The sequence below is a fragment of the Arenivirga flava genome (assembly GCF_030161575.1).
Lineage (GTDB): Bacteria > Actinomycetota > Actinomycetes > Actinomycetales > Microbacteriaceae > Arenivirga > Arenivirga flava.
Genome location: NZ_BSUL01000001.1, coordinates 1186943 through 1243425 on the forward strand (window position 1 = coordinate 1186943; position 56483 = coordinate 1243425).

General features: G+C 73.2%; 51 protein-coding genes, 1 tRNA gene and 5 pseudogenes (1 of these 57 cut by a window edge). 23 read left to right on the top strand and 34 right to left on the bottom strand.

Annotation, left to right across the window (positions count from 1 at the left end; all coding sequences use genetic code 11):
- The 3 genes from QQK26_RS05800 to QQK26_RS05810 all read right to left on the bottom strand — a co-directional run.
- Positions 1-201, bottom strand: partial view of a fumarylacetoacetate hydrolase family protein gene (locus QQK26_RS05800; RefSeq protein ID WP_284230950.1) — the beginning only. It extends 567 nt beyond the left edge of the window; the window shows 201 of its 768 coding nt (coding positions 1-201); its start codon is at positions 199-201; its stop codon lies beyond the left edge, outside the window.
- A gap of 284 nt (positions 202-485) precedes the next feature.
- Positions 486-1598 carry a branched-chain amino acid aminotransferase gene (locus QQK26_RS05805; protein ID WP_284230955.1) on the bottom strand — a complete coding sequence of 371 codons (1113 nt, stop codon included), beginning with the start codon at positions 1596-1598 and terminating at the stop codon, positions 486-488.
- Between the two features lie 9 nt (positions 1599-1607).
- A complete protein-coding gene (locus QQK26_RS05810; protein WP_284230957.1) occupies positions 1608-2666 on the bottom strand; it encodes a 3-isopropylmalate dehydrogenase in 1059 nt (352 codons plus the stop codon).
- A gap of 183 nt (positions 2667-2849) precedes the next feature.
- On the opposite strand from QQK26_RS05810, the gene QQK26_RS05815 reads away from it, so the two are divergent.
- A complete protein-coding gene (locus QQK26_RS05815) occupies positions 2850-3188 on the top strand; it encodes a DUF6458 family protein (protein ID WP_348519990.1) in 339 nt (112 codons plus the stop codon).
- Here QQK26_RS05815 and serA read toward each other — a convergent pair.
- Together serA and QQK26_RS05825 are read right to left on the bottom strand one after the other, a co-directional pair.
- The gene (serA, locus tag QQK26_RS05820) at positions 3178-4770 is read right to left on the bottom strand and encodes a phosphoglycerate dehydrogenase (RefSeq protein WP_284230959.1); all 1593 of its coding nucleotides are present in this window, start codon (positions 4768-4770) and stop codon (positions 3178-3180) included. The two genes, QQK26_RS05815 and serA, sit on opposite strands and share 11 nt — an antisense overlap.
- An 84-nt stretch (positions 4771-4854) precedes the next feature.
- On the bottom strand, positions 4855-5808 hold the full coding sequence (locus QQK26_RS05825; RefSeq protein ID WP_284230960.1) for a LysR family transcriptional regulator: 954 nt from the start codon (positions 5806-5808) through the stop codon (positions 4855-4857).
- A gap of 66 nt (positions 5809-5874) precedes the next feature.
- Between QQK26_RS05825 and QQK26_RS16405 the strand changes: the two are divergent.
- Positions 5875-6195 (top strand): annotated as a pseudogene (locus QQK26_RS16405) (CBU_0592 family membrane protein); the annotation flags it as partial.
- A 175-nt stretch (positions 6196-6370) separates the two neighbouring features.
- Here the strand turns inward: QQK26_RS16405 and QQK26_RS05830 are convergent.
- From QQK26_RS05830 to QQK26_RS05840, 3 genes are all read right to left on the bottom strand, one after another.
- Positions 6371-6781 (bottom strand): hypothetical protein, encoded by a 411-nt coding sequence (locus QQK26_RS05830; protein ID WP_284230962.1) that lies wholly within the window; start codon positions 6779-6781, stop codon positions 6371-6373.
- Positions 6778-7044 (bottom strand): hypothetical protein, encoded by a 267-nt coding sequence (locus tag QQK26_RS05835; protein ID WP_284230964.1) that lies wholly within the window; start codon positions 7042-7044, stop codon positions 6778-6780. Before QQK26_RS05835 ends, QQK26_RS05830 begins: the two co-directional genes overlap by 4 nt.
- A 187-nt stretch (positions 7045-7231) precedes the next feature.
- The gene (locus QQK26_RS05840; protein WP_284230966.1) at positions 7232-8371 is read right to left on the bottom strand and encodes a mannitol-1-phosphate 5-dehydrogenase; all 1140 of its coding nucleotides are present in this window, start codon (positions 8369-8371) and stop codon (positions 7232-7234) included.
- A gap of 160 nt (positions 8372-8531) precedes the next feature.
- Between QQK26_RS05840 and QQK26_RS05845 the strand changes: the two genes are divergently transcribed.
- From QQK26_RS05845 to QQK26_RS05875, 7 genes are all read left to right on the top strand, one after another.
- Positions 8532-9707, top strand: coding sequence for a glycosyltransferase family protein (locus QQK26_RS05845; RefSeq protein WP_284230968.1), 1176 nt, complete (start codon positions 8532-8534; stop codon positions 9705-9707).
- Positions 9697-10935, top strand: coding sequence for a glycosyltransferase family 4 protein (locus tag QQK26_RS05850; protein ID WP_284230971.1), 1239 nt, complete (start codon positions 9697-9699; stop codon positions 10933-10935). The genes QQK26_RS05845 and QQK26_RS05850 overlap by 11 nt, the downstream gene beginning before the upstream one ends.
- The gene (locus QQK26_RS05855) at positions 10935-12071 is read left to right on the top strand and encodes a glycosyltransferase family 4 protein (RefSeq protein ID WP_284230973.1); all 1137 of its coding nucleotides are present in this window, start codon (positions 10935-10937) and stop codon (positions 12069-12071) included. The genes QQK26_RS05850 and QQK26_RS05855 overlap by 1 nt, the downstream gene beginning before the upstream one ends.
- Entirely contained in the window at positions 12068-12604 is a 537-nt protein-coding gene (locus QQK26_RS16190) for an ABC transporter transmembrane domain-containing protein (RefSeq protein WP_348519991.1), read from the top strand. Before QQK26_RS05855 ends, QQK26_RS16190 begins: the two co-directional genes overlap by 4 nt.
- The gene (locus QQK26_RS05865; RefSeq protein ID WP_348519992.1) at positions 12565-13941 is read left to right on the top strand and encodes an ABC transporter ATP-binding protein; all 1377 of its coding nucleotides are present in this window, start codon (positions 12565-12567) and stop codon (positions 13939-13941) included. Before QQK26_RS16190 ends, QQK26_RS05865 begins: the two co-directional genes overlap by 40 nt.
- Positions 13938-14996 (top strand): aminoglycoside phosphotransferase family protein, encoded by a 1059-nt coding sequence (locus tag QQK26_RS05870; protein WP_284230975.1) that lies wholly within the window; start codon positions 13938-13940, stop codon positions 14994-14996. The genes QQK26_RS05865 and QQK26_RS05870 overlap by 4 nt, the downstream gene beginning before the upstream one ends.
- 88 nt (positions 14997-15084) lie before the next feature.
- The gene (locus QQK26_RS05875) at positions 15085-16101 is read left to right on the top strand and encodes an aminoglycoside phosphotransferase family protein (RefSeq protein ID WP_284230979.1); all 1017 of its coding nucleotides are present in this window, start codon (positions 15085-15087) and stop codon (positions 16099-16101) included.
- 85 nt (positions 16102-16186) lie between these two features.
- Here the strand turns inward: QQK26_RS05875 and ilvC are convergent, their stop codons facing one another.
- The 7 genes and pseudogenes from ilvC to QQK26_RS05910 all read right to left on the bottom strand — a co-directional run.
- On the bottom strand, positions 16187-17212 hold the full coding sequence (gene ilvC, locus QQK26_RS05880; protein ID WP_284230981.1) for a ketol-acid reductoisomerase: 1026 nt from the start codon (positions 17210-17212) through the stop codon (positions 16187-16189).
- A 51-nt stretch (positions 17213-17263) separates the two neighbouring features.
- Positions 17264-17770 carry an acetolactate synthase small subunit gene (ilvN, locus tag QQK26_RS05885; protein ID WP_284234471.1) on the bottom strand — a complete coding sequence of 169 codons (507 nt, stop codon included), beginning with the start codon at positions 17768-17770 and terminating at the stop codon, positions 17264-17266.
- 81 nt (positions 17771-17851) lie between these two features.
- Positions 17852-19627: pseudogene (locus QQK26_RS05890) on the bottom strand (acetolactate synthase large subunit); the annotation flags it as partial.
- A gap of 42 nt (positions 19628-19669) precedes the next feature.
- On the bottom strand, positions 19670-21364 hold the full coding sequence (ilvD, locus tag QQK26_RS05895) for a dihydroxy-acid dehydratase (protein ID WP_284230983.1): 1695 nt from the start codon (positions 21362-21364) through the stop codon (positions 19670-19672).
- A 10-nt stretch (positions 21365-21374) separates the two neighbouring features.
- A complete protein-coding gene (gene otsB, locus QQK26_RS05900) occupies positions 21375-22178 on the bottom strand; it encodes a trehalose-phosphatase (RefSeq protein WP_284230985.1) in 804 nt (267 codons plus the stop codon).
- Positions 22175-23704: an alpha,alpha-trehalose-phosphate synthase (UDP-forming) gene (locus tag QQK26_RS05905; protein ID WP_431307984.1), complete on the bottom strand. Its 1530-nt coding sequence runs from the start codon at positions 23702-23704 to the stop codon at positions 22175-22177. The genes otsB and QQK26_RS05905 overlap by 4 nt, the downstream gene beginning before the upstream one ends.
- A gap of 155 nt (positions 23705-23859) precedes the next feature.
- Positions 23860-24666: pseudogene (locus QQK26_RS05910) on the bottom strand (fructosamine kinase family protein); the annotation flags it as partial.
- Positions 24667-24729: 63 nt separating this feature from the next.
- Between QQK26_RS05910 and QQK26_RS05915 the strand changes: the two are divergent.
- The gene (locus QQK26_RS05915) at positions 24730-25617 is read left to right on the top strand and encodes a sugar phosphate isomerase/epimerase family protein (protein WP_284230987.1); all 888 of its coding nucleotides are present in this window, start codon (positions 24730-24732) and stop codon (positions 25615-25617) included.
- Positions 25618-25701: 84 nt separating this feature from the next.
- Positions 25702-25890: a hypothetical protein gene (locus tag QQK26_RS05920; protein WP_284230989.1), complete on the top strand. Its 189-nt coding sequence runs from the start codon at positions 25702-25704 to the stop codon at positions 25888-25890.
- Here the strand turns inward: QQK26_RS05920 and QQK26_RS05925 are convergent.
- Positions 25853-26629 (bottom strand): oxygenase MpaB family protein, encoded by a 777-nt coding sequence (locus QQK26_RS05925; RefSeq protein WP_284230992.1) that lies wholly within the window; start codon positions 26627-26629, stop codon positions 25853-25855. The genes QQK26_RS05920 and QQK26_RS05925 overlap by 38 nt on opposite strands.
- Before the next feature lie 107 nt (positions 26630-26736).
- Positions 26737-26809, bottom strand: a tRNA-Lys gene (locus QQK26_RS05930).
- Between the two features lie 152 nt (positions 26810-26961).
- Between QQK26_RS05930 and bcp the strand changes: the two genes are divergently transcribed.
- Positions 26962-27438: a thioredoxin-dependent thiol peroxidase gene (gene bcp, locus QQK26_RS05935; RefSeq protein ID WP_284230995.1), complete on the top strand. Its 477-nt coding sequence runs from the start codon at positions 26962-26964 to the stop codon at positions 27436-27438.
- Positions 27439-27456: 18 nt separating this feature from the next.
- Here bcp and QQK26_RS05940 read toward each other — a convergent pair whose 3' ends face one another.
- Entirely contained in the window at positions 27457-27825 is a 369-nt protein-coding gene (locus QQK26_RS05940; protein ID WP_284230997.1) for a hypothetical protein, read from the bottom strand.
- 269 nt (positions 27826-28094) lie between these two features.
- Between QQK26_RS05940 and QQK26_RS05945 the strand changes: the two genes are divergently transcribed.
- On the top strand, positions 28095-28343 hold the full coding sequence (locus tag QQK26_RS05945; RefSeq protein WP_284230999.1) for a WhiB family transcriptional regulator: 249 nt from the start codon (positions 28095-28097) through the stop codon (positions 28341-28343).
- A gap of 82 nt (positions 28344-28425) precedes the next feature.
- Here the strand turns inward: QQK26_RS05945 and QQK26_RS05950 are convergent, their stop codons facing one another.
- Genes QQK26_RS05950 through QQK26_RS05960 form a run of 3 tightly spaced genes read right to left on the bottom strand, consistent with a single transcriptional unit; the run spans position 28426 to position 31745 of the window.
- Positions 28426-29913 carry a sensor histidine kinase gene (locus QQK26_RS05950; RefSeq protein ID WP_284231001.1) on the bottom strand — a complete coding sequence of 496 codons (1488 nt, stop codon included), beginning with the start codon at positions 29911-29913 and terminating at the stop codon, positions 28426-28428.
- Positions 29914-31116, bottom strand: coding sequence for a CpaE/TadZ family protein (locus QQK26_RS05955; protein WP_284231003.1), 1203 nt, complete (start codon positions 31114-31116; stop codon positions 29914-29916).
- Positions 31113-31745 (bottom strand): CpaB family protein, encoded by a 633-nt coding sequence (locus QQK26_RS05960; protein WP_284231005.1) that lies wholly within the window; start codon positions 31743-31745, stop codon positions 31113-31115. Before QQK26_RS05960 ends, QQK26_RS05955 begins: the two co-directional genes overlap by 4 nt.
- Before the next feature lie 109 nt (positions 31746-31854).
- Between QQK26_RS05960 and QQK26_RS05965 the strand changes: the two genes are divergently transcribed.
- Positions 31855-32064, top strand: a complete 210-nt coding sequence (locus tag QQK26_RS05965) for a MerR family transcriptional regulator (protein WP_284231008.1) — start codon at positions 31855-31857, stop codon at positions 32062-32064.
- A 46-nt stretch (positions 32065-32110) separates the two neighbouring features.
- Here the strand turns inward: QQK26_RS05965 and QQK26_RS05970 are convergent, their stop codons facing one another.
- Positions 32111-32698, bottom strand: coding sequence for a hypothetical protein (locus QQK26_RS05970; RefSeq protein WP_284231010.1), 588 nt, complete (start codon positions 32696-32698; stop codon positions 32111-32113).
- A gap of 62 nt (positions 32699-32760) precedes the next feature.
- On the opposite strand from QQK26_RS05970, the gene QQK26_RS05975 reads away from it, so the two are divergent.
- Positions 32761-33351, top strand: coding sequence for an Rv3235 family protein (locus QQK26_RS05975; protein WP_284231012.1), 591 nt, complete (start codon positions 32761-32763; stop codon positions 33349-33351).
- 66 nt (positions 33352-33417) lie between these two features.
- Here QQK26_RS05975 and secA read toward each other — a convergent pair.
- From secA to mtrA, 6 genes and pseudogenes are all read right to left on the bottom strand, one after another.
- A pseudogene (gene secA / locus QQK26_RS05980) lies at positions 33418-36205 on the bottom strand (preprotein translocase subunit SecA).
- 178 nt (positions 36206-36383) lie between these two features.
- The gene (gene hpf / locus QQK26_RS05985; RefSeq protein WP_284231014.1) at positions 36384-37064 is read right to left on the bottom strand and encodes a ribosome hibernation-promoting factor, HPF/YfiA family; all 681 of its coding nucleotides are present in this window, start codon (positions 37062-37064) and stop codon (positions 36384-36386) included.
- A 99-nt stretch (positions 37065-37163) separates the two neighbouring features.
- On the bottom strand, positions 37164-37832 hold the full coding sequence (locus QQK26_RS05990; protein ID WP_284231020.1) for a ComF family protein: 669 nt from the start codon (positions 37830-37832) through the stop codon (positions 37164-37166).
- An 81-nt stretch (positions 37833-37913) separates the two neighbouring features.
- Entirely contained in the window at positions 37914-39614 is a 1701-nt protein-coding gene (locus QQK26_RS05995; RefSeq protein WP_284231023.1) for an LpqB family beta-propeller domain-containing protein, read from the bottom strand.
- On the bottom strand, positions 39601-41262 hold the full coding sequence (gene mtrB / locus QQK26_RS06000) for an MtrAB system histidine kinase MtrB (RefSeq protein ID WP_284231025.1): 1662 nt from the start codon (positions 41260-41262) through the stop codon (positions 39601-39603). Before mtrB ends, QQK26_RS05995 begins: the two co-directional genes overlap by 14 nt.
- Before the next feature lie 10 nt (positions 41263-41272).
- Positions 41273-41953 (bottom strand): MtrAB system response regulator MtrA, encoded by a 681-nt coding sequence (gene mtrA, locus QQK26_RS06005; protein WP_284231027.1) that lies wholly within the window; start codon positions 41951-41953, stop codon positions 41273-41275.
- Between the two features lie 120 nt (positions 41954-42073).
- Here mtrA and QQK26_RS06010 point away from each other — a divergent pair, with 120 nt between their 5' ends.
- From QQK26_RS06010 to QQK26_RS06035, 6 genes are read left to right on the top strand one after another with little or no spacing between them, the layout of a single operon-like run.
- Positions 42074-43222 (top strand): DUF7847 domain-containing protein, encoded by a 1149-nt coding sequence (locus QQK26_RS06010; protein WP_284231030.1) that lies wholly within the window; start codon positions 42074-42076, stop codon positions 43220-43222.
- Between the two features lie 4 nt (positions 43223-43226).
- A complete protein-coding gene (locus QQK26_RS06015; protein WP_284231031.1) occupies positions 43227-43841 on the top strand; it encodes a DUF4129 domain-containing protein in 615 nt (204 codons plus the stop codon).
- Positions 43838-44128, top strand: coding sequence for a DUF4350 domain-containing protein (locus tag QQK26_RS06020; protein ID WP_284231033.1), 291 nt, complete (start codon positions 43838-43840; stop codon positions 44126-44128). The genes QQK26_RS06015 and QQK26_RS06020 overlap by 4 nt, the downstream gene beginning before the upstream one ends.
- The gene (locus QQK26_RS06025; RefSeq protein ID WP_348520045.1) at positions 44128-45003 is read left to right on the top strand and encodes a DUF4350 domain-containing protein; all 876 of its coding nucleotides are present in this window, start codon (positions 44128-44130) and stop codon (positions 45001-45003) included. Before QQK26_RS06020 ends, QQK26_RS06025 begins: the two co-directional genes overlap by 1 nt.
- 37 nt (positions 45004-45040) lie before the next feature.
- Positions 45041-46081 carry an AAA family ATPase gene (locus tag QQK26_RS06030; RefSeq protein WP_284231038.1) on the top strand — a complete coding sequence of 347 codons (1041 nt, stop codon included), beginning with the start codon at positions 45041-45043 and terminating at the stop codon, positions 46079-46081.
- A 3-nt stretch (positions 46082-46084) separates the two neighbouring features.
- On the top strand, positions 46085-47386 hold the full coding sequence (locus QQK26_RS06035) for a DUF58 domain-containing protein (protein ID WP_284231041.1): 1302 nt from the start codon (positions 46085-46087) through the stop codon (positions 47384-47386).
- Positions 47387-47614: 228 nt separating this feature from the next.
- Here the strand turns inward: QQK26_RS06035 and QQK26_RS06040 are convergent, their stop codons facing one another.
- A complete protein-coding gene (locus QQK26_RS06040) occupies positions 47615-48610 on the bottom strand; it encodes a stage II sporulation protein M (RefSeq protein ID WP_284231044.1) in 996 nt (331 codons plus the stop codon).
- A 17-nt stretch (positions 48611-48627) separates the two neighbouring features.
- Here QQK26_RS06040 and QQK26_RS06045 point away from each other — a divergent pair, with 17 nt between their 5' ends.
- On the top strand, positions 48628-49458 hold the full coding sequence (locus tag QQK26_RS06045; RefSeq protein WP_284231047.1) for an RDD family protein: 831 nt from the start codon (positions 48628-48630) through the stop codon (positions 49456-49458).
- Between the two features lie 13 nt (positions 49459-49471).
- On the opposite strand, the pseudogene QQK26_RS06050 reads toward QQK26_RS06045, so the two are convergent.
- Positions 49472-50886, bottom strand: a pseudogene (locus QQK26_RS06050) (phosphomannomutase/phosphoglucomutase).
- A gap of 79 nt (positions 50887-50965) precedes the next feature.
- On the bottom strand, positions 50966-51169 hold the full coding sequence (locus QQK26_RS06055; protein ID WP_284231049.1) for a DUF3499 family protein: 204 nt from the start codon (positions 51167-51169) through the stop codon (positions 50966-50968).
- Positions 51170-51225: 56 nt separating this feature from the next.
- Between QQK26_RS06055 and QQK26_RS06060 the strand changes: the two genes are divergently transcribed.
- A complete protein-coding gene (locus QQK26_RS06060) occupies positions 51226-51669 on the top strand; it encodes a hypothetical protein (RefSeq protein ID WP_284231052.1) in 444 nt (147 codons plus the stop codon).
- 10 nt (positions 51670-51679) lie between these two features.
- On the opposite strand, the gene QQK26_RS06065 is transcribed toward QQK26_RS06060, so the two are convergent.
- The 3 genes from QQK26_RS06065 to QQK26_RS06075 all read right to left on the bottom strand — a co-directional run bounded on the left by QQK26_RS06065 (position 51680) and on the right by QQK26_RS06075 (position 56368).
- Positions 51680-52741: a DUF5719 family protein gene (locus QQK26_RS06065; protein ID WP_284231054.1), complete on the bottom strand. Its 1062-nt coding sequence runs from the start codon at positions 52739-52741 to the stop codon at positions 51680-51682.
- A 1864-nt stretch (positions 52742-54605) separates the two neighbouring features.
- Entirely contained in the window at positions 54606-55964 is a 1359-nt protein-coding gene (locus tag QQK26_RS06070; RefSeq protein WP_284231057.1) for a glycosyltransferase family 2 protein, read from the bottom strand.
- An 83-nt stretch (positions 55965-56047) separates the two neighbouring features.
- A complete protein-coding gene (locus QQK26_RS06075; RefSeq protein WP_284231062.1) occupies positions 56048-56368 on the bottom strand; it encodes a WhiB family transcriptional regulator in 321 nt (106 codons plus the stop codon).
- Positions 56369-56483 lie beyond the last annotated feature (115 nt).

Genomic DNA, 56483 nt, shown 5'->3' on the forward strand with positions numbered 1-56483 from the left:
GGCGTAGTTCATGCCGACGCCGACCACCTTCGAGCGCGGGATGACCGGTGCGAGCAGTCGCGCGTCGGCGAGCGGCACGCGCTCACCGGTCGTGTCGAAGCCCGCGAAGAGCGGGTCGGCCTTGAGGACGACGATCTCGTCGTCGTCGACGATGCCGAAGCGGGGATCCTGGCCGGAGGTGGCGAACCGGGCGATCTTCACCCCTCGAACCTACCGCCCGCCCCACCCCGCCGCTGCGGAAACCCGTGCTCCCCGCCATCCCACCTCCCCTCCTCCCCCTTCTTCCTCGCCCCCTCCCCTTCCAAAACGAAGGTGTCTTCGTACGACACGCCGGCAGCTCGCCGCCGAGCTCGGCGTGTCGCAAAATTCACCTTCATTTTGAACAGCAGCAGTGGCAGCAGAAGCAGGAGGGAGGGAGGGGGCTGGGTCGGACGGCGAGCGGCCCCTGTCGATGTCGACAGGGGCCGCTCGCGGAGCCGGGGATCTCAGCCGGTGACCTTGGTCATCCAGCCGTGGCGGTCCTCGACGCGGCCGTACTGGATGCCGGTGAGCTCCTCGCGCAGCGAGAGCGTCAGCGAATCCGAGCCGACGGCCGGGTTGACGATGCTGAAGTCGGCGCCCTTCAGCTCGGCGATGGGGGTCACGACCGCGGCGGTGCCGCAGGCGAACACCTCGGTGATCGCGCCGGACTCGACGCCCTCGCGCCACTCGTCGAGGCTCACCTGGCGCTCCTCGACCGCGAGGCCGCGGTCCTTCGCGAGCTGGATGATGCTGTCCCGGGTGATGCCCTCGAGGATCGTGCCCGAGGTGGCCGGCGTGACCAGGCGCCCGTCGCCGTAGACGAGGAAGACGTTCATGCCGCCGAGCTCCTCGACGTAGCGGTGCTCGAGCGCGTCGAGGAAGAGCACCTGCGAGCAGCCGTTGGCGTAGGCCTCCTGCTGGGGTAGCAGCGACGCCGCGTAGTTGCCTCCGGTCTTCGCCGCGCCCATGCCGCCCTCGCCGGCGCGCGAGTAGGAGCTCGACAGCCAGATCGAGACCGGCTCGACCCCGCCGGTGAAGTAGGCGCCGGCAGGGCTCGCGATGAGGGTGTACTCCACCTTCCTCGCGGGGCGCACGCCGAGGAACGCCTCCTTCGCCCACATGAAGGGGCGCAGGTAGAGGCTGGTCTCCGGCGCGCCGGGCACCCAGGCCTCGTCGATCGTGAGGATCTCCTCGATCGACTGCAGGAAGTGCGCGACCGGCAGCTCGGGCAGGGCGAGGCGCCGGGCGGAGCGCTGCAAACGCAGCGCGTTCTGCTCGGCGCGGAAGGTCCAGACGGAGCCGTCGGCGTGGCGGTAGGCCTTGAGCCCCTCGAAGATCTCCTGCGCGTAGTGCAGCACGGCGGCGGCCGGGTCGATGGAGAGCGGACCGTAGGGGCGCACGCGCGGACGATGCCATCCGCCCTTCTCGCTCCAGCAGAGGTCGACCATGTGGTCGGTGAAGTGCTGGCCGAAGCCCGGGTCGGCGAGGATCGCCTCGCGCTCGGCGTCGGACTTGGCCTGGAGGTTGCGCTGCCGCAGGAACTGCAGCGGCGCCGTGGCGGCTTCGGTGGTGGTCATTCGGGGTCCTTAGAGCGACGTGATGCGGTGACGGATGGCGGTGCCGATCTCGGAGGTGCTGCGCCGGGCCTCGCCGCGATCCGCGAGGTCCGCCTCGACCGCCGTGGTGATCCGGCCTGCGGCCTCCGTGTGCCCGAGATGCTCGAGCAGGAGGGCGGCGGAGAGGATCGCGGCGGTGGGGTCGGCGAGCTGCCGCCCAGCGATGTCGGGAGCGGAACCGTGCACCGGCTCGAACATGCTGGGGAAGGCGCCGTCGGGGTTGATGTTGCCCGAGGCCGCCAGTCCGATGCCACCGCTGATCGCGGCGGCCAGATCGGTGAGGATGTCGCCGAAGAGGTTGTCCGTGACGATGGTGTCGAACCTACCAGGGTCGGTGACCATGAAGATCGTCGCCGCGTCGACGTGCAGGTAGTCGACCGCGACCTGCGGGTAGTCCTTGGCGATGCGGTCGACGGTGCGCGACCAGAGCCCGCCGGCGTGGCTGAGGACGTTGGTCTTGTGCACCAGCGTGAGCTTCTGCGCGGGACGTGCGGCCGCGGTCGCGAAGCCGAAGCGCACGAGGCGCTCGACGCCGTGCGCGGTGTTGACCGACACCTCGTTGGCGATCTCGTGCCTCGTGCCGACGCGGATCGCGCCGCCGTTGCCGACGTAGGGCCCCTCCGTGCCCTCCCGCACCACCACGAAGTCGACGTCGCCGGGCTGGGCGAGCGGACTGGTGACGCCGGGGAGGATGCGGCTCGGCCGCAGGTTGACGTAGTGGTCGAACGCGAAGCGCAGCTTGAGCAGCAGCCCGCGCTCGATGATGCCGCCGGCGAGCCGGGGGTCGTTCGGGGCGCCGCCGATCGCGCCGAAGAGGATCGCCTGGTGCTGCGCGAGCCTGTCCATGGTCGCGTCGTCGAGGATCTCGCCGGACTCGAGGTAGTGCTCCGCGCCGAGGCGGTAGTGGGTCTCCGACACCCGCACCTCGTCGCGCACCGCGAGGTGCAGCGCCTGCAGCGCCTCCGCGACCACCTCGGGGCCGATGCCGTCCCCGGCAATGACGGCGAGATCGAGGTGGCTGGGGCTCATGCGGACTCCTGGGAGGACGGTGGGGCTGGAGCCTCCAGCGTATCTGCCGCCCGGCCGCGCCTGGACGCGCTCTGGCAGGCATCCGCTCGGCGCGGTGGGCGGCAGTACCGTCGGGGCATCGCAGGCCCGGCCGTCGCATCCCGCGCCGGACGACGAGCCGCGACCGTACCGAGAGGAGTGCTCATGAGCATCGGCGGCGGCATCTTCCTGTTCGTGGTGGGGGCCATCCTGGCCTTCGCCCTCAACATCCAGGTGGAGTGGATCGACCTGACGATGGTCGGCTACCTCCTCATGGGCGCCGGATTCGTCATCACCATGATCGGCATCGCGATGCTCGCGCGTCGTCGGCAGTCGGTCACGACCCAGCGCACCGTCCGCGACCCCGCAGCGGATGCGACGGTCACCGAGCGTCGCACGGACCAGACCCCTGACCCGCCAGACGACGGAGCCCGCCCGATGACGGAGCCCGCCGCGCCTCCTCGGGGCGGCGGGCTCCGTCGTGCCCGGAGGACTACTCGGTGATGTCGATCTCGCGGAGCAGCTGCGCGTCGATCGCGGTCCGCACCGACTCGAGCAGCGCGTCGGGCGCGGGCGAGTCGATGGTCAGCACGCTGAGCGCCTGGCCGCCGGCCTCGGTGCGGGCGATCTGCATGCCCGCGATGTTGATGCCGGCCTCGCCGAACTCCTTGCCGTAGACCGCCACGATGCCGGGGCGGTCGGCGTAGACCATGACGATGTGGTGCTCGGCGAACGGCACCTCGACGTCGTAGCCGTTGATCTCGACGAGCTTCTCGGTCTGCTTCGTGCCGGTCAGGGTGCCCGAGACCGAGATCTGGGTGCCGTCGGCCAGCGCGCCGCGCAGGGTGATGAGGTTGCGGTACTCGTCGCTCGCGCCGGCGGCGATGAGCCGCACCTCGACCCCGCGCTGCTCGGCGAGCAGCGGAGCGTTGACGTAGCTGACGGTCTCGCTGACGACGTTCGTGAAGATGCCCTTGAGCGCGGCGAGGCGCAGCACCTTGACGTCGTAGTCGACGAGCTCGCCGCGCACCTCGACGTCGACGCTGGTGAGCGCCGCCGTGGCGAGTCCGCTGAAGACCTGGCCGAGCTTCTCGGCGAGGGGGATGCCCGGCCGCACGAGCGGGTCGATGACGCCGCCGGCGACGTTCACCGCATCCGGCACCAGCTCGCCGTCGAGCGCGAGGCGCACGCTCTTCGCGACCGACACGCCCGCCTTCTCCTGCGCCTCGTCCGTCGAGGCGCCGAGGTGCGGGGTGACGATGACGTTCTCGAGGGCGAGCAGCGGCGTCTCGGGGGCCGGCGGCTCGCTGACGAAGACGTCGAGGCCGGCCGAGCGGATGGTTCCGGCGACGAGGGCGTCGTGGAGGGCGGCCTCGTCGATGAGGCCGCCGCGGGCGACGTTGACGATCGAGGCGGTCGGCTTCATCTTCGCCAGCTGCTCGGCGCCGATCATGCCCGTCGTCTCGGGGGTCTTCGGCATGTGGATGCTGATGAAGTCCGACTGCTCGAGCAGCTCGTCGAGGCTGACCGGGGTGACACCCAGCTGCTGGGCGCGGGCCGAGGTGATGTAGGGGTCGTAGGCCACGACCTTGACGCCGAAGGCCTGCAGGCGCGCGGTGATGAGGGCGCCGATGCGGCCGAGGCCGATGATGCCGACGGTCTTCTCGAAGAGCTCGGTGCCCGTGTACTTCGAGCGCTTCCACTGGCCCTGCGCGAGCGCGGCGTGCGCGGCCGGGATGTGCCGGGCGAGGCTGAGGATGTGACCGACGGTGAGCTCGGCGGCGGAGATGATGTTCGACGTCGGCGCGTTGACGACCATGACGCCGGCCGCGGTGGCGGCCTTGATGTCGACGTTGTCGAGGCCGACGCCCGCGCGGGCGATCACCTTGAGCTTCGTCGAGGCGGCGATCGCCTCGGCGTCGACCTTCGTCGCGCTGCGTACGAGGATGGCGTCGGCATCGGCGATGGCGGCCAGCAGGGCGGGCCGATCGGTGCCGTCGACGGAGCGGACGTCGAAGTCGGGGCCGAGGGCCTCGACGGTCGCAGGGGAGAGTTCTTCAGCGATCAGAACGATCGGCTTCGCCACGGATCGGATCCTTCGGGGTGCTGCAGCACGGTTCTGGAGGCGCTGGACCCGCGGGGTGCTGCGACCCGCGGGCACCCGACCACCCTAGTGCGCCGCGGTCCCCGCATCCGACTCCCCGGGGCGCACGCCGCCCTGCGCCGCCGCGGCCAGCTCGCGCACGAAGGCGAGCACCGCGTCCGTCGCCGGCGGCAGTGCTCGACGCCCCGTCCGGTGCCGTACGGCGACCCGCCGCGCGCCGAGCCCAGGCACGTCGACGATCTCGACGCCCTCGGGCAGGTCGCGCTGCAGGGCGAGCGAGGGGATGAGGGCCACGCCCTCCCCCGCGGCGACCAGCGCGAGGGCCGTCTCGTAGTCGCCGTAGCGGTGCACCGATGCGCCGGAGTCGCCGAGCGAGCGCCGCACGCGCGCAGCCGCCGAGGCCATGGCCGCGCTCGAGTCGACGCCCAGCCAGGGAGCGCCGAGCCGGTCCCAGGCCACGAGCCCCTCGCCCGCGGTCGAGTGCGCTGGAACCACGAGACGCCACGGGTCGTCGAGCAGCGGCACCTCGCGCAGCGACAGCGGCAGCGCGGCGGCCGCCTCGTCGGCGTCGTACTCCACGACCGCCAGGTCGAGGTCGCCCGCGCGCAGCTCGCGGGCGAGCACGTCGCCCGAGCCCTCCATGATCTCGATCGCGATGCCGGGCTGCCGCTCGCGCCAGGCGGGCAGGCCCGGGATGAGCACGACCGAGAGGAAGGTCTGGAAGCCGCCGACCCTCACGTGCCCCTCGAGGTCGCCGGCCCGCGCGGAGAGCCTCCGACGCGCCTCGCCGAGCTCGCGTTCGATGTTCTCGGCGACCTCGACGAGGTCGCGCCCCTCGGCGGTGAGGGTCACCCCGCGGGGGTGCCGCTCCAGCAGCGCGGCGCCGACCTCGCGCTCGAGCCGGGCCAGCTGCTGGGACACCGCGGAGGGGGTCACGTGCAGCAGGTCGGCTGCGGCGAGCACCCCGCCGGCGCGGGCGACGGCGAGCAGCACGCGCAGCCGCCGAGGGTCGATCTCCATGTTCAGAGAATCTACATGCCGGAGTCAGAGGAATGAACTGGTGGTGAAGGGCGGATCGGGCGCAGGATGATCACGAGCACGGCGCGGGTTCCCGAGGCACGGCATCACCCTCCCTCCCCCGTTCACCCCTCCCAGGAGACCGCCGTGCTCGACGCCCTCGCCCCCGTGCTCGCCCCCGCCCTCGGCTGGACCGGCACCGTCGGCACCCTCGCCGCCTACGCGCTGATCGCCCGTGGTCGCGTGCACGCCCGCTCCCTGACCTACCTCGTGCTGAACGGGGCCGGCGGCGTGGTCGGCGCGCTCGGCGCCGCGCTCTACGAGGCCTGGCCGAGCTTCGCCTCGAACGCCGTCTGGGCCGCATTCGCGCTGCACGGTCTCGTCACCGCGCTGCGCTCGCGGCGGCGCGTCGAGGCCGAGCTGCCCGTCTCCGACGTAGTCGTGCCCGACGACACGAGCTCCCTGCTGGTGATCCCCGGGCCGGAGCCCGAGGTCGTCGTCGTGCCGGACGACACGCGCTCGCTCGAGATCATCACGCCCGAGGCCGCCGCCGCCGCGCGCGGGCCTAGCCGAAGAGCGAGAAGTACAGCTGGAGGCCGAGGCGCTCGAGGCTCAGCGCGAGCACCGCGACGGTCGCCAGGCCGACGAGCAGAGCGAGGACGACCTGCCAGATCGGCCGGCGCCTCGTCACCAGCAGCGCCGCGACGAACACCACGAACGGCACCGCCACCGACGCGAGGTACACGGCCCACGGCAGCGCCTGCTCGAACTCGGCGTAGCCCTGCGCCATGCCGATCCAGTTGCCCACCGCCTCCCACACGTCGTAGGCGTAGAAGAGCCCGAAGACCACGGCGACCGTGCCGAGCAGCCAGGTCGGGCGGAGGGGCCTCCGTCCGGCCACCGCGCTCTCGGCGGTCTCGGGTTCGGTGGCGTGCTGCATCCGCTCGTCCTCGTGGTCGTCGCGTCGGGTGGTCATCGGATCAGGATGAAGGGCCAGGGCACGAGCAGCAGCATGCCGATGACGAGCCAGAGCAGCTTGACCGGCGCCGGGCGATGCCGGGTGAGCAGGAGGGCGGCGCCGAACCAGAGCGCCGGCGCGGCGACGGCGAGCCACTGGCCGAGCACGTACATGACGCCCGGAAGACCGTCGAGCGCGGGCTGCTGCCGGGCCGAGAGGACCCATCCGATGGTGAAGAGCAGGTAGATGCCGCCGAGCACGCCGGAGGCGACGAGCAGCACCGAGCTGGAGCGCTCGGCGACCGGCTCGGCCGAGGCGGGCTCGCCCCCTCCGGGGCGACGGTGTCGTCGAAGCGTTGCGCGCCGACCGGGGCGGCGGCCCGGCTCGAGGTGCGCACCGGCGCCTCGTCGCCCGCCCAGCTCAGTGCCTCGTCGTCGTCGTCGTGCGGCTCCGGCGAGCGCTCGGCGATCATCCGCCCCGCACCTCGGCGAGGCGGCCGGTGACGACGTCGAGCAGAGCGGGGAACAGCGGATGCGCATCATCGATCCCGGTCAGCTCGACCACGAGCTCCTCTGCCGGGACGCCGGAGCCGAGCCGTTCCTGCAGCTGCACCGCCTCGGCGTCGTCGGGCGCGTCGAAGCGCAGCGCGGCACCGACGGCACCGATGAGGCCGCCGGTCGGCAGGCCGAGCTCCGCGAGCTGCGCGGCGGGACCGATGAAGCGCTCCTGCCGGCCGAGCTTGCGCAGCGGCCCGCGGCCGACCCGCTCGCAGGTGTCGGGCAGCTCCGGGTTGGCGATGCGCTGCAAGGTCTTGTCGATGTAGGCCTGCTGCTCGGCCTCGCCGAAGCCGTGCTTCGCCACGAGCAGCGCCTTGGTCTCGTCGAGCACGGCGCGCACCGTGCGCTCGAGCCCGGCGTCGGCGAGCACCTCGCGGATGGTGCCGATGCCCCGGTCGCGGCCGTGGTACGCGGCCGTCGCGTGCGCGGTGTTGACGGTGAAGAGCTTGCGCTCGATGAACGGCGCGAGATCGTCGACCCAGGTGATGCCGACGATCTCCGGCTCGGCGCCATCGAAGGGCGTGCGGTCGACGACCCACTCCGAGAACGTCTCGAGGGTGACGTCGAGGCCGCCGCGCTGCTCCGGCACGATGCGGTCGATCGCGCAGTTCGCGAAGACGGCGTTCGCGCCGTCCGCACCGCGCAGCACCTCGCCGCGCAGGATGTCGGTACCCCCGATGGCGTTCTCGCAGGCGATGACGACCAGCTTCGGCGCATCGGCCGCGCGGGCGGCGAGCCCCTTCGCGATCACCGGGGCGACGAAGGGCAGGATGCGCGCGCCGACGGCCGTCGTGACGATGTCGGCCGCGGCGATCTCGGCGACCAGCGCCTCCTCGTCGGTGCGGCTGTTCACGGCACGGTAGCCGTCGACGACGTGGTCGCGGGCGCCCTCGCCGATCTCGTGCACGACGTAGGACGGCTGCGCCTGCAGCGCCCCGATGAGCTCGTCGCTGACGTCTGCGAAGACGACCTCGTATCCGCTCTCGTGGAGGAACTGGGCCACGAAGCCCCGCCCGATGTTGCCTGCCCCGAAATGCACCGCTGTCGCCATGCCCCGATCCTATCGAGCGGCCCGCACGCGAGCCGGACGCTGGATGAGAGCGACCTCATCGAGGCCTCACGGGGATCTCACGGGCCGTCACGAGCATGGTGCTCGACCGGGCGCAGCAGCGACCGGCCCACCGCATCCATCCCGCACGGAAGGTCGCCCCGTGGCCACTCGCATCGCCCTCTACTCGCACGACTCGGTCGGACTCGGCCACGTGCGCCGCAACCTCGCCATCGCGCACCAGCTCAGCGCCTCGCTGCCCGCTGCGACGGGCGAGCCCGTCTCCGGCCTGCTCATCACCGGTCAGCCCGGCGCCACCGTCTTCCCGACGCCGGAGGGATGGGATTGGCTGGTCGTCCCCGGCGTCGCCCCCGCCGCCGACGGCTACGCTCCGCGACGGATGGGGTCCGGCATGGGCCGGGTCACCGGACTGCGGTCCGCGGCGATCGGCTCGGCGCTCGACGCCTTCGCCCCCGACCTGCTCGTCATCGACCGGCATCCGCTCGGCGTCGCCCGCGAGCTCGAACCCGCGCTCGACCGGCTGCGCCGCGACCGCCCCGGCTGCGCCGTTGTGCTCGGGCTGCGCGACGTGCTCGACGACCCGGCCGCGATGGCCGCCGAGTGGTCGCGCATCGGCGGAGCGGATGCGGTGCGCCGCCGTTTCGACGCCGTCTGGGTCTACGGCGACGACGCCGTGCACGACCCGCTGGCCGCCGGCGAGATCCCCGCCGGACTGGGCCGCCTCGTGCGCAGCACCGGCTTCCTCGCCCACGGACGCCCCGTCGGGCGGGACCGATCCCCCGAGCAGCCCTTCGTGCTGACCACGGTCGGCGGTGGCTCGGACGGCCTCGAGCTGGCGTTGGCCGCGGCAGGCGCCCCGGTGCCGGCCGGGCACCACCACGTCGTCGTCACCGGCCCGCAGATGCCCGCCGGCGATCGCGCCCGGGTGCGCGCGGCCGCGGGGCCGGACGTGCGCGTGGTGACGAGCGTGCCGGACGCCCTCGCCCTCGTGCGCCGGGCCAGCGCGGTGATCGCGATGGGCGGCTACAACTCCGTCAGCGAGGTCATGAGCACCTCGACGCCGGCGCTCGTGGTGCCGCGCGTGCGGCGCCGGCGCGAGCAGGCCATCCGCGCCGAGGCCCTCGCCCGGCGCGGGCTGCTCGACGTGCTCGACCCCGCGCGGCTCGACTCCGCGGCCATCGGCGACTGGCTCGCCGCGCGCGTCGGCGACGCCGTCGACCGCAGCGGCGTCGACCTCGACGGCCTCGCCCGGATCGGCGAGCTCGCCGCCGCCCTCATCCGCCGCCCCGCCAGGAAGGACCTCGCCCATGCCGTCTGAGACGCCCCGCATCGGCTACGTCGTCAAGACGTACCCCCGCTTCTCGGAGACCTTCGTCGTCTCCGAGCTGCTCGCCCGGGAGGCCCGTGGCGAGCGCTGCACGATCTTCTCGCTGCGCGCGAGCGCCGACGAGCGCTACCACCCCGAGCTCGCCCGCGTCGAGGCCCCGGTGCGGCACCTGCCGCGACCCGAGAAGGCGAGCAGCGCCTGGAGCGCCCTGGCCGAAGCGGCGCACGGGGACCCCGTCGTCGCCGCCGGCATCGCCCGCGAACTGCCGGAGCTGCTGCAGGCGCCCGTCACCGAGGCCGTGCACGCCGTGCGCGTCGCCCGGCTCGCCCGCGACCTCGGCATCGAGCACCTGCACGCCCACTTCGCCTCGACCGCGACCACCGTCGCGCGGCTCGCCGCGCGCGTCGCCGGGCTGCCCTATTCGTTCACCGCGCACGCGAAGGACATCTTCCACGACGAGGTCGACGAAGCCGACCTCGGTCGCAAGCTGGCCGATGCGCACCACGTCGTCACCGTCTCCGAGTACAACCTGGCCGACCTGCGCCGCCGGTTCCCGTCGTCGGCCGGCAGGCTGCACCGCGTCTACAACGGCCTCGAGATCGAGCGCTTCCCCTACCGCGACCGCCCCGCGCACGGCGGCCCGCTGCGCGTCGCGGCCGTGGGCCGGCTCGTCGAGAAGAAGGGCTTCGCCGATCTGATCGAGGCGGTGCGGATGCTCGGCGAGCGCGGCGTGCCCGTCGAGGTGCGCCTCGCCGGCGGCGGCGAGCTGCACGACGAGCTCGCGGCGCGCATCCGCTCGGCCGGTCTCGACGACCGCTTCGCGCTGCTCGGCCCGCGCACGCAGGCCGAGGTGCGCGAGCTGCTCGACTGGTGCGACGTCTTCGCCGCGCCCTCGGTCGTCGGCATCGATGGCAACGCCGACGGGCTGCCCACGGTGCTGCTCGAGGCCATGGCCTCCGGGGCCCCATGCCTGGCGACGGACGTCACCGGCATCCCCGAGGTGATCCTCGATGGCGTGACCGGGCGCCTCCTGCCCCAGGCCGACCCGCTCGCCCTCGCCGATGCGCTGACCGCGATCGCCGACGATCCCTCGGCGGCGCGGGCCATGACCCGCTCGGCGCGGGCGCTCATCGAGCGCAGCTTCGACAGCGCCCGCCAAGCGGAGCAGCTCGCGGAGCTGGTCGCCGGCGGCGCCCTGGCCGAGCGGGCGGTGGCCTGATGCGCATCGCCTACCTCTGCGTCGACCCCGGGGTGCCCGTCTTCGGCCGCAAGGGCTCGTCCGTGCACGTGCAGGAGATGCTGCGCGCGATGCGCCGGCTCGGCCACGAGCCCGCGCTCTACTGCGCGAGGGTCGGCGGCGAGCCGCCCGCGGACCTCGCCGACGTGCCCGTCGTCGAACGCCGGATCCACGGCGCGGCGGGCGCCGAGCGCGAGCGGGACACGGCCGATGCGGCCGCGGAGCTCGCGCTGGCCGCGATCGCCGACGGCTGCGACCTCGTCTACGAGCGTTACGCCCTCTTCAGCGAGGCCGCGGCGGTGGTCGCCCGCACCGCCGACGTGCCCTCCGTGCTCGAGGTGAACGCGCCGCTCGTCGAGGAGCAGGCCCGCCACCGGGTGCTGGACGACCGCGCGGGCGCGGAGCGCGCGACCCGGGCCTCGCTCCAGGCGGCCAGCACGGCGGTCTGCGTCTCCGGCCCCGTCGAGGACTGGGCGCGCGAGCAGGGCGCGCCGCGCACGATCGTGCTGCCCAACGGCGTCGACGTCGACCGCTTCGCCCCGGCCGCGCACGCGCCGACGGACCGGCCCACGATCGCCTTCGTCGGCACCCTGAAGCCCTGGCACGGCGTCGACCGGCTGCTCGAGGCCGCTGCCGGGCTGCCGCTGCGGCTGCTCGTCGTCGGCGACGGACCCGAGGGCGCAGCGCTGCGCGAGCGCGCCGAGCGCCTCGATCTCGAGGTCGAGTTCACCGGAGCGGTCGAGCCGTCGGCGATCCCCGAGCTGCTCGCCCGAGCGGATGTCGCCGCCGCACCCTACCCGGGCGGCGAGGAGGACTACTTCTCCCCGCTGAAGGTCTTCGAGTACCTGGCGGCGGGTCTGCCCGTGGTCGCCAGCGCCACCGGCCAGCTCCCGATCCTGCTGCGCGACGGCGTCACGGGTGTGCTCGTGCCCCCGGGCGATGTCGAGGCGCTGCGCGCAGCGCTCGCCGAGCTGATCGACGATCCCGCCGCACGGCGGCGCATGGGCGCCGCGGCACGCGCCGAGGCCGTACGCGAGCACGACTGGCGCCGGGTGGCGCAGGCGGCGCTCGATGCGGCGACCGGCGCGTCCGCCCATCCGCTCGAGGTGGCGTCGTGAGCCGCCGGGAGCCCGGGCCCCTGCGCCGCACGCTGCGCATCGTGCGCCCGGAGCTGCGCGGCCAGCGCACCCTCACGGCCGGCGGCATGCTGGCGCTGCTGGGCGAGGTGTGCTTCCGCATCCTCGAGCCCTGGCCGATCAAATGGGTCATCGACGCCGTGAGCGCGAGCCTGGGCGCCGACGTGCCCGGCATCGGCGGCGGCGGCGCCTCCATGCCGCTGCTCCTCGGCTGCGCCGCGGCCCTGCTGGGCATCGTGGGGATGCGCGCCCTCGCCGCGTACCTGTCGACCGTGCAGTTCGCGATCGTCGGATCGGAGGTGGCCACCGCCCTGCGCGCCCGCGTCTTCGACCACGTGCAGTCGCTGTCGATGCGGTATCACGCGACCGCGCCGGCGGGTGACACCGTGCAGCGCCTCGTCGGCGACGTCGGCCGGCTGCAGGAGGTCGCCGTGACCGCGGGGCTCCCCTGGTCGGCAACGTCGTCACCCTGCTCGTGCTGCTCGTGGTGCTGCTGCTGCTCGACCCGCTCATGACCGCGATCGTGGCCGGCGCGGCGCTCGCGTACCTGCTGGTCTCGCGGGGCAGCACCAAGCGCATCACCGCGGCGTCGCGCACGACCCGCAAGGGCGAGGGCGCGCTGGCCGACACCGCTGCCGAGAGCCTCGGCGCGATGCGCGTCGTGCAGGCCTACGGCCTGCAGTCGACGGTGGCCCGCCGCTTCCAGGGCGGCAACGACCGGGCGCTGCGCGAGGGGGTCAAGGCCAAGCGGCTCGCCGCGCGACTGGAGCGCGGCACCGACGTCATCGTCGGCGTCGCGACCGCGCTGGTGCTCGTCCTCGGCGGCTGGCGGGTGTCGCAGGGGGCGCTGACCCCCGGCGATCTGGTCATCTTCGTCATGTACCTGAAGATCGCGATGCGCCCGCTGAAGGACATGGCCAAGTTCACGGGCCGCATCGCCCGGGCCGCGGCCTCCGGGGAACGGGTGGCCGATCTGCTCGACGAGCGCGCCGACATCGTCGACGCGCCGCACGCGAAGGATGCCCGCATCCGCTTCGGCTCCGTCGAGTTCGACGATGTGACGGTGCGCCATGGCGGCACCACCGTGCTCGATGGCCTGCGTCTGAGGATCGCACCGGGCGAGCACGTCTGCCTGCTCGGCGCCTCGGGAGCGGGCAAGTCGACGCTCGCCTCGCTGATCCCGCGCATGCTCGACCCCGTCGACGGCACGGTGCGCATCGACGGCGACGACCTGCGCGACCTGAAGCTGCAGGGCCTGCGCAGTCAGGTCTCGCTGCTGCTGCAGGAGTCGGTGCTGTTCGCCACCACCGTGCGCGAGAACATCCGCTACGGCCGGCTCGACGCCAGCGACGAGGAGGTCGAGCGAGCTGCCCGCGATGCGGAGGCCCACGACTTCATCGCCGCGCTGCCCGACGGCTACGAGACGCGGCTCGGCGCGCGGGGCGACACGCTCTCCGGCGGGCAGCGGCAGCGCATCGCCATCGCACGGGCCCTGCTGCGCGACGCCCCGGTCGTCGTGCTCGACGAGGCCACGACCGGGCTGGACCCCGCCGCGCGCGCCCAGGTCTCGGCGTCCCTCGCCCGGCTCACCGCGGGGCGCACGACGGTCGCCATCACGCACGACGCTGCCGCCGTGCGCGGCGCCGACCGCGTGCTCTGGCTCGAGGACGGCCGCATCGTCGAGGACGGACGGCCCGCCGACCTGCTCGAGCGACCGGGCAGCCGCTTCGCGACGTGGTTCCGGGGTGCCTCGGATGCGGAGCAGCCGTCCGTCTCCGCCGGCCCGATGCCGACCCGCCCGCTCCCGCTGCCGGCGACCCCGGCGACCGCGCCGCTCGAGGTGCTGCGATGACCGCCGTGCGCAGCGGCGCCGAGGCGGCGATCCTCCTGCGCGAGCGACGGGTGCCGGGCCTCGCCCTGCTGCTCGACGCCGACCGTCTCGCGCAGGCCGTCGGCGAGCCGGCGCGCATCGAGCGGATGCGGTGGAAGCCGGGCGCCGGCGTCGTCGCGTCGCTGCGCACCGAACGCGGCGGCAGCCGCTTCCTCGCCGCCTACGCCGACGCCGCGAAGGCCGCGAAGGACCTGCAGACGGCATCCCGCCTCGGCGCGCGGCTCACCGCCGTCGGCGACGTGCCCGGCACGGTGGTCGGCGCCCTCGACGGCGACCGGGCCATCGCGCGCAGCCTCGCCCGGCTGCGCCGCCGCCTGCCGGGCGTCGACACCGGCTCGCTCGTGCTGCGCCACAACCCGGCCCGGCGCATCGTCCTGCGCCTCGCCGACGGCCGGGTGCTCAAGCTCGCCGCCCGGGGCCGCGACCGCGTGCTCGTCGCGATCGTGGGCGGTGACCTCGCCGCGGCCGGGGTGCCCGTCGTCGCCGAGGCGGCCGTGCCGCGGGTCGCCGAGGCCACCGTGCTGCCGTGGTGGGGCCGCGGCGATCTCTCGGCCCGACCCGACCCGACCGCTGCGCGGCTCGCCGGCCTCGCGACCGCGGCGCTCCACGACGCCTCCCCGCCGGCCGGCGCGATCCTGCTCGCGGAGCGCTCGCTGCGCCGCGAGCTGGTGCGGGCTCGCGACGGCGTGGCCGCCGTCCTGCCGGGCCTGGCACCGGAGGCGGGGGCCGTCGTCGACGCCGTGCTGCGCGGCGTGGAGCGCTCGGCGACCCCGCCGACCGTCGCCCACGGCGACCTCTCCCCGATCAGGTGCTGCTCGGCGATGACGGGGTGCGCCTCATCGACCTCGACCGCGTCTGCCTCGCCAGCCCCGCCGCCGACCTCGGCTCGTTCCGCGCCGCAGCCGTGCTCGCGGGTGCCGAGCCGCTCGCCGACGCGCTGCTCGACGGCTACGCCGAGCAGCGCGCGGCTCCGGGCGAACGGGAGCTGCGCCTGCACACGGCCGCCTCCCTGCTGAGCCGGGCGATCGAGCCGTTCCGCACGCGTCAGGACGGATGGGACGAGGCCGTCGAGCGCACCCTGCGCCTCGCGCAGGCGGTGCTGCCGTGACCGCCCTCCTCGTCCCCGCGACGGCCGAGGACGAGCACGACCGCACCTGGATCATCCGACGCGCCTGGCCGGACAAGGAGGGCGGCGTCACCGTCGAGGCCGTGCACCCGGCCGAGCGTCACGCCAGGGCGGGCCGGATGGTCGGCGGTGCCGTCGAGCTCGGGCCGCTCGGCGCGGACCGCCGCCTGCCCGCGCTCGCCGAGGCCGCCCGCAGCGGCACCGTGCTCGTGCACCGGCTCGGCCGCCGCGCCGTGGTGCGGGAGCACGACGGCGGCGCCTACCGGAAGATCGTGCGGGCGGGCCGCGCAGCGGAGCTCGCCGCGAGCTCGGCACCGGAGGGGTGGCCCGCCGCCTTCACGCTCGCCGCCGTGCTCGAGGCGGACGAGCAGTCCGTGCGCTTCGCCGCGCTGCCCGGCCGCACCCTGCGAACGATCGGCGCCGCCGAGGGCGACGAGTGGATCGCGGCCTGGCGCGCCCTCGCCGAGGCGTGGGCGGACGTGCCCGGCGCGCCCGCGTCGATCGGCGCCGAGCACGGGCCCGAGCGCGAGGCCGCGGTGCTGCTCGCCTGGGCGCGCATGGCCGCTCCCCTCGGCCCGCACGCGCCGGCCCTGCTGCGCCGCGCCGAGCGCCTCGCCGAGCGCCTGCAGGACGGCACGGCCCAGCCCCTGCGCCCGGCGCACCGCGATCTGCACGACGGCCAGGTGCTCTGGCACCCGCGGCACGGACTGGGTCTGCTCGACCTCGACACGGCCGCGTCGGCGGAGCCGGCGCTCGATCTCGGCAACCTGCTCGCCCATCTCGACTGGCGGGTGCGGCAGGGCGGCCTGCGCGCGCTGCGCGCCGCCCGCATCCGCTCGATGCTGCAACGCACCGCTGCCGCCGTCGACGTGGATCCGGAGCGGCTGCGGCTGGCCGAGCGGGTCGCCGCGCTGCGGATCGCGTGCGTGCACCGTTTCCGCCCGCCGAGCCGCGCCGCCGCCGAGCGGCTGCTGCTCGACGAGCTCGCGCGTTGACGAGAGCAGGGGCCGGATGCTTCTGGCATCCGGCCCCTTCGGTGTCGCGTGGTTACCGCGACGGCTCGCACGAACTACAGCGAGATCACCGCGCAGCGGTGCCCTCCGTGTAGTCGTCGTCGGTCGACTTCCACGAGAAGAGGGCGCGCAGCTCGCGGCCCGTCGCCTCGATGGGGTGGCCCTCGGCCTTGGCGCGCAGCGCCTGGAACTCGGGGGCGCCGGCGTCCTGGTCGTCGATGAAGCGCTTCGCGAAGGCACCCGACTGGATGTCCGCGAGCACGGCCTTCATGTTCTCCTTGACCGACGGGTCGATCACGCGCGGGCCGGAGACGTAGTCGCCGTACTCCGCGGTGTCGCTGACCGACCAGCGCTGCTTGGCGATGCCGCCCTCCCAGATGAGGTCGACGATGAGCTTGAGCTCGTGCAGCACCTCGAAGTACGCGATCTCGGGCTGGTAGCCCGCCTCGGTCAGGGTCTCGAAGCCGTACTGGATCAGCTGCGACACGCCGCCGCAGAGCACCGCCTGCTCGCCGAAGAGGTCCGACTCGGTCTCCTCGGTGAACGTGGTGATGATCGTGCCGGCGCGGGTGCCGCCGATCGCCTTGGCGTACGACTTGGCGGTGTCCCAGGCCGAGCCCGAGGCGTCGCGCTCCACGGCGATGATGTCGGGGATGCCGCGGCCGGCGACGAACTCGCGGCGCACCGTGTGACCGGGGGCCTTCGGGGCGACGAGGATCACGTCGACGCCCTCGGGGGCGTCGATGTAGCCGAAGCGGATGTTGAAGCCGTGCGCGAAGGCGAGGGTCTTGCCCGCGGTCAGCTTGTCCTTGATGGAGTCGTTGAAGATCGAGCGCTGGTGCTGGTCCGGCGCGAGGATCATGATGAGGTCGGCCCACTCGGCGGCGTCGGCGACGTTCAGGACGCGGAAGCCCGCCTCCTCGGCCTTGGCGGTCGACTTCGAGCCCTCCTTGAGGGCGATGACGACCTCGACGCCCGAGTCGCGCAGGTTCTGCGCGTGGGCGTGACCCTGCGAGCCGTAGCCGACGACGGCCACCTTCTTGCCCTGGATGATCGAGAGGTCGGCGTCGTTGTCGTAGACGATCTCAGCCACGGATGTGTCTCCTTGCGTTGGGGGTTTGCGATGCGATCGGCGGATCGCGGTTCAGTTCTTGTAGACGCGCTCGGTCATCGACTTGGAGCCGCGCGCCACGGCCACGAGGCCCGACTGCACGATCTCCTTGACGCCGTACGGCTCCAGGATCCTCAGGAAGGCCTTGGCCTTGCCCGAGTCGCCCGTGAGCTCGATGACGAGCGCATCGCTCGCGACGTCCACCACGTGGGCGCGGAAGAGCGAGGTGGCCTCGAGGACCTGGGACCGGGTCGTGTTGTCGACCCTCACCTTGATGAGCAGGTGCTCGCGCTGCACGGATTGCGCAGGGTCGAGCTCCACGATCTTGATCACGTTCACGAGCTTGTTGAGCTGCTTGGTGACCTGTTCCAGCGGGAGGTCCTCGACGTCGACCACGACCGTGATGCGAGAGAGGCCCTCGAGCTCGGTCGGGCCCACGGCGAGGCTCTGGATGTTGAAGCCGCGGCGCGAGAACAGCCCGGCGACACGGGTGAGCAGACCCGGCTTGTCCTCGACGAGGAGCGAGAGCACGTGCGCCATCAGCGGGCACCTCCGTTCTGGTCCGCGGCCAGCGCGTCGTCCTCGACGCGTCCGGTCTCCGAGAGGTCGTCGTCGAAGGAGGGCGTGCTCGCGGGCGTACTGCACGTAGGAGTTGCTCACGCCCTGCGGCACCATCGGCCACACCATCGAGTCGGCGCTCACGACGAAGTCGATCACGACCGGGCGGTCGTTGGTCTCGAGCGCCAGCGCGATCGCGGCGTCGATCTCCTCCTCCTTCTCCACCCGGATGCCGAGGGCGCCGTACGCCTCCGCGAGCTTCACGAAGTCGGGCACGCGGATCGAACCGTGGCCGGTGCTGAGCTCGGTGTTGGAGTAGCGGCCGTCGTAGAACAGCGTCTGCCACTGGCGCACCATGCCCAGCGAGGAGTTGTTGATCACCGCGACCTTGATCGGGATGTCGTTGATGACGCAGGTGGCGAGCTCCTGGTTGGTCATCTGGAAGCAGCCGTCGCCGTCGATGGCCCAGACCACGCGGTCGGGCTCGGCGACCTTGGCGCCCATGGCCGCCGGCACCGAGTAGCCCATCGTGCCGGCGCCGCCGGAGTTGAGCCACGCGTTGGGGCGCTCGTACTTGATGAACTGCGCCGCCCACATCTGGTGCTGGCCGACGCCGGCGGCGAAGACGCCCTCCGGACCGGTCAGCTCGCCGATGCGGGAGATGACGTGCTGCGGGGCGAGGAGGCCGTCGGTGGTCGGCGCGTAGCCGAGCGGGAACTGCTCGCGCAGACCGTTCAGGCGCTCCCACCACGCGGTGTAGTCGGCGGGGGCCTGCGATGCCGAGGCCTGCTTGACCGCGGCGAGCAGGTCGACCAGCACGTCCTTGAGGTCGCCGACGATCGGCACCTCCGCGGTGCGGATCTTGCCGATCTCCGCCGGGTCGATGTCGACGTGCACGACCTTGGCCTCCGGGGCGAAGAGCGCCGCCTTGCCCGTGACGCGGTCGTCGAAGCGGGCGCCGAGCGAGACGATGAGGTCGCTCTCCTGCAGCGCCAGCACGGCGGGCACGGTGCCGTGCATGCCGGGCATGCCGAGCTGCAGCTCGTGCGAGTCGGGGAAGGCGCCACGCGCCATGAGCGTCGTGACGACCGGGGCGCCGACCTGCTCGGCGAGGGCGAGCAGCTCCTCCGAGGCGCGGCTGCGGATCACGCCGCCGCCGACGTAGAGCACCGGCTTGCGCGCCTCGAGGATCAGCTGCGCCGCGGCGAGGATCTGCTTGCCGTGCGCCTTCGTGACGGGGCGGTAGCCGGGCAGGTCGAGCTTGGGCGGCCAGGAGAACTCGAACTCGTCCTGCTGGGCGTCCTTCGTGATGTCCACGAGCACGGGGCCGGGGCGTCCGGTCGTCGCGATGTGGTGAGCGGATGCGAGCGCGCCGGGGATCTCGGCGGCCGACTTCACGAGGATCGAGTGCTTCGTGATCGGCATCGTGATGCCGATGATGTCGGCCTCCTGGAAGGCGTCCGTGCCCATGAGCGTCGAGAACACCTGGCCGGTGATGGCGAGCAGCGGCACCGAGTCCATGTAGGCGTCCGCGATGGCGGTCACCAGGTTGGTGGCGCCGGGTCCGCTCGTCGCGATCGCGACGCCGAGCTTGCCGCTCGCGGCGGCGTACCCCTCGGCCGCGTGGCCGGCGCCCTGCTCGTGGCGCACGAGGATGTGGCGGATCTTGTCCGCGTCGAGCAGCGGGTCGTAGACGGGCAGGATCGCGCCGCCGGGCAGGCCGAAGACGTCGGTGACGCCGAGGGCCTCCAGCGAGCGGACGACGGCCTGCGCGCCCGTCATGGTCTCGCCGCGCGCGGGCGCGGCCGATGCCGGAGTGGCCGGGAAGTCCAGGGACATGGTGAGCCTTGTCGTGGAGTTGGTTTGCGGGAGGTCAGGGCCTCAGCCCGTGACGGCGCCCTCCGCAGCGGAGCGCACCAGACGGGAGTACTTGGCCAGCACGCCTCGGGTGTAGCGCGGGGGAAGCGGGGCCCAGCCCTCACGGCGGGCCTCCAGCTCGGCGGCGTCGACCAGTAGGTCGATCGAGCGAGCGGCGATGTCGACGCGGATGAGGTCGCCATCGCGGACGAAGGCGATGGGACCTTGATCCACTGCCTCGGGAGCGATGTGGCCGATGCAGAGGCCGGTTGTGCCGCCCGAGAATCGTCCGTCCGTCAACAGTAGTACATCCTTGCCGAGCCCCGCGCCCTTGATGGCCGCGGTGATGGCGAGCATCTCGCGCATGCCCGGACCGCCCTTGGGGCCCTCGTAGCGGATGACGACGACGTCGCCCTTCGAGATCCTGCCCTCGGTGAGCGCGTCCATGGCGGCGCGCTCGCGTTCGAAGACGCGGGCGGGGCCCTCGAAGACCTCGGCGTCGAAGCCGGCGGTCTTGACGACGGCGCCCTCGGGGGCGAGCGACCCGGAGAGGATCGTGAGGCCGCCGGTGGCGTGCAGCGGATTGTCGAGCGTGCGCAGCACCTTGCCGTCGAGCGGGTCGGGGTCGATCGCGGCGAGGTTCTCGGCCACCGTCTTGCCGGTCACGGTCATCGCGTCGCCGTGCAGGAGGCCCGCGTCGAGCAGCGCCTTCATGACGACGGGGATGCCGCCGTGGCGGTCGACGTCGTTCATGACGTACTGGCCGAAGGGCTTGAGGTCGCCGATGTGCGGCACCTTCGCGCCGATGCGGCTGAAGTCGTCCAGGGTCAGGTCGACCTCGGCCTCGTGGGCGATCGCGAGCAGGTGCAGCACGATGTTGGTCGAGCCCCCGAGCGCCATGCCCACGGCGATCGCGTTCTCGAACGCCTCCTTGGTGAGGATGTCGCGCGCGGTGATGCCCTGGCGCAGCATCTCGACGACGGCCTCGCCGGACTTGTGCGCGAAGTAGTCGCGGCGTCGGTCGGCGCTGGGCGGACTGGCCGAGCCGGGCACCGACATGCCGAGGGCCTCGGCGACGCTCGCCATGGTGTTCGCGGTGTACATGCCGCCGCAGGCGCCCTCGCCCGGGGCGATGGCGCACTCGATGCGGTGCAGGTCCTCGAGGCTCATGGTGCCGGCCTTGCAGGCCCCGACCGCCTCGAAGGAGTCGATGATGGTGACCTCCTTCTCGGTGCCGTCGGTGAGCTTGACCCAGCCGGGCGCGATCGAGCCGGCGTAGAGGAAGACGGAGGCGAGGTCGAGGCGGGCGGCCGCCATGAGCATGCCGGGCAGCGACTTGTCGCAGCCGGCGAGCAGCACGGTCCCGTCGAGGCGCTCGGCCATGACGACGGTCTCGACGCTGTCGGCGATGACCTCGCGCGAGACCAGCGAGAAGTGCATGCCCTCGTGGCCCATCGAGATGCCGTCGGAGACGGAGATGGTGCCGAACTGCAAGGGGTAGCCGCCGCCGGCGTGCACGCCCTCCTTGGCCCCCTGCGCCAGCCGGTCGAGCGAGAGGTTGCAGGGGGTGATCTCGTTCCAGGAGCTCGCGATGCCGATCTGGGGCTTCTCCCAGTCGTCGTCGCCCATGCCGACGGCCCGGAGCATGCCCCGGCTCGTCGCTGCTTCGATTCCATCGGTGACGTCGCGACTGCGCGGCTTGATGTCGATTTCCGGCATGTTACGCAGACTATCGCGCGGTCGATGGGCCGCCGGACACATCGACACCTGTCGAATTGACGGTCGCGGCACGTCGTCCGGCCAGGTCGGCGAGCAGCCGGGCGAAGGCGTCGGGATCCGCCACCCGGTGCCGCGCGACGGTCTCCGCGTCGCCCACCTTGACTCCCAGATCGAGCGGATGGAGGGCGGCCAGCGCGTCCTCGTCCGTCACGTCGTCGCCGGCGAACACCACCGCCGAGGCTCCCGCCTCTCGCCGCAGCGCCTCAATGGCGTCGGCCTTCGTGGCGGTGCTCAGGGACACCTCGAGCACGTCGCGGCCGAAGCGGCGCTTCAGCCCCGGCAGGTCGTCGATCGCGGCCACGGCGGCCGCCTGCGCACGTTCGGCGGCGCTCGCATCCGCCGACCTGCTGTGCACCGCCGCGCCGTGCGGCTTGCGCTCGATGCGGATGCCCGCCAGCCCGGCGACCGCGTGCTCGAGCCGGGCGATCAGATCGGCCCGGACGGCCTCGTCCACCGGAGCCGGAACGGGTCCGTCGCCGACATCGAACTCCTCGCCGTGCGAGCCGGCGAGCAGCCATCCGGTCGCGGCCTCCCCCACCGCGCGCAGATCGTCGAGCCCACGACCGGAGACGAGCGCAACGCGGGTGCGCGGCAGCGCTGCGAGGGCGACGAGCGCCGCCCGCGCCTCGGGCAGCATCCGCGAGGCGCCGGGCTCGTCCACTAGGGGCGCGAGCACGCCGTCGAAGTCGAGGGCGACGAGCAGCACGTCGACCTCGGCGACCCGCTGCAGCTCCCGAGCCAGCGCGTCGGTCACGAGGCCGTCCCGCGTTCCACGGCGGTCTCGTCCGCCGTCGAGGACGTGTCGGCGACGGCCTCCGCGCCGGGGCCAGACTCCGGTTCGGGCAGCACGGCGGGCACCTGCTCGGGATGGCGGGTCGCGGCCAGCGCCGTCAGGAAGCTCGACGACCAGCGCGCGACGTCGTGCTCGAGCACGCGCTTGCGCAGCGCGCGCATGCGGCGCTGCTGCTCCCGCGGCTCCATCCCCGCGGCGTGCACGATCGCGCGCTTCAGGCCCACGATGTCGTGCGGGTTGATGAGCAGTGCCTGCTTGAGCTCGTCGGCGGCCCCGGCGAACTCGCTGAGCACCAGCACGCCGCGCTCGTCGTTGCGGCTGGCGACGTACTCCTTGGCCACGAGGTTCATGCCGTCGCGCAGCGCCGTGACCAGCATCACGTCCGCAGCGAGGTAGAGCGCCACCATCTCCTCGCGGGGGTAGCCGTGGTGCAGGTAGTTGATGGGCGCGTGCTCCATCGTGCCGTGGTCGCCGTTGAGCCGGCCCACCGAGAGCTCGATCTCGTCGCGCAGCTGGCGGTACGTCTCGACCCGCTCGCGGCTCGGGCTCGCCACCTGCACGAGGGTGACCTCGCCGACCTCCAGCGCACCGTCGGCGATGAGCTCGCCGAACGCCTTGATGCGGTGGCGGATGCCCTTCGTGTAGTCGAGCCGGTCGACGCCCAGCATGATCGTGGTCGGGTTGCCGAGCTCCTGACGGATCTGCTTGGCGCGAGCCTGGATGTCGGGGCGCCGCGCCATCTCCGCGTACTGCTCGGCGTCGATCGAGATCGGGAAGGCCTTCGCGAGCACGCGGCGCACCGTGCGCCCCTTCTTGCTCCGCCCCGTCGCCGCGGCGTCGTCGTCCGCGACCGGCACCTCGATCGTGGGGGTGGTCACATGGCCGAGGATGTGCCGCACGGCGCGAGCGAAGCCGCTCGCATCCGACTGCCGCTGGAAGCCGATCACATCGGCGCCCAGCAGGCCCTCGAGGATCTCCTTGCGCCACGGGAGCTGCGCGAAGATGCCGTACGGGGGGAACGGGATGTGGTTGAAGAACCCGATCGTGAGGTCCGGACGCGCCTCGCGCAGCATCTGCGGCACGAGCTGCAGCTGGTAGTCCTGCACCCAGACCGTGCCGTCCGCCTCGACGATGTCGAGCACCGCGTCGGCGAAGCGCCGGTTCACGGCCACGTACCGGTCCCACCAGACGCGGTGGTACGTCGGCGGCGCGATGACGTCGTGGTAGAGCGGCCAGATGGTGTCGTTGCTGAAGCCCTCGTAGTACTGCTCCACGTCGCGCTTGCTCAGCTGCACCGGCACGAGCCGCATGCCGTCGTAGTCGAAGGGGTCGAGTTCGAGATCGGGCTGGCCGGCCCAGCCCACCCACGCGCCGTCGGAGCTGCGCATGACCGGTTCGAGGGCGGTGACCAGGCCGCCGGGCGAGACCTTCCAGCCCTCCGAGCCGTCGTCGGCGACGATGCGGTCCACCGGCAGGCGGTTGGACACGACGACGAAGTCGTAGCGGACGGCGGGCTCGCGCTGCGCGGTGATGATGGACTCGCTCCTCGGCGCCGCCCGGGCGACGGCCGCATCGATCTGAGCCGTCAGGATATCGGAGGGGCCCCGGCGGGCAGCGGATGAACAGGTGTCGCCCAGCGCCGTCAGCCGGTCGTCGACGGCAACGCCAGGGTCGCGTCCGCGGCCTCCGCGAGGGCGACACCGTAGTGCCGCCCGTGGCCCGCGGCATGCACGGCGAGCGGATGCAGCTGGTGCAGCGGCACGCGGTCCCGCCAGCCCCGACGCAGCGGGTGCGCCGCATCGTAGCCGGCGAGCACCGCGTCGAGATGCGGCAGCCCGAACAGGGCGAGCATGGCCAGGTCGCTCTCGCGGTGCCCGCCGTGCGCGGCCGGGTCGATCAGCACGGCCCCGTCGGCCGTCCACAGCACGTTGCCCGACCAGAGGTCGCCGTGCAGCCGGGCCGGCGCCTCGTCGTCGTCGAGCTCGCCGCTGCGGAGCCGGTCGCAGGCCTCGATCACCCGGCCGAGCTCGCCGCCGCGCAGGTCGCCGACCGCCCGTGCGATGCGGGCGAAGGGCAGCACCCGCTGCTCGGCGAAGAATCCGCCCCAGGACGCCTCGGGGCGGCACTCCTGCGGTCGCCTGCCGATGAAGTTGGGCCCGTGCCAACCGTCCGGCGGCGCGCCGAACGCCGCGGCGCCCGCAGCGTGGGTCGCGGCGAGCCGCCGCCCGAACGCCTCGGCCTGCCGCGGAGTCGGCCGCGCCTCGCGCAGTCTCGCGAGCGCGATCCGGCCCGATCCCGACTCGATCACCGGCACGATCGCGGCGCCCGCGGGCGCCGCGGCCAGCCAGGCCAGACCGGCGGCCTCGGCCTCGAAGAAGCCCTCCGGTGCATCCGCCCGCTCCTTGATCACGACGTCGTCCATCCGCCCAGTCAACCGCTGCCCGCGCCGCGGATGCTGATCGCCGCCCCGGCGTCATCTCGTGGACATCTGCGCAGGGCTAGACTCCGCGGGATGATCAACATCGGCATGAGCACGTCGTGCGCCTACCCGCTCAGCACCGACGATGCGTTCCGCCTAGCCAAGACCGCGGGTTTCGACGGTGTCGAGGTCATGGTGACCAACGACAAGGTCACCCAGGACCCGGCGGCGCTGCTCGCGCTCAGCGAGAAGTACGGCATGCCGATCTTCGCGATCCACGCGCCCGTGCTGCTGCTGACGACGTTCGTGTGGGGCCGTGAGCCCGGCGTCAAACTGCGGCGCTCGGCGGAGCTCGCCGCAGCCGTCGGCGCCTCCAGCGTCGTCGTGCACCCGCCGTTCCGCTTCCAGTCGGGGTACGCCGAGGGCTTCACCGATCTCGTGCGCACCATCTCGCAGGACACGGGCGTCGAGATCGCCGTCGAGAACATGTTCCCGTGGAAGATCGCGGGGCGGAACCTCAAGGCCTACCTGCCGAGTTCCGACCCGACGACCATGGACGTCGACGCCATGACGCTGGACTTCTCGCACGCATCGCTCGCCGGCCGCAACTCGCTGCAGCTCGCCGAGGACATGGGCGACAAGCTGCGCCACATCCACCTCTGCGACGGCAGCGGATCGATCGACGACGGCAAGATCTTCGACGAGCACCTCATCCCGGGCCGCGGCAACGAGCCGGTCGCCGAGGTGCTGCAGATGCTCGCCCGCAACCACTGGTCCGGCCACGTCGTGGCCGAGGTCATCACCCGCAAGGCGAAGACGGACGCGCAGCGGCTCGCCGTGCTCGAGGAGACGGTGGCCTTCGCACGCAAGCACCTCGCCCCGGACCACGACGAGACCCTGCTCGGGCGGCTCGGCCACGTCAGCCGCAAGGCCCTCGAGGCCGTGCGCGCGGCGGCGCACCCCGAGAAGCCGACGGACTGACCCGCACGGCTGGACGCCGGCTCCGCGCCATCGCGTCCGGTCTGCCGGCGCCGCTAGCGTGATGGCGCGGAACGAAGGAGCACGATGCGCAAGTTCATCTTCAACACCAGCCTCATCAGCGCCGTCTTCAGCGGCTGGAGCACCGTGCAGGCCACCCGCAAGGGCCCGCGGGACTGGCGGCTCGTGCTGCTCTGGCTGAGCTGGGGCATCAGCGTCGCGCTCGCCGTCGGCAGCGTCATCGACCAGTCGAAGCGCCCCGAGATCGGCCGCTGAGGCCTCTACCCGCCAGGTAGCGCCTGGCGGGCCAGCTGCGGACGCGCCTCGGCAGCAGCCGGTTCACCACGGCGATCGCGTTCATGGTGCGCTCGTAGCGCCGCGCGCGCCGCGCATCCCAGGGCAGGCCGTACGCCGCGCGCAGCGCCGGCGGCAGCAGGCCTGCCGTCACCAGCCGCACCAGCGGCAGCGCGAGCCGCAGCGCCAGCGGCGGGTGCGAGGGGTGCAGCAGGTCCTGGGCGATGCGTCGCGCATCCTCGCCCACCTCGAGCCCCGCCAGGGAGCCCTCCCAGTACGCGGCGAAGGCGGCCCGGTCGCCGGGCCAGAGCTCCGCCGGCATGCGCAGTCGCGTGCCCAGCGCCGCGTACTCGCGCAGCATCTCCTCGGCGAGCGGATGCGGGATCGGCCCGCCGAGCCGCTCCTGCACCTGCACGGCGGTGTCGTAGAGCGTCGCCGCGACCCAGCGCTGCCGCTCCGGATCGGACGCGCCGCGCACCGGGGTGTGCGCCCGGTTCACATGCCGCGGGGCCTCCGCCGCCGCCTGCTCGTCCCCGAGGACCACGGCGTAGACGTAGCGCAGGGTCGCGTCCAGACGGTGCACCGGGCGGTTCGCGAAGTCGCTGTGCGCCGCCACACCGGCACCCACGACCGGGTCGGCCACCTGCAGCAGGATCGCTCGCGCTCCGCCGAGCAGCAGCACCCCCTCGGAGGCCAGCTCCCGGAACGCCTGCGACGCCATCCCGTCTCCCTTCCCCGAGGCCGCGACGCCGTCCCCGACGAGAAGTCGCCCCGGCATCTCCGCTGCAACGCAGAAGGCCCGGAGCATGCGCTCCGGGCCTTCGTCCGTACACCCCCTCGGACTTGAACCGAGAACCCACTGATTAAGAGTCAGTTGCTCTGCCAATTGAGCTAGAGGTGCGCAGTTCGGAGTTTCCCGAACCGAGGAATGAATCTAGCACGGGTTGCGGCAGCCGCCAAATCGAGTCGGATGCGGTCCCCGCGGCCCCTCCGCAGGCGCCGTGCGGGAGGATGGAGGCACCGCATCCGCTCGCCTCCCGAAGGAGCTCCCCCGTGTCCGAAACCCGCCTCGAAGCCGGCAGCACCGCGCCCGCGTTCACCCTCCCCGACCAGGACGGCGCGCCCGTCTCGCTCGCCGACTTCGCCGGCCGCAAGGTCGTGGTCTACTTCTACCCGGCGGCGAGCACGCCGGGCTGCACGACGCAGGCCTGCGACTTCCGCGACAACCTGAACTCGCTGGCCGCGGCCGGCTACCAGGTTCTCGGCGTCTCCAAGGACGAGCAGTCGGCGCTGCAGCGGTTCCGCACCGAGCAGGGCCTGAACTTCCCGCTGCTCAGCGACCCCGACCTCGAGGTGCACCGCGCCTACGCCGCGTACGGTGAGAAGTCGCTCTACGGCAAGACCGTCACGGGCGTGCTGCGCTCGACGTTCGTCGTCGACGAGCAGGGCGAGCTGACCCACGCGCTCTACAACGTGAAGGCGACCGGCCACGTGGCCTCGCTGCGCAAGAAGCTCAAGATCGACGCCTGACCCGAGCGCCGCGGGGACTCAGTCCTCGCGGCGGCCGGTCGCGGCGACGACCGGCGGCACGAACAGCAGCACGATCGCCGCGAGGGCCGGCGCGAGCAGCAGCCAGCCGATGTCGTTGCGCGCGAAGAGGCCCTGGAAGCTGCCGAGCGCGAGCGCGATCTGCAGGGCCTGCCAGACGAGCGCGCCGCTGCGCGCCCAGGCACGGCCCCTGGCGAGGTGGACGATCACCGCCACGGCGCCGAGGAGCGCCAGGGCGACGACGACGGTGATCGCGATCGCCGTCGCCATGCTGTCGGGGCGTTCCACCAGCAGCTCGACGACGAGATAGGCCAGAGCGGCGGCGATCAGCAGCGCGTCGAGCACGAGCACCGCGAGGAGGGCGATCAACTGCGGGGGGCGCCGAGGGCGACGATCGGGGGCGGTCCCGGGGGCACCGGGAACTCGGGTTGTGCTCACAGTGCTGTCCCATACGAAAGCGCTTGACGTGGTCTGTTCGGGATGCGAGCATATCCGAGGTCGTTCGGCGAACACAGTGTGGTGGACGCGAGAACCGTGATCATTCACCCCTCCCGATGCGCATCCTCCTGCCCCCTCTCGAGGATCCGGCCCGCCCCAGGCCGTGCGCGCGACACCACCACAGAAGGAGCACCATCCGCATGGATTGGCGAGACAACGCAGCCTGCCTGACGGCCGACCCCGAGCTGTTCTTCCCCGTCGGCAACACCGGCCCGGCCGTCGAGCAGATCGAGAAGGCCAAGTCGGTCTGCGCTCGCTGCACCATGACCGAGGTCTGCCTGCAGTACGCCCTCGAGACCTCGCAGGACTCGGGCGTCTGGGGCGGTTTGAGCGAGGACGAGCGCCGCGCGCTCAAGCGCCGCGCCGCCCGCGCCCGCCGCGCCTCCTGAACCACCCGGCCCGCTGAGGCCGCCGCGAACGCGCGGGTCCCGTCGGGGCCCGCGCGTTCGTCGTTCCCGGCCAGCGCTGCGATCAGTGCTGGAACGGAACCTCGATGGTCACCTCGGTGCCCTCGCCCTGCAGCGTGTGCCAGTCGATGGTGCCGCCGAGCTCGCCCTGGATGAGGGTGCGCACGATCTGCGTGCCGAGCCCCATGCCGACCCGGCCCTCGGGCATGCCGGCGCCGTCGTCGCGCACGCGCACCATGAGCCGCTCCTCGCTGCGGTCCGCCTCGATCGACACCTCTCCGTCACGCCCGGCGAGACCGTGCTCGACGGCGTTCGTCACGAGCTCGGTGAGCGCGAGGGCGAGCGGAGTGGCGTGCTCGCTCGGCAGCACGCCGAACGAGCCGGAGTACTGCGGCCGGACCGTGGTGTTGTGACTGGAGGCGACCTCGGCGATGAGAAGCAGCACCCGCTGGAACACGTCGTCGAAGTCGACGTTCTGGCTGAGCCCCTCCGAGAGGGTGTCGTGGACGACCGCGATGGCGGCGACACGGCGCATGGCCTGACTGAGCGCATCCTTCGCCTCGTCGGTGTGGCTGCGACGGGCCTGGATGCGCAGCAGCGACGCCACCGTCTGCAGGTTGTTCTTCACCCGGTGGTGGATCTCTCGGATCGTCGCGTCCTTGGTGATGAGCTCCTGCTCCTGGTGCCGCAGCTCCGAGACGTCGCGGCACAGCACGATGGCGCCCACCCGCTCGCCCCGCTCCTTGAGCGGGATGGTGCGCAGCGAGACCGTGACCCCGCGAGCCTCGATGTCGGCGCGCCAGGGGGCGCGGCCGGTGAGGACGAGCGGCAGCGATTCGTCGACCGTGAGCTGCTTGCCCTTGATGAGGCCCGTCGTCACCTGCGCCAGCGACTCGCCCTCGAGCTCGCCGTGGAACCCCATGCGGTTGAACGCGGAGAGGCCGTTCGGGCTCGCGAAGTCGACCACGCCGTCCTCGTCGAGGCGCAGCAGGCCGTCGTTGGCGCGGGGCGCTCCGCGGCGCGGCCCGGTCGGTGCGCCGAGGTCGGGGAAGTCGCCGCTCGCGATCATCGCGAAGAGGTCGTCGGCGCACTCGTTGAAGGTGAGCTCCTGGCGGCTCGGCATGCGCGTGTCGCTGAGGTTCGAGTGCCGGGTGATCACGGCGATGGGCTCGCTCACCGTCGCCGCACCGCTGCTCGGGCTCGTGCGCCGCAGCACGGGCACGGCGCGGACGCGGGTGGGCGTCTCCTCGAACCAGTCGAGGTTCGCCGAGTCGATGATCCGTTTGGCGGCGAACGCGTCGGTCACCAGCGCGCGCCATTCCGGCTTGACGTCCTGCCCGACGAAGTCGCGGTAGAACAGCGTCGCCGCGCTCGACGGGCGCGCGTGAGCGACCGCGACGAAGCCGTCGTCGCGGGTCGGCACCCAGAGCACGATGTCGGCGAAGGCCAGATCGGCGAGCAGCTGCCAGTCCCCGATGAGCAGGTGCAGCCATTCGACGTCGGCGTCGCTGGAGCTGCCTTTGGCGTGGACGAGGTCACTGAGAGTCGACACTCATCCAGCGTAGTCGGCGACGAGCTCGCGCTCCCGCGTCGGCGCCTCCCCCAGCAGCCGCTCCCGCACCAGCTGCCCGATCGCCAGCGCTGCGGATGAGCGGGGCGCCGCATCCTGCAGCGTGCCGCCCTCCAGCACCGCCGTGTCGAAGGCGGCCCGGTCGTACGGGATGAACGCAGGGTCCTCGGCCGCGCCGAACCGCGCGAGCGTGCGCGCGACCTGACCGCGTGCGCCGAGTCCCACGGCGCCGGTGCGCAGGCGGTTCATCACGACGGTCGTGCCGGCGCCCTCGGCCGCCTCGAGCGCGTCGGGGCGGGCGCGCAGCAGCCGGGCGATGCCGACCGGGTCGGCGCTGCCGACCTGCAGCACCGCATCCGCTTCGCGCAGCGTCGCCAGGGTCGCGGCATGTCGACGCGGTGCGAGCAGGTCGCTGCTGATCTCCTCGTCCTGCTCGAGGCAGAAGCCCGTGTCCACCACCACATCGTCGGCCCAGGTCCGGCACGCCCGCAGCACCGCCTCGACGCGGTCGGCCGACAGCTCGGGCCAGCGGCTCGGCCGGGCGATGCCGGTGAGCACCCGGAAGCCGCCGCGACGAGCGCGGACGTGCTGCGCGACCCGCTCGAGCTCCGCATGGTCGAGCGCATCGGCGGCGGCCAGGCGGCAGGCAGCGGCGAACCCGGGCGCCTCGTCGAGCATGCCGAGGGTCGGGGCGACGGCGGCGCCCAGCGTATCCGCGTCGACGAGCAGGGCCCGCCGTCCCTGCGCCGCGAGCTCCGTGGCGACGGCGATGGCGACGCTGGTGCGCCCCGGCGCGCCCGCGGGCCCCCAGACCGCCACGACCCGGCCCGTCTTGAGGGCGGTCGGGCGGACCGCGCCGAGAGCGACCAGCTGCTCGATGCCGGCCCAGCCGTCCCGCGCATCGGCGATCTCGAGCACGCCGACGGCGAGCGCGTGACGCCGGTCGGCATCGGTCGCGGCCAGGGCCACGATGGGCACGCCGGAGCGGTCGCACGCGTCGAGCAGCGGCTCGTCGAGGCTTCGGGGCTCGGCGACCGCGACGACGATGCCGAGGCCGACCAGGCCGGCGGCCACGAGCTCGTCCGCCGCCCTGGCGGAGACCGCGAGGTCGTGGCCGTGGCGCCGCAGCTCCTCCGCGAGCCCCTCCAGCGCCCGGGGCGGGCCGACGAGCGCGACGGCGGTCATCGCGCACTCCCCGCGGTCACCGCGAGCGGCACGAGCGAGAGCGCGTCACCGTTGCCCAGCGCCGCCAGCACCGCCGCGAGCTCGTCGCGCGGTACGAGCAGCTCGACGTCTCGCGCGGATGCCCCCGCGACCATGCGGTCCTCCTCCACGACCTGCAGCACGGTGGCACCGTCGACGAGCATCGCCGGCGCGCCGAACTCGCGGGCGCCGGTGGCCGGCGCCGACCAGAGATCCACCACGGCGCCGCTCTCGACCGCCCCCGGCAGCGCACCGGAGATCGTCGCGACGACGACCGCGCCGTCGGCGGAGCCAGCGTCGTCGGTGGCCGCGGACGGCAGCAGCTCCCCGGCGGCGACCGGCCGGGTCGCGATCATCCCCTCCTCCGGCAGCGAGCCGGCCGGCAGGTAGTGCTCCTCCACAGCGCCGAGGTGCACGCTGCGCACGGCGACGGCCTCCGCGGTGATCCGATCGCCGGGGCTGAACGAGCGGGCCGCGACGTACACGTCGACCGTGCGGTCCGCGGCCGTGACGATGCCCACCACCCCCGCCACGGATGCGAGCACGAGGCCGACGCCCACGAGCAGTCGGGGGTCGAACGCTGATGCGCGACGTGCGGCGATGCGGCTCATGGCGGTCCTCTCCGTGGATGCGCGGCCATGCTGCTCGCATGCCGCGGCGCCTGCTGCGACTTATCCACACCGGCGCCCCCGCACAGGGGCGGGGACCATAATCGGAATCATGCACGGCCACGAGGACAGCACCGCGGGACGCTTCGTCAGCATCGCCGACGCCGCAGAGCTCCTCGGGCTGAGCGTCGCCGAGACGCTCGGCATCGTCCGCTCCGGCGAGCTCTCCGCGATCCGCGCCGGCCGGGGGCGCAGTGGCGCGTCGGGGTCGAGGAGATCGACGCCTACGTCGTCGGCAAGCTGGAGGAGGGACGCCGGATGAACCTCTTCGATCAGGCGGACTTCGCGAGCATCGTGGACCTCGACGGTCACCAGCGCACGCGCAGGAGCTGAGCCAGGCCGATCAGCCGCCGGCCCTGCACGGATCGATCACGCCGCGGCTCGTCGAGCGCGTGCACGGCGAGATCGAGATGGTCGCGCCCGACGCGGTCGATGGTGCCCGTCAGCTCGCCGCCGGGCACCAGGAGGCGCACCGGGCGCCGTCGTCGAGCGAGGTCGCGGAGCACGAACGGCAACCCGAGCCGAGCCGTCAGCGCGCCGGGGTCCTCGGTGGGCGCCGGAGCGTCCACGGCCGCGTGCGACCCGCCGCCGTCGAGCACCACCTGCGCGACCGCCGCCATGGGCACGATGCATCGGCCGCCGATCGGAGCCGCGACCACGCCCGACAGCCAGTCCCGGCCGAAGCCATCCGTGCGCAGCGCGAGGTCGGAGCCGTCCGCGAGCACCAGCCGCAGCGGGGCCCCTCCGCCGTGCTGGTGGTGCGCGAGCAGCCGCTCGCGCAATCCCAGCCGCGCGCGGCGCAGCCGCTCCTCCTCGACCCGGAGGTCGTCCTCCTCCGCGGCGAGCTCCTGCTGGAGCTGGCTCTCGAGGTCGTCGAACAGGTGCTCCCAGCGCATGGGCGCGAGCGTAGGGGTGCACCGGATCCGATCGTCCGGTTATCCACAGTTGCGATGCGGGCATGGACGCGACCGCGCCGGGATGCTTATCTTGTGCCACGTCATTGGCCCCCGTTCGGGGGAAGCGAGTCCTCCGGGGATCGGAGGGGATTCCGGAGGCCGGTATGAGCAGCAGTCCCGTATCCACCGCGCGCGGTTCTGCCGGCGTGGCGGGAAGGCGCACGGACGCGTCGCAGACGCTGCCGTCGAAAGTGATCACGCCCCGCTTCGAGTCGGAGGAGTTCTTCGGGCACCAGCCCAGCTCCCGTTCGGAGTTGCCCGACCCCGAGCCGATGGTGGTCAACATCGCGCACTGCATCGTGGAGGTGCTCGCCGGTGCGCGCGATCTGGAGCAGTTGGCGCGATGGGTCACCGACGACGTCTACGCCCACCTGCTCAAGCGCGACATCATGGCCAAGCGCGCACGCGCCGCCACGGGGCGGGCGCCGGTGCGACCGACCTTCACCGTCGGCGGGATCCGGCTGTGCGAACCGAGGGACGGCGTCGTCGAGGGGGTGGTCGTCGTACACGGTCGAGCCCGCAGCCGCAGCGTGTGCGTGCGGCTCGAGGGGCTCGATCGACGCTGGCGGGCGACGGCCATCAACGTGCTCTGAGGTGCGCCGGACGCCGGAGGGCGCGGGGATGTCGATCCCCGCGCCCTCCGGCGACTCGCGCCGCGCTCAGCGCTTGCGCTTGTCCTGAGCGCGACGCTGAGCGCGATTGCCCGCTTCGGGCTCCGCCTCGGCGGTCGCCTGCCCGAAGGCTCCGCGGGCCTCGGCCTGATCTGGAACCACGGCGGCCTCCTGAGCGGCCTGCGAGCGCTGCGCCTTGGCCGTGGCGCCCTGCTCGATCTGGCCGCGCTGATTGCGCACCTCGACATCGCCCTCGGCGTTGGGCGCCGAGTAGCTGAGCTTCTCGGAGCCGGACGCCTGCTGCCCGAGCCCCTTGGCCGAGACCTGGGCCGATCCCGCACCGCCGCTCACCTCGACCTCGAGGTTGAAGAGGAAGCCCACCGTCTCCTCGCGGATCTGCCCCATCATGTTCTGGAACAGTGCGTAGCCCTCGCGCTGGTACTCGACGAGGGTCGCGCTGCGCCATGGCCCGCAAGCCGATGCCGTCCTTGAGGTAGTCCATCTCGTAGAGGTGGTCGCGCCAGCGCCGGTTGATCACGCTGAGCACCACGCGGCGCTCGAACTCGCGCATGGGCTGCTCGCCGATGCTCTTCTCGCGGCGCTCGTACGCCAGCTGCGCATCGGAGAGGATCTCGCGCACGAGGAAGTCGCGCGTGATGCGCCCGTTCGCGCCGCCCTCGCTGAGCACCTCGTCGATCGTCAGCGAGACCGGGTAGAGCGTCTTCAGCTCCGTCCACATGGCCTCGAAGTCCCAGTCGTCGGCGCTGCCCTCGCCGGTGTGCACATCCACGACCTCGGTGACCGTGGCCTTGAGGAAGGTCTGCACGCGATCCTGCAGGTCGTCGCCCTCGAGGATGTGGCGACGGTCACCGTAGATCGCCTCGCGCTGGCGGTTGAGCACATCGTCGTACTTGAGCACGTTCTTGCGGATCTCCGCGTTGCGGCTCTCCACCTGCCCCTGGGCGCTGCGGATGGCGCGGCTGACCGTCTTCGACTCGATGGCGAGGTCGTCGGGCGAGCGCGCCATCAGCGCCTCGGCGGCGCCGGCGTTGAAGAGGCGCATCAGGTCGTCCTGCAGCGAGAGGTAGAAGCGGCTCTCGCCCTTGTCGCCCTGACGGCCGGAGCGACCGCGCAGCTGGTTGTCGATACGGCGGGACTCGTGGCGCTCGGTGCCGAGCACGTAGAGCCCGCCGACCTCGAGCACCCGCTCGGCCTCCGCGGCGACCTCGGTCTTGATGCGATCGAAGGTCTCCTGCCAGGCGGCCTCGTACTCCTCCGGCGTGTCGACCGGGCTGAGACCCTGGTTGCTGAGCTCGGTGGCCGCGAGGTGCTCGGCGTTGCCGCCGAGCATGATGTCGGTGCCTCGACCGGCCATGTTCGTGGCGACCGTGACGGCCCCGTAGCGACCCGCCTGCGCGATGATCGACGCCTCGCGGGCGTGGTTCTTCGCGTTGAGCACCTCGTGCTTCACGCCGTTCTTGGCGAGCAGCCGGGAGAGGTACTCGCTCTTCTCCACGCTGGTCGTGCCGATCAGCACGGGCTGTCCGGCCTTGTGCCGCTCGGTGACGTCGGCGACCACCTGATCGAACTTGGCCGTCTCGCTCTTGTAGATCAGGTCGGGCTGGTCGATGCGCTGCATCGAGCGGTTCGTCGGGATGGGCACCACGCCGAGCTTGTAGGTGCTCATGAACTCCGCGGCCTCGGTCTCGGCCGTTCCGGTCATGCCGGAGAGCTTCTTGTAGAGGCGGAAGTAGTTCTGCAGAGTGACGGTGGCGAGGGTCTGGTTCTCGGCCTTGACCGTCACGCCCTCCTTCGCCTCGATCGCCTGGTGGATGCCCTCGTTGTAGCGGCGGCCGGCCAGGATGCGACCGGTGTGCTCGTCGACGATCAGCACCTCGCCGTTCATGACGACGTAGTCCTTGTCCTTCTTGAACAGGGCGCGGGCCTTGATCGCGTTGTTGAGGAAGGAGATGAGCGGGGTGTTGGCGCTCTCGTAGAGGTTGTCGATGCCGAGGTGGTCCTCGACCTTCTCGATGCCGGGCTCGAGCACGCCGACGGTGCGCTTCTTCTCGTCGACCTCGAAGTCGACGCCCGGCTTGAGGCGCTTGGCGACGTTCGCGAACTCGCCGAACCAGCGGTTCGCCTCGCCTGCCGCGGGGCCGGAGATGATGAGCGGGGTGCGCGCCTCGTCGATGAGGATCGAGTCGACCTCGTCCACGACCGCGAAGAAGTGGCCGCGCTGCACCATCTCGCCGGTGCTCCAGGCCATGTTGTCGCGCAGGTAGTCGAAGCCGAACTCGTTGTTCGTGCCGTAGGTGATGTCGGCCGCGTACTGCTCGCGGCGCTCCTCGGGGGTCTGGCCGGAGAGGATGCATCCGGTCGTCATGCCGAGGGTGCGGAAGATGCGGCCCATCAGCTCGGACTGGTAGCTCGCCAGGTAGTCGTTGACAGTGACCACGTGCACCCCGCGGCTCGCGATCGCGTTGAGGTACGCGGCGAGGGTCGCGACGAGGGTCTTGCCCTCACCGGTCTTCATCTCCGCGATGTTGCCGAGGTGCAGCGCGGCGCCGCCCATCAGCTGCACGTCGAAGTGGCGCATGCCGAGCGTGCGCTTCGACGCCTCGCGCACCGCGGCGAAGGCCTCGGGCAGCAGGTCGTCGAGCGACTCCCCGTTCGAGTAGCGCTCGCGCAGCTCGACGGTCTCGTTGCGCAGCTCGTCGTCGCTGAGGTGCTCGAAGTCCTCCTCGAGCTGGTTGATCGCGTTGGCGTAGTTCTTCAGGCGACGGAGGGTGCGGCCCTCACCGACGCGAAGGACCCTCTCGAGGACGTTGGCCACCGTGTGTACTCCCGTGTGCTCTCGGACCGGCGCTGCGCCCGCCGCGATGGCGAGCATCCCGCGCTCGGGGACGGACCGTGATCAGTCCGTGACGTTAGCAGCCTAGTCCGCAACACCGCCCCGCAGCCGACGGCTGCGGGGCGGTGTTCGCGGGCGGCGGAGCGGCGTCCGCTCCGATTCAGGCGCGCACGGCGCCGACGGCGGCCTCCGCGGTGTCGAGGCCGATCACGCCGTAGTCCCAGCCCTTGCGGCGGTACACGACACTCGGGCGCAGCGACTCCTGATCGACGAAGAGGTAGAAGTCGTGGCCGACCAGCTCCATCCGGTAGAGCGCGTCGTCGACGGTCATGGGCGCGGCCTCGAAGACCTTCTCGCGGATCACGACGGGGCAGTAGACGTCCTCCTCGTCCTCCGAGTGCTGGGCATCCGCCACGACCGGGATCGCCCCGGTCGCGACTCGGCGGAGGGTGTCCGGGTCGGCGGGGGTGATGTCGACGACGTCGAATCCGCCGCTCGCCGCCTCGCGCAACGACGTCGGCCGATGCTGGCCGCGGTGCACCTTGCGGCGGTCCTTCGCGCGCCGCAGGCGCTCGACCATCTTGCCGAGGGCGAGGTCGAACGCCGCGTACTTGTCCGACGCCGCCGACTCGCTGCGCACCAGCGGCCCGGGGCCGACGAGGGTGAGCTCCACCCGATCGTCGCTCGAACCGCCCGCGGGCTTCTCGCTGTGCCGGCTGACCTTCACCTCCAGCCGGATCGCCTTGTCGGCCAGCTGATCGAGCTTCGTCGACTTCTCGTCGGCGTAGGCGCGGAACCGTTCCGTCAGGTCCACGTTCCGACCCGTGATGGTGATGTCCACGACGACCTCCTCAACCCCGCGACGCGTCGCCCGACCATTCGAGCGAGGGATGTCCACGCCTGCAGGTGAACACAACCTAGACCCGAGGCATCCGCCGTGTCACCATCCCTCGGGTGCCGAGGTTCTGGGAATCCTCTCCGCGGTCGCGCAGAGCACCGCACGGCCGAGCACCCTCGCTCCGGCCGCCTCGAGCTCCGCCTGCGCGGCGGCCAGGCTGGCGCCGACGTCGTCGACGAGGATCGCGTCGCGGTCCCGCATCCGCTCCTCCGCGCGCACGACCCGGAACGCCCCCTCCCGAGCCGCCGCGCGCCCGACGCGGTCGAGGGTCTTCTGCTGCGCGCCGCCCTCGCCCCGGGTGCGCAGCAACCGCGTCGGCCGGAGACCCGCGCGGCGCAGCAGCAGCTCGACGGGCCGGTACCCGCGGCGTCGATCACCGGCCGGCGACGGCGGCACCGGCACGACCGCGATCGGACGCCCACCGTCCGGCAGCGCGGCGCGCAGGGCTCCGGCGAGCGCCGCCGCGAGCGGCGTCGCGAGATCGGTGCGACCCGACTCCTTGAACGCCAGGAGCGCCGCCCGCGCCGCTCCCTCGTACGGCCAGGCCGCGTGGACGGGCCCGCCGTGGCGGGGTACGACGACGGCCGGTCGGAGGCCGCGCAGCGACGAGGAGCACCCCGGGCAGAGCACCGCGCCGTCGCGTCCGCAGCCGGCGCACCGGTCCGGCAGCACGACCGCGAGCGCCTCGGTGAGGATCGGCGGGAGGGGCATGCCCCGAGTGTGCGCCCGCAGGGTCGCGCACGGGACGGCGGCGGCGGTGCAGGGCAGGGACGGTGAGCTGTGGAGGGAGGATCAGAGCTGGCGGCCGAGGAAGACCACGCCCTCGGCACCGCTGCGCCATCCGGTGCCGGCGCCGCGCGGCTGCAGCACGGTGCCGTCGGCGCCGAGCACGCGCAGGCGGTCCCGATCGCCGGCGCCCATGATCTGCACCGCATCGCCAGGGCGCCCCAGGGGCTCCGCCCGACCGCCGATCTGGTGGCTGGTCGCGACGATCTCGCCGTCGCTCTCGGCGAGCACGGCGACGTTCGTGTCGTCGACCCACGTCGCTCCGATCGCCACCTGGGCGTCGAGCTGCACCTCGATCGGCGAACCGATCCCGGTCGGAGCCCCGTCGTCGCGGAGGATGCCCGCGGCGAGCAGACGGGGGTCCCCGCCGTCGTCGACGAGCAGCAGCAGACGGGTGCCGTCGCGGGACACCTCGAGGTCGGTGAGCCGCAGTCCGGCGGGGATCGAGGTCGTCAGCGGGTACCCGGTGCCCTGCTGGTCGTGCACGGCGATCTGCGCGTCCTGAGCCGTGCCCGTCCAGACGTAGCCCGACGGGTCGAGGTCCGGAGCGACCTGGCCGGGTCGCACGTCCACGAGCAGCGGCGGGCCGTCGCGCCGGAGCACCGCCGTGCCGCCCGGGGTCAGCGCCGCCGCGGCGGCCTGGCTGCGTCCGAGCGTGAAGCTCGTGGCCGCGAGCTCGATGGCCTCAGCACTCAGCCCGGGCAGATCGGTGATCTCCCCCGCGGCGGAGAAGCCGAGCGCGTCCGCGGTGCGCACCAGGGAGCGTGTGTCGGCGGCGCTCGGCGCGAGGACGGCCGCCTCCACGCCCTCGTCCGAGATGGTCACCGGCTGCTGGTCCACCGTGATGGCGACCTGCGAGATGCCGGGCGACGACCGCGAGAGGCTCGCGGCGAGCTGCTGCCGCATGCGGGCGAGCTGGCCCGTGCTGGCCGCCAGGGCCTCGGTGCTGAGGTCGACGGTCGCGACCCCCTCCGTCTGGGTCACCGCGTTGACGGGCGAGAGGCTCGTGCCCTCGGGGAAGGCGGAGAGGACCGCGCCCCGCAGCCACGCGGCCGGGCCCGCCAGCAGCTCCGAGACCACCCGGGTGCTGCCGGAGCCGCCGCCGTCGCGCTGCGGGAACCAGCGGACGTCCGGCACCAGGTACTCGTAGCCGGGGGCGAAGAAGTAGAGGGTGCGCGGCGTGAAGAGCGACAGGAAGCTGCTGCCCGCCAGCACGATGCCCGACGGCGGCTCGGCGATGCGCCACTCGCCGTCGACCTGCGTGAAGCGGTAGTAGAGCGACGTGGACTCGGCCGTCTCCGATTCGGAGTAGACACCGCTCGCATCGACGTCGGCGGCGACCCGAACGGTGTACTGGAGCGCGGCCTCGTCGACCCTGCTGACCACGGGCGAGGCCGGATCGAGGATGAGCACGGAGGCCCGGGGGTCCCACTGGGCCGCGGCGTCGTCGGTGAGGAACTCGCGGGCCGTCGCGTAGTCGTCCTGCGAACCGGTGGCGGCCGCGACGAAGCCGCGCAGGACGGCCTCCTGGTCGGCGCCCTCGGTGGGACCGTTCGGGATGAACTGCTGCTCGGTCTCGTCGCCCGCCTCGATGGGCGGTCCGGCCTCGACCGGGCCGGAGTCCGGGATGGCGGCGCATCCGGTCGCGAGCAGGCCGACGAGGGCGAGGAGCGCGACGAGCCGTCGCCACCGGTCACGGGCGCGCATCGCCGTCGCCTCCCATCCGCTCGTCCGCCGGGTCCCGCGGGGGCAGGAGCCCGTCGAGCACCTCGGCGGGTGGCAGCTCGACCGGCGAGAGCCGGATCGGCACCCGCCGGTCGCGTGGCAGGGTCAGGCGGAAGCAGGTGCCGACGCCCGGTTCGGACCACACGTCGAGGCGCCCGTCGTGCAGGTTGGCGTCCTCCAGGGAGATGGCGAGCCCGAGGCCGGTGCCGCCGATCGAGCGCCGGCGGGACGGATCCGCTCGCCAGAACCGGTCGAACACGCGCTCGGCCTGCTCGGGCGTCATGCCGATGCCGTAGTCGCGCACCGCGATGGCGACGGCGGTCTGGTTGCTGTCCACGGTCACCACGATCGGGCGGCCCTCCCCGTGCTCGATGGCGTTGCCCAGCAGGTTGCGCAGGATGCGGCGGATGCGGCGCCCGTCGACCTCGACGGCCATGTGACCGCCGGGAGCGACGAGGCGGAGCTCGCTGCCGACGCCGTCGGCGAGCGGCTGCACCGTCTCGATGGCCTCCTCGGTGAGGTTGGCCAGGTTCGTCGGCTCGGTCTCCAGCTCGACGGCGCGGGCGTCGAAGCGCGAGATCTCCAGCAGGTCCGCGAGCAGCAGCTCGAAGCGCTCGATCTGGGTCTTGAGCAGCTCGGCCGTGCGAGCGGTCGCGGGCGGGTAGTCGTCGCGCTGGTCGTAGAGCACGTCGCCGGCCAGGCGGATGGTGGTGAGGGGCGTGCGGAGCTCATGGGAGACGTCGGAGACGAAGCGCTGCTGCACGCGGGAGAGATCGGCCAGCTGCGTGATCTGACGCTGCAGGCTGTCGGCCATGCGGTTGAACGAGCGGGCGAGCGTTGAGAGCACGTCCTCGCCGCGCTCCGGCAGCCGCTCCTCGAGCTCGCCGGCGGCGAGCTTCTCGCTCGTGCGAGCGGCCTCGCGCACCGGGCCGACGACCGTGCGCGTGACGACGAAGACGACGCCGCCGATGAGCGCGATGAGGGCGATGCTGCCGACGAAGAGGATCTGGAGCAGGAAGTCGAGGGTGCGCTGGGTCTCGCCCAGGTCGTAGACGAGGTAGAGCTCGTACTGCCCGGCCGTCGGCACCTGGAGCGAGGCGCCGACGACCAGCCCCGGTTCGGTGCCCTCCACGATCCCCGCGCTCGAGAGGCGCTCGAGGCGCACCGGCTGCAGCGAGAGCTGCTCGGTGTCGGTGCGGACCGTCTGGCGCAGCGCATCGGAGAGGACGGACTGCGGGAACTCGGAGGTGGTGGTGTCCTGCAGCGTGGTCGGCGTCTGCGAGTCGGGGGCGCGGAGGATCGCGATGTCGCGCGCCGTCGCCGCCGAGCCGATGCTCGGCAGCAGGCTGTTCTGCAGCACGTTGAGCTCGTCCGCCCCCTCGCCGACCGTCGTCGCGGCCTCGTCGAGCACGTTCTGCCCCTGCAGCACCGCCCGCTCCGCCTCGGCGAGGATCTGCGCGCGCCGGGTCTCGTAGAGCTGGCCGCCGATGCTCATGGCCATCGTGCCGCCGATGATGCCGATCGCGACGCCCGAGAGCACCACCGTGAGGGCGATCGTGCGCAGCTGCAGCGAACGGCGCCAGGTGCGGCGGGCTCGCCGGAGGGCGAGCCGCCAGCTCAGCCAGGGCACGGCATCGCGATCAGCCGCCGCCGGCGCGGTAGCCGACCCCGCGCACAGTGGTGACGATGCGCGGGTTGTCCGGGTCGAGCTCGACCTTGGCGCGCAGCCGCTGCACGTGCACGTTCACGAGCCGGGTGTCGGCCTTGTAGTGGTAGCCCCACACCTGCTCGAGCAGCATCTCGCGGGTGAAGACCTGCTCGGGCTTCTCGGCGAGCGCCAGCAGCAGATCGAACTCGAGCGGCGTCAGGCCGATGATCGCGTCGCCGCGGCGGACCTCGTGGCCCGCGACATCGAGCACGAGGTCGCCCACCTCGATGCGGGTGACGCTCGAGCTGGCGGGGCGCAGCCGCGTGCGGATGCGCGCCACGAGCTCCTTCGGGTTGAACGGCTTGACCACGTAGTCGTCGGCGCCGCTCTCGAGGCCCCGCACCACGTCGGCGGTGTCGCCCTTGGCCGTGAGCATGATGACGGGGGTGCCGGACTCCGAGCGGATCGCCTCGCACACCTGGATGCCGTCGAGACCCGGCAGCATCAGGTCGAGCAGCACCAGGTCGGGGACGACGGAGCGGAAGGCGTCGAGGGCGAGCGCTCCATCGGCGCAGAAGGACGGATCGAAGCCCTCGCCCCGCAGGACGATGCCGATCATCTCGGCGAGGGCGGGATCGTCGTCGACGACGAGGATGCGGGCGGTCTGGTTCATGGGATCCGTTTCGAGTCCGGTGCCGATCACTGTAGTCGAGCGCTCGCAGGCGGTGCGCAGACCCCGCCGGCCCCGCTGTGACAGCATGGTGGCACCGACGAGGCGAGGGGGAGGCGCAGGGTGAGCGATCCGACGCAGTGGCAGGCGCCGTCGGGCGCCGGATGGGCGCCCCCGTCCGCACCGGCTGGATGGGCGCCTCCGCAGGAGCCGTCCCTCCCGCCGCGGCCGGGGCCCGCGGGGAGCGGATGGACGCCGCCGCCGAAGCCGGGACTGATCCCTCTGCGTCCGCTCGACTTCGGCACGCTGCTCGGTGCCTCGTTCCAGGTGCTGCGCCGCAATCCGAAGCCGATGTTCGGCTTCACCGTGCTGCTGACCGGCCTGACCACGCTGATCGGCCTCGCCGTGACCGGCACCGTCGCCTTCTTCGCCATCGGCCGCATCGACGCCGCGACGGCCGAGGACGTCGATCTCGTCACGGCCGGCTCGATCGGCTCCATCATCGTCGCCGCGCTCGTGCCGATGGTGCTCTCGATGCTCGCCTTCGCGGTGCTGCAGGGCATCGTGACCCTCGAGGTCGCCCGCGGGTCGCTGGGCGAGCGCAATCGCCTGCCCCAGCTGTGGCGCCTTGCGAAGGGCCGTGTCGGCGCCCTGATCGGGTGGAGCGCGCTCGTGCTCGCCGTCGGCGTGCTCGGCCTGGTCGCCGTCGCGGGCGTCATCGCCCTGGGCGCGGCGCTGGGCGGGGCGGTCGGCGCCGCCGTCGGGATCGCGATCGCCGTGGTGCTCGGGCTCGGCATGGTGGTGCTCGCCGCGTGGCTCGGCACGAAGCTGAGCTTCGTGCCGAGCGCCCTGGTACTGGAGCGTCGTACCCTGCGCGAGGCCCTGCACCGCTCCTGGTCGCTCACCGCCGGAGCGTTCTGGCGGATCCTGGGCATCCAGCTGCTGGTCTCGTTCATCGTGCAGACCGCGGTCTCGATCGTCACGACGCCCCTGTCGTTCATCGTCGGGATGGCCTCGGCCCTGATCGCGCCGAACGGCGAACTGGGGCCGGGCGCCGCGATCGCCATCGGCGCCTACGTGCTGACCATCGTGCTCACGATCATCGCCTCCTCCGTCGGCTACGTGATGCAGTGCTCGGTCGTGGCGCTGCTGTACCTCGACCGGCGCATGCGCACCGAGGGCCTCGACCTGGTGCTGCAGCGCACCGTGGACGCGCGCGCCGCCGGGCGCGAGGCGGAGGACCCATTCATGCCCGAGGTCCGGCGGTCCTGACCGGGTGAGCACCGTTCTCCAGCCTTCGGCCGACGAGGCCCGCCGACTCCTGCGCGAGGAGCTGTCGCAGCGCGTCTACCGCGAGGCCGAGCCCAACTGGTTCGATCGTGTCGTCTCCGGCTTCCTGGAGTGGCTGGCGTCGCTGGCCGTCGGCGACGGCGCCGCGCCGGCGGCCCTGCTCACGATCCTGCTCGTCGTGGTGGCCGGCGCCGTCATCGCCGCCCTCGTGATCTTCGGTCTCCCGCGCCTGCGACGGCGGCGCACCCCACCCGCTCCGCTCTTCGGCGACGATGACGACCGCACCGCCGCCGAGCTGCGCGCCGCCGCATCAGCCGCCGCCGCCCGCGGAGACTTCACCGCCGCCGTGCTCGACGGATTCCGCGCCCTCGCACGCGGGCTCGACGAGCGCGGTCTGCTGCTCGTCAGCCCGGGCACCACCGCCCACGCGGTGGCTGCGGGCGCAGCGCTGGTGCGACCCGAGGCGACGGACGATCTCGAGCACGCCGCCGGCGACTTCGACCGGGCGCGCTACCTCGGGCTCGGCGCCGACGAGGCCGCCTGGTCGCGGGTGAGCCGGCTGGACGAGCGGATGCGCGCGACGGCCGGGAGCACCGCGTGAGCGCGGCGACGCAGCAGCGGGTGCTCACGCCGACGGTACGGGACACCGCCCGCCGCGCCCGATTCTGGGTGGTCATCGCGATCGTGCTGCTCGCGTTCGGCGTCGTCGCCGCGGTCGGCTCCGGCACCGCCGCCCCGGGCGAGCCGTTCTCGGCCGAGAATCCGGCGCCGTCCGGCTCCAGGGCGCTCGCGCAGGTGCTCGGCGACGCCGGTGTCGAGGTCGTGACCGCGGACTCCTCGACGCGGCGCGGGCCGCGGTCGACGATCCCGCCGCGACGAGCATCCTGATCGCCGACCAGGGCTACCTCGACGCCGAGCAGCTCGCCGAGGCCGCGCGGCTCGCGGCGACCGCGATCGTGCTGGTGCCGCAACCGTCCGAGGTGCTCCCGGAGCTCGTGCCCGGCCTCGAGCAGGGCACCCTCGGCGATGACGACGAGCTGACGGCCGCGTGCTCGGTGCCGGCGGCGGACCGCGCGGGCGCCATCCGCTCCTCAGGAACCGCCCTCGCCGCCGACCGCGGCACGGCGTGCTACCAGGGCGAGGACGGCGCCGGTCTGCTCCGCGTGGATCGCGACGGCGGCGCCCTGACGCTGCTCGGTGCGACCGACGTGCTCCGCAACGACCGCGTCGACGAGTCCGGCAACGCGGCCCTCGCGCTCGGCCTGCTCGGCGAGCAGCCGCGGCTCGTCTGGTACCTGCCCTCCGTCGACGACGTCGAGGGCGCTGCGACGCTGGGCGAGCTCAGCCCGCCGTGGGTCGTGCCGTTCAGCCTCCTGGCGATCGGCACCGGCGTCGCCGCGGCGATCTGGCGCGGCCGGCGCTTCGGCCCGCTCGTCGTCGAACCGCTGCCGGTCACGGTGCGCGCGGGCGAGACCACCGAGGGCCGGGCGCGGATGTACGCCCGTGCCGACGCCCGCGGGCACGCGCTCGATCAGCTGAGGATGGGCGCCCTGCGCCGCATCGCGAGGGTGCTCGGGCTCGATCGGGCGGTCGGCTACGAGGCGGTCGTCGACCGCGCCGCGCAGGTGACCGGCCGTCCCGTCGAGGAGCTGCGCCGGCTGCTCGTCGACGAGCAGCCGGGTGGCGACGCCCGACTGGTCGAGATCGCGCAGGCCCTGCAGCACCTCGAACGGCAGGTCGAGCAGGCGCTCGGACGACCGTGAGCCAGGACCGATGGACGATCACAGGAGAATGGATGCGATGAGCGAGCAGCACACACCCACGCCCCCGCCCAGCACGCCGCCGGTGCCCGGCGCTCCCCCGGCGCCGCCGGCACGCCCCGCGGACGACGACGCCGCGCTGCGCGAGGATCTGCACCGGGTGCGCGCGGAGGTCGGCAAGGCGGTGGTCGGTCAGGACGGCGCCGTCACCGGTCTGCTCGTCGCGCTGCTCGCCGGAGGCCACGTGCTGCTCGAGGGCGTCCCCGGCGTCGCGAAGACGCTGCTCGTGCGCTCGCTGAGCCACGCCCTGCGTCTGGAGACCACCCGCGTGCAGTTCACGCCGGACCTCATGCCCGGCGACGTCACGGGCTCGCTCGTCTACGACGCGGGCACGAGCGGATTCGCCTTCCGCGAGGGTCCGGTCTTCACGAACCTGCTGCTGGCAGACGAGATCAACCGCACGCCCCCGAAGACCCAGTCCGCGTTGCTCGAGGCCATGGAAGAGCGGCAGGTGAGCGTCGACGGCGTCAGCCGTCCGCTGCCCGATCCGTTCCTCGTCGCGGCGACGCAGAACCCGGTCGAGTACGAGGGCACCTACACGCTGCCCGAGGCGCAGCTCGACCGCTTCCTGCTCAAGCTGGTGCTCGATCTGCCGGAGCGCGACGCCGAGATCGAGGTGCTGCGCCGCCATGCCGCCGGATTCAGCCCGCGCCGACTCGAGGACGCCGGGCTGCGGCCCGTGCTCGACGCGGAGCGGCTGGCTCGCGCACGTGCCGCTGCGGCCCGGGTCGGCGCGAGCGACGACGTCATCGCGTACGCGGTCGATCTCGCACGGGCGACCCGTGCCGCGCCGAGCGTGCGGGTCGGCGTCAGCCCCCGCGGCACGACGGCCCTTCTCGCGGCGTCCAAGGCCTGGGCCTGGCTGCTCGGCGCGCAGGGCCTCACCCCCGACCACATCCAGACCATGGCGCTGCCCGTGCTGCGCCACCGCCTGCAGCTGCGGCCCGAGGCCGAGCTGGAGGGCGTGACGGCGGATGCGGTGCTGCGGTCGGTGCTGCAGCAGGTGCAGGTGCCGATCTAGGCCATGGTCCTCTCGGGATGGTTCGTGCTGCTGCTCGCGGCCGGGGCGGTGCCCCTGGTGCTGAGCGGCGAGCCGCTCGTGCTCGCGGCATGGGTGCTCCTGCTGCTCGCGGCGACCGGCGTCGACCTCGCGTTGGCCGCCTCGCCGCGATCGGTGCGGGTGCTGCGCGACGGCGCGGCCCGCACCCGGCTCGGCGAGGCCGTCGAGCACGAGCTGACGCTGGTGAACGAGGGCGGCCGCACCCTGCGCGCGATCGTGCGCGACGGGTGGCAGCCGACCGTGCGCGCCACCCCCTCCCGTCAGCGCGTCGTCGTGCCCGCTGGGGAGCGCCGGCGCATCCGCGAGCGGCTGCGGCCGATCCGCCGAGGCGTGCGGCGCAGCGAGCACGTCACCGTGCGGAGCATCGGGCCGCTGCGGCTCGCCGCGCGGCAGGCCACCATCGGCGCCGAGGGGTCGATCACGGTGCTGCCGCCGTTCCACAGCCAACGGCACCTGCCCTCGCGGCTCGCCCGCCTGCGCGAGCTGGAGGGCCGCACGAGCGTGATGGTGCGCGGTCAGGGCACCGAGTTCGACTCGCTGCGCGAGTACGTGCGGGGTGACGACGTGCGATCGATCGACTGGCGGGCCACCGCGCGCACCGCAGCCCCCGACGATCTCATGGTGCGCACGTGGCGCCCCGAACGCGACCGCCGGGTCGTGGTGGTCGTCGACACCGGGCGCAACGCGGCCGCCCGCATCGGCGACGAGACCCGGCTCGACACGGCCTTCGAGGCCTCACTGCTGCTCGCCGCCCTCGCCGATCGGGCGGGCGACCGCTTCGACCTCCTGCTCTTCGACCGCCGGATGCGCGGACGCGTGCACGGCGTCACCGGCGCCGAGCTGCTGCCGCGGCTCGTCGGCACGATGGCCGACGTCGAACCCGAACTGCTCGAGACGGACTGGAGCAGCGTGCCGGCCCTCGTACGGGCCGCGAGCACGCAGCGCTCGCTCGTCGTGCTGCTCACCACCGCCGAGTCGGTCGCCGGTGCGCGCGGACTGCTCGCCGTGCTGCCGCAGCTCTGCGCGAAGCACCTCGTCGTCGTCGCGACGGTGCGCGATCCGGAGGTCGATCGGATGCGCCGCGAACGCGACGACCGCTCCTCCGTCTACCGCGCCGCCGCCGCCGAGCGCGCGCTGCTCGAACAGGACCGCTTCGCCGACGCGATCGGCCGGCTCGGCGGAACCCTGCTCACCGCCGCGCCGCAGGAGCTGCCGCCGGCGCTCGCCGACCACTACCTCGCGCTCAAGGCTGCCGGGCGGCTCTGAGCCGTGCGCATCCGCCCGCATCCGCTCGCGTGCGCTCACCTGCGCGCATCGCCCAGCCACGTGCATTCGCTCGTCGGAAACTCAGGACGCGCGGGGCGACACGCCGACCCGCGCCCTGCTGCTGCCGGCGTGTCGCCCGTTCGCTCCTGAGCTCCGATGGCCTCGAGACGCGGAGGGGCGGCGTGCGCAGTGCGCAGCGCGAACCGCGGGGCCGGATGCGCGGACCGGTCAGCCGGCGACGAGGCGCCGCGCGCCGGCCTCGAACTCGTCGAGGTCGCCCGTCTCGCCGGCGAGGGCGGCGCGACGACCGAGCACCCACTGGTAGGCGAGGACCGCGCCGAGGGCGACCGTGCCGATGCCGATCTTGATCGGCCACGGCCAATCCTGGCGCGTCACGAAGCCCTCGACGACCCCGGAGAGCAGCAGCATGAGGATGAGGCCGACCACGAGTGCGAAGAGCGCCCGGCCGTCCTGTGCGAGCGCCTCGCCGCGGGAGCGCGCGCCCGGCGCCACCCAGGCCCAGAAGATCATGAGGCCGCCCGCCGCAGCGACGAAGATCGCGTAGAGCTCGAGCTGGCCGTGCGGCGCGATGAAGAGGAAGAAGAGGTCGAGCCGGTCGTGCTCGGCCATGACGGCGCCGGTGAGCCCGAGGTTCATGGCGTTCTGCAGGATCACGTACGGCACCCAGAGTCCGGTGATGCCGAAGGCGACGCACTGGGCGGCGATCCAGGCGTTGTTGGTCCACACCTGCCCCGTGAAGGCGCTCGGCGAGTACTCGGAGTAGTAGCCGACGAACTCCTCCTCGGCGAGCTGGCGCCGCATCTCCTCGTCGCCGAGGTTCGCGAGCACCTGCGGCTCGCTCATGGCCCAGAGGCCGTAGGCCAGGCCGATGAGCATCGTGGCCGCGGTCACGGCCAGCGAGGTCCAGCGCACCCGGTAGAGGGCGGCCGGCAGCTGAGCGACGAAGAACGCGGGCAGCTGCTCGAGCACGTTGCGGGGAGTGCTCGTGAAGCGCAGCCGGGCACGCGCCAGCGACAGGGACAGACGGGCGGCATGGGGGCTCTCACCCGACGTGCTCGTCATCGCGGCGAGCTGCCCCGAACCGGCCCGGTAGGCGTCGAGCAGCGCATCCGCCTCGGGTCCGGAGGGGCGCCGCGTCCGCGCGAGGCGGTCGAGGCGGTCCCACTCCTCCGAGTGGTCTGCTGCGTAGGCGTCGAGGTCCATCTGCTTGAATCCTAGACATGACGAGCCCGGTGGCGACCGAGACGCAGCAGATCACCGGCGAAGGGGTCGTGCTCGACGTGAGGGCCACACCGTTCGTGCTCCGGGTCGCCGGCACGATCATCGATCTGCTGCTGAGCGTCGCGGCCTTCCTGGCGATCATGCTCGTCGCGAGCTCGCCGCTGTTCGCGCCCTTCCTGGACGGCGCCGCGGTCGCGATCATCTCGATCTCGGCGCTCGTGCTCTGCTTCGTCGTGCTGCCGACCGCCGTGGAGACCGCGACGAGCGGCAGGTCGCTCGGCCGCCTCGCCGTCGGCGCCCGCATCGTGCGGCTCGACGGAGGCGGCATCGGGTTCCGCCACGCCTTCATCCGCTCACTGCTCGGCGTGCTCGAACTGCTCATGACCTTCGGCGGCCTCGCGGCGGCCGTCGGCCTGCTGACCGCGCGATCGCAGCGCCTCGGCGATCTGATCGCGGGCACCTACAGCCGTCACGAGCGGATGAAGGCCCCCATCGCGGCCGTGTTCGGTCTGCCCCCGGGCATGGAGGCCTGGGCCGCCACCGCCGACGTCGCCCGCATGCCGGCCGCGCTCGGCAACCGCATCGCGCAGTTCCTGCGGCAGGCCCAGGAGCTCACGCCCGCCGCCCGCACGGCTCGCGCCGCGGAGCTCGCCGCGGAGGCGTCGCCCTACGTGGCGCCGCTGCCGCAGGTGCCCGCCGAGCTCATGCTCGCCGGGGTCGCCGTGGTCCGCCGCGACCGCGAGTTCGCGGCCCTGCGGTCGCAGCGCGCGGCGCAGGAGCGGTTGGACGGTCTGGTCGCCGTGCCGCCGCACCGCTTCCCGCGGCGCTGAACCGCTCGGACCGTCAGGCGCGGATGAGCTCCAGCACCCGGTCGCGGATGCGGATCATCGTCTCGGCGTCACCGGCCTCGGCGTTCAGCCGCAGCAGCGGTTCGGTGTTCGAGGGACGCACGTTGAACCACCAGAACGGCTCGTCGCCGGCCACGGTGCCGCGCACCGTGAGGCCGTCGAGCTCGTCGAACTCGGCCTCGCCCGTGAACGACTCGACGATGCGCGTGTACGCGGCCGACACATCCGTCACCGTCGAGTTGATCTCGCCGGAGAGCGCGTAGGGGTCGAAGCGCTCGGCCAGCTGCGAGAGCGGGTGCTCCTGGTGCCCGAACTCGGCCAGCACGTGCATCGCGGCGAGCATGCCGTTGTCGGCGCCCCAGAAGTCGCGGAAGTAGTAGTGCGCCGAGTGCTCGCCGCCGAAGACGGCGCCGGTCGCGGCCATCTGGTCCTTGATGTACGAGTGGCCGACCCGCGAGCGCAGCGGCGTCGCGCCGGCGCCCGCGATCGTCTGCGGTACCACCTGCGAAGTGATGAGGTTGTGGATCACGATGATCTCGTCCTCCGGGTCGGTCGCCCGCACGCGCTCGATCTCTCGCAGGGCCACGATCGCGGCGACGGCCGAGGCCGTGACCGGCTCGCCGCGCTCGTCGACGACGAAGCACCGGTCGGCGTCGCCGTCGAAGGCGAGGCCGAGGTCGGCGCCGTGCTCGACGACCGCCTTCTGCAGATCGACGATGTTCGCGGGGTCGAGGGGTTCGCCTCGTGGTTCGGGAAGGTGCCGTCGAGCTCGAAGTAGAGCGGGATGACCTCGATCGGCAGCTTCGCGAGCCCGGCCGCCTCGCCGAGCACGGCCGGCACGGTGCGGCCGCCCATGCCGTTGCCCGCATCGACGACGACGCGGATGGGGCGGATGCCGGAGAGGTCGACGAGCTCGCGCAGGTAGGCGGCGTAGTCGCGCAGCACGTCCTGCTGCACGACCTCGCCGCGCTGCCCGACCGCGGGGATGCCGGCGTCGAGGAAGGCGATGGCCCGATCGCGGATCGCGCCCAGGCCGGTGTCGAGGCTGATGCCCTTCGCACCCACCCGGGAGAACTTGATCCCGTTGTACGTGGCCGGGTTGTGGCTCGCGGTGAACATCGCGGCCGGCGCGTCGAGCACGCCGGAGGCGAAGTAGGTCATGTCGGTGGAGCACAGGCCGATCGAGACGACCTCGGCTCCACGAGCGGTGGCGCCGCGCGCGAAGGCCTCGGCGAACACGGGCGAGGAATCGCGCATGTCGTGGCCGACCACGACGCGGGCGCCTGCAGCTCCGATCTCATCGACGAAGCCGGCGGCCAGTGCCTCGACGACCTCCTCGGTCATCTGCGAGCCGACGAGCCCCCGCACGTCGTAGGCCTTGATGAATGCGTGCAGATCCGGCTTCGTCATGATCCTCAGGCTACTGCGCAGCGCGAGACGGCGGCGGCATCCCCTGGGGCGAGCCGTGCAGCGGATCGCGGAGCCGCGATCAGCGCAGCCTCTCATGGCGCACGACGCGCCAGCCCTGCGGCGCGGAGAGCCGCTCCGCGTGCTGCGCGCACAGGTCGTAGCTGTGCGGCTCCGCGCGCCGGCTCAGCGGCCCCAGGACGGCCATGGAGTCGGCGTACACGTAGGTGAGCGTGGCGACCGCGTCGGCGGTGCACGCGACTCTGCTGCAGGGCCGTCCATCCATCGCCGTCCAGCCTATCGCCGACGTCGCGCATCCCTTGCCGCGCCTAGGATGGGGGCATGGCCCGTCCCTCCCGCGCCCGCCTGCAGCACCGCTCCGTCCGGCCGGGCTGGCGCGACCGTCACGGACGCGGCATCCGCGCCTGGGTGACCGGGCCCTACCTGCCTCCGCTGCGGCACCGCGACGAGGAGTTCGAGGCGCTCGTCGCGCACGCGCTGCACCACCTGCAGCACGCGTGGCCGGAGGAGCTCGGCGGCACCCGCTTCGACATCGCGCCGATGCCGCCGGCGGCCGGGCAGGACGGCATCCGCCGCTACACGGTCGACCGCGCGGCGAACCGGATCACCTACTACCGCACCCCGATGGAGCGCCTCGGCCATCAGCGCGAGGACGACGACGTCGACCGCCGCGCGATCATCGAGTCGGCGGTCATCCGCGGGGTGGCGGAGCTCATGGGCCGGGATCCCTGGGACGTCGCGCCGGAGCGCTACCGGCCGTACTGAGCGATCCCGGTCAGGGGCGCATGCGGATGCTGCCCGCCACCGGCGAGGGCGCCTCGACCGGGAAGGCTGCGATACGCGCCGCGTCCGCGAAGGTCACGCCTGCTCGCAGGCCCTCCGCATCCGCGAGCCGCACGGTCGCGCCGGCATCGACGCCGACGACCGCCGAGCCGCCTCCGGCCACCGCGATCTCCTCCCCGTCGACGAGCACGATGCGCTCGTCCGTGCCGGGGTTCGCGAGCACGAGCTGCGGCGAGGGACCGTCGGGCACGACCACCGCGGGCTCGTCGCCGAGCGGCGACGAGGCGGGCTGCCAGGCGAAGTCGTTGGCTCCGTCCTCGGCGAGCACGGCGCTGCGCGCGGCGGCGACGATCGGCTGGTCCGAGGTGATCCGCAACGTGTAGGTGCCGTCGACCAGGCCCGGCAGCACGAGGTCGCCGACCTCCCCGACCGGCACCTCCGCCTCCACGATCGGCTCGGCGTCGGCGCCCGAGCCGGCGACCGGCAGCACCGCGACCTCCACGTTCGCCGGCACCTCCCCCGGCACCACGACGCGCACCACGGCGGCGAGATCGGCCCAATCGGGCTCGCCGCTGCGCTCCTGCACCCGCTCACCGCCGGTGACCCGCAGCCCGGCCACGACCTGCTCGACGGCCGGTGCCGCACCGCCCCCGGTGATGTCGGCCCCGCCCGCCTCGAGCACACGGACGGTCGACTGCTGCAGACTGGCGGCGATCTGCCCGCCGCGGCTCGTGACGTGCACCGCGAGCGCCTCGGCACCCGGCGCGAACGCCGCGAGCGGCAGCACCTGCTGCGTGCCGGGCGGCACCACGATGCCGTCCATGCCGGCCACGTTGACCGCACCGGTCTCGGTGAGCACGTCGAGGTCGACGACCGCCTCGACCTCGTCGGGGTTGCTCAGGACGAGCAGCGAGCTGCGCCCGGTGATGGTCGCGCCGCCGAGCAGCCACTGGTCGTTGCCGGGCTCGACGCAGTCCGCCGCGGCGAAGCCCGCGACGTCCTCGCCCGAGGCGGTCTGGCTCTGCGCGGCGCCGAGGCCTGTGGAGTCGTCCACGACGGGCAGACGCAGCACCAGACCGGCCGACGCACCGGCCGCCAGCCCCCGGACGAGGGCGGCCGTACGGCCTCCTCCTCACCGCCCTGCACATCGCGCACGACCTGCTCGGAACCGACCGCCGAGGCGGTGCTGGCGGTCTCGCCGCCGCCCGCGAGCAGGAGCGGCCCCGCGCACACCTGCAGCAGGTCGGCGGCTTCGGGCACCACGACCACGGGCTCGGCTGCACCGGTCACGGACGGCAGCGGCAGCGCGCCGCCCAGCACGGCCGCGCCGGCGATGCCCAGCCCGGCGACGCCGCCGAGGATGCGGCCGCCGACGCGGGCGACGGATCGGATGCGGGTGCGGCGGTCGCCGCTGGGCTCAGTCATCCTGCTCCCCTCCTCGCCGAAGGCGTACTCGGCCTGGTCTTCGACGTGCCGCGACTCGCGCACCCGGGGACTGCCGATGCGGGTGGGCACGGCCAGCAGCGCAGCCAGCGCCAGGAGCACCAGTCCGGCATCGCGCAGCGGGGCCGGCTCGACGGCACTGAGCTCCTCCTGCGCCGCGGGGGCGGTGGCCGGGTCGATGTCATCCACGGTCGTGCGCCAGAGCAGGCCCGCCTCGCTGGAGCCGATCATGGTGAAGTCGGCGCTGCCGTCGAGCGCCTGCTGTGCGCGGGTCGACACGGCGCCGCCGCCGGCAGGGTCGGTGCCGTCGACCGGGGCGAGCACGACGAAGTCGATGCCGAACTCGCGCAGCACCGGAGCCGGGTCGTAACCGCCTCGCGATGCGATGTTGCCGGCCAGTTCCGCCAGCCGCTCGTCCCGCGCGCTCGCGGTGGGAGCGGTGGTGGCGAAGGTCGAGGCGTCCTCGAGGCCGTGCCCGCGCCCCCGCTCCAGGCGGACGCGCAGCGAGCCGTCGGACTGCGGTGTCAGCACGAGCGTGCCGACCTGGGGTTCGAGGTCGGACTCCGCGGTGACGACGGCGGGCAGCACCCGTCCGTTGCCGGCACGGACGGCGGCGTCGTCCCGGTAGAGGCCGCCCAGCTGCGGCACGGCGAGCAGCAGCGCTCCGACCACGAGGGCGAGACCCGGTGCAGCCGCGGCACGGCCGAGCGCGTCGAGCGTCCCCGCCGCGGCGATCAGCAGACCGAGCATCATCAGCCCGAGAGCCGGGCCCGGCCAGAGCGCGGCGAAGCCGTCCTCGACCGCGGCGACCCGGACGAGCCCCGCGCCGAGCGCGGCGACGAAGCCGAGGACGGCCAGGAGCAGCGCGGGCAGGCTGCGCGACGCGCCCGGCAGGAACGGTCCTAGCAGCCCGAGGACGAGCAGCGGTGCGATGAGCACGATCGCGACGACGACCCCCACGGAGGCGGGCACGCCGAACGCGTCGGCGACGGCGGGCCATCCGTGCAGGCCGCCGTTCGAGGACCCCAGGGCGAGCAGCCATGCCGCGACCGGATCGGTCGGCTGCGCGGCGCCGGGGTCCGCGAGCACCGCGAGCGAGGTGCCGCGCAGGAACTGGGCGACGGCGAGCGGCGCGAGCACCCCGAGCGCCGGCAACGGCATCCAGACCAGCCGGAGCGCGCGAGCGGGTCGCAGCAGCAGGAGCGCGACCCAGGCCGCGAGCAGCGGCGGCGCGAGCGATGGGCTCGCCGCCGCGACGACGGCGCCGAGCAGCGCAGCCGCTCCGAGACCCGTCCACGAGCGGATCGCGCGGATCGCGGCGAGCAGCAGCCAGGGCAGGATCGCGAGCGCGATGACCGCGCCGAGGCGGCCTTCGAGGATGCTCGCCAGCAGCGGCGGCGAGACGGCGTAGGCGACGGCACCGGCCGCCGGGATCCAGGACCGCCGGCTCACCGCGCGCAGCAGGAACCAGGAGCTCATCGCGGCGAGCGCCGGCGCCGCGGCGAGCACGATGACCACCGACAGCGACGGCTGCCAGAACGTCGCGGAGCCGAGCAACGCGAGGAGCACCGCGAACGGGTCCGCCGGGCCGGCCATGCCGTTGCCGTCCTGCAGCCAGCCGCCGAGCGCGGCGCTCCAGAGCTCGGCGGGGCTGCTCGCCAGCGGCAGCAGTCCCCCGCCGACCGCGGCGACGCCGCCGAACAGGGGAAGGCCGCCACGACACCGACGACGACGCCGATCAGAAGGGTCCAGAGGCCACCGCCGGGCAGGAAGCCGATCGGTGCCACGTCGAGCGGATCCGCGGCGGCGAGCCGTGCCTCGCGGGCCTGCCGCTCGACCGCTCGGCGCTCGCGCAGTTCCGACCACGGCATGCGCAGCGAGTCGACGGCGCTCCACGGCAGCTGCTTCACGCGGCGCAGGCGCCGCCGGGCGCCGAAGACACCCGGGTCGCCGAACGCCGCGGCGAATGCCGACGCGAACTCGCCGGGCACGGCGAGCGGGCGCTTGGCGAGCAGGTGCCCGAGCGATCGGAGCACCGCGAGCGGAGCCAGCGAGAGCCAGTGCAGCGGCAGCAGCAGCGCCGGCGAGTACACGAGGCGGCGGTGCAGCTGCGCGCGGCGCGCCTTGCGCCGGCGACGATTCGCGCTGCCGGGAGGGCGTCCGAAGTCCTCCGGGGCGGATGCGCGCTGCACCTTCGCGGCCGGCACCACGACCACGCGGTGACCGGCGAGTCGTGCGCGCACCGAGAAGTCGAGGCCCGCATCCGCATCCGGCAGGCCCGGGTCGAAGCCGCCCAGCGCCTCCCAGACGTCGCGGCGCACCAGCATCCCCTGGGCGGCGATGCCGAGCACGTCGGACTGCACGTCGTGCTGGGCCTGGTCGAACTCGTCCTCGACGAGGTGCACGCTCGCGCCGAGGCCGCTCAGGGTCTCGCCGAAGCTCGCGATGACGTGCGGGGCGTCGCTGCGCATCACCTTGGGGCCGGCGACCGCGACGGAGGGAGCGATCTCGACCGCGCCGAGCAGGGCGCGCAGCGCCTCGGGCTCGGGTGCGGCGTCGTGCGCGAGCAGCCACAGCCACTCGTCGGGCTGCGGGTCGGATGCGGCGTGACGCAGCGCCTGTGCGACACCGTCACCGAAGGAGCCGGCTCGAGCGGCGACGGTCTGAGCGACGCCGCCGTCGGCGAGCAGCTTCGCGCTGCCATCGCCGGAGGCGAGGTCGATGGCGACGAGCCGCTCGGGAGGACGGGTCTGCGCCCGGAGCGCATCGAGGGTGCGCGTCAGGTGGGCGGCGCCGTTCCGGGCGACGAGGATCGCTGTGACTCGGGGCTGCATGGCCCCCTCAGCGTAGGTCGGTCGAGCGGATGCGGATCACCGACACGCGCGCGGCGCGGGTTCCGACGAGATGGCGGAGGCGCTCAGGCGCGCTTGCGGAGCTTGCGGCGCTCGCGCTCCGAGAGGCCACCCCAGATGCCGAAGCGCTCGTCGTTCTGCAGCGCGTACTCGAGGCACTCCGAGCGGACCTCGCAGGATCCGCAGATGCGCTTGGCGTCGCGCGTCGAGCCGCCCTTCTCGGGGAAGAACGCCTCGGGATCGGTCTGCGAGCAGAGCGCGTCGCCCTGCCAGGCGAGGGCCTCGGACTCCTCGTCGGCCGCGGGCCGCCGCACGCCCGGGACGCCGAGCTGCACGGGGTCGACGAACCAGTTGTCGGGAACCCCATCCTGGTACTCCGGTGCCATGAGGCTCCTCCCCGACTGGTATCGATGCATCGCCGCCCGCCGACGATGCACTCATTACACCGGTGTAATTCCGACACGTCAAGTCGCGGGATCGTAGCGGCAGAGTCGACGGAGC

Excerpts from the sequence above, each read along its gene's own strand:
- QQK26_RS05805 (WP_284230955.1), bottom strand. The coding sequence starts at position 1,598 with ATGACCACCACCGAAGCCGCCACGGCGCCGCTGCAGTTCCTGCGGCAG.
- QQK26_RS05810 (WP_284230957.1), bottom strand. The coding sequence starts at position 2,666 with ATGAGCCCCAGCCACCTCGATCTCGCCGTCATTGCCGGGGACGGCATC.
- QQK26_RS05815 (WP_348519990.1), top strand. The coding sequence starts at position 2,850 with ATGAGCATCGGCGGCGGCATCTTCCTGTTCGTGGTGGGGGCCATCCTG.
- QQK26_RS05825 (WP_284230960.1), bottom strand. The coding sequence starts at position 5,808 with ATGGAGATCGACCCTCGGCGGCTGCGCGTGCTGCTCGCCGTCGCCCGC.
- QQK26_RS05830 (WP_284230962.1), bottom strand. The coding sequence starts at position 6,781 with ATGACCACCCGACGCGACGACCACGAGGACGAGCGGATGCAGCACGCC.
- QQK26_RS05840 (WP_284230966.1), bottom strand. The coding sequence starts at position 8,371 with ATGGCGACAGCGGTGCATTTCGGGGCAGGCAACATCGGGCGGGGCTTC.
- QQK26_RS05850 (WP_284230971.1), top strand. The coding sequence starts at position 9,697 with ATGCCGTCTGAGACGCCCCGCATCGGCTACGTCGTCAAGACGTACCCC.
- QQK26_RS05855 (WP_284230973.1), top strand. The coding sequence starts at position 10,935 with ATGCGCATCGCCTACCTCTGCGTCGACCCCGGGGTGCCCGTCTTCGGC.
- QQK26_RS05870 (WP_284230975.1), top strand. The coding sequence starts at position 13,938 with ATGACCGCCGTGCGCAGCGGCGCCGAGGCGGCGATCCTCCTGCGCGAG.
- ilvN (WP_284234471.1), bottom strand. The coding sequence starts at position 17,770 with ATGGCGCACGTGCTCTCGCTCCTCGTCGAGGACAAGCCGGGTCTGCTC.
- ilvD (WP_284230983.1), bottom strand. The coding sequence starts at position 21,364 with ATGCCGGAAATCGACATCAAGCCGCGCAGTCGCGACGTCACCGATGGA.
- QQK26_RS05915 (WP_284230987.1), top strand. The coding sequence starts at position 24,730 with ATGATCAACATCGGCATGAGCACGTCGTGCGCCTACCCGCTCAGCACC.
- QQK26_RS05920 (WP_284230989.1), top strand. The coding sequence starts at position 25,702 with ATGCGCAAGTTCATCTTCAACACCAGCCTCATCAGCGCCGTCTTCAGC.
- QQK26_RS05925 (WP_284230992.1), bottom strand. The coding sequence starts at position 26,629 with ATGGCGTCGCAGGCGTTCCGGGAGCTGGCCTCCGAGGGGGTGCTGCTG.
- QQK26_RS05945 (WP_284230999.1), top strand. The coding sequence starts at position 28,095 with ATGGATTGGCGAGACAACGCAGCCTGCCTGACGGCCGACCCCGAGCTG.
- QQK26_RS05955 (WP_284231003.1), bottom strand. The coding sequence starts at position 31,116 with ATGACCGCCGTCGCGCTCGTCGGCCCGCCCCGGGCGCTGGAGGGGCTC.
- QQK26_RS05960 (WP_284231005.1), bottom strand. The coding sequence starts at position 31,745 with ATGAGCCGCATCGCCGCACGTCGCGCATCAGCGTTCGACCCCCGACTG.
- QQK26_RS05965 (WP_284231008.1), top strand. The coding sequence starts at position 31,855 with ATGCACGGCCACGAGGACAGCACCGCGGGACGCTTCGTCAGCATCGCC.
- QQK26_RS05970 (WP_284231010.1), bottom strand. The coding sequence starts at position 32,698 with ATGCGCTGGGAGCACCTGTTCGACGACCTCGAGAGCCAGCTCCAGCAG.
- QQK26_RS05975 (WP_284231012.1), top strand. The coding sequence starts at position 32,761 with ATGGACGCGACCGCGCCGGGATGCTTATCTTGTGCCACGTCATTGGCC.
- QQK26_RS05990 (WP_284231020.1), bottom strand. The coding sequence starts at position 37,832 with ATGCCCCTCCCGCCGATCCTCACCGAGGCGCTCGCGGTCGTGCTGCCG.
- QQK26_RS05995 (WP_284231023.1), bottom strand. The coding sequence starts at position 39,614 with ATGCGCGCCCGTGACCGGTGGCGACGGCTCGTCGCGCTCCTCGCCCTC.
- mtrA (WP_284231027.1), bottom strand. The coding sequence starts at position 41,953 with ATGAACCAGACCGCCCGCATCCTCGTCGTCGACGACGATCCCGCCCTC.
- QQK26_RS06030 (WP_284231038.1), top strand. The coding sequence starts at position 45,041 with ATGAGCGAGCAGCACACACCCACGCCCCCGCCCAGCACGCCGCCGGTG.
- QQK26_RS06035 (WP_284231041.1), top strand. The coding sequence starts at position 46,085 with ATGGTCCTCTCGGGATGGTTCGTGCTGCTGCTCGCGGCCGGGGCGGTG.
- QQK26_RS06040 (WP_284231044.1), bottom strand. The coding sequence starts at position 48,610 with ATGGACCTCGACGCCTACGCAGCAGACCACTCGGAGGAGTGGGACCGC.
- QQK26_RS06045 (WP_284231047.1), top strand. The coding sequence starts at position 48,628 with ATGACGAGCCCGGTGGCGACCGAGACGCAGCAGATCACCGGCGAAGGG.
- QQK26_RS06055 (WP_284231049.1), bottom strand. The coding sequence starts at position 51,169 with ATGGATGGACGGCCCTGCAGCAGAGTCGCGTGCACCGCCGACGCGGTC.
- QQK26_RS06060 (WP_284231052.1), top strand. The coding sequence starts at position 51,226 with ATGGCCCGTCCCTCCCGCGCCCGCCTGCAGCACCGCTCCGTCCGGCCG.
- QQK26_RS06070 (WP_284231057.1), bottom strand. The coding sequence starts at position 55,964 with ATGCAGCCCCGAGTCACAGCGATCCTCGTCGCCCGGAACGGCGCCGCC.
- QQK26_RS06075 (WP_284231062.1), bottom strand. The coding sequence starts at position 56,368 with ATGGCACCGGAGTACCAGGATGGGGTTCCCGACAACTGGTTCGTCGAC.